Genomic DNA, 43,181 nt, shown 5'->3' with positions numbered 1-43,181 from the left:
TTCTACGAGCACTATGATGACATACTCAACTTCTACAATAACAGGTCGTCTAACGCAGCAGCAGAGTCTTTCAACGCCAAAGTCAAGTCCTTCAGGGCAGCACTAAGGGGAATTAGGGATGAGAAATCCTTTCTCTACAGACTTTCCATGATATACGCTTACCCCCACTAATTATCTACTGAGCCTCTTTCAACGCCAAAGTCAAGTCCTTCAGGGCAGCACTAATGGGAGTTAGGGATGAGAAATTCTTTCTCTACAGACTTTCCATGATATACGCTTACCCCTACTAATTATCTACTGAGCCACGATATAATCATCATGGTCAATAGGAAGCAACAGGCAGAAGAAAAAAAAGAAAATCGGATTCCAAAAGATTGGAATCCGATGGTGGGCGCTGAGGGATTCGAACCCCCGACCCTCTGCTTGTAAGGCAGATGCTCTAAACCAGCTGAGCTAAGCGCCCTTAAAAATCCCGGAGGGTGAAAACCTCCGGGATTGAAGTCTATCGTTGGTTGAAATTATTTGATTTCAACAGTAGCACGACGGTTGTAAGATACAGGTGAGAGAGTATTTACACCACCAGCACTAACAACTTCGATGTTGTCGCGGCTTACGCCCATGTTAACGAGAGCGTCAGCAACGGTCTGAGCACGCTTCTCAGAAAGGTTCTTGTTGAATGCAACGCTACCAGTCTTGCTATCAGCGTAACCAGTTACAACGATCTTAGCGTTGTTAGCCTTTGCTGCGTCAGCAACAGCCTTAACATTCTGGAGGTCCTTCTTAGAAGCAACCTTAGCCTTACCAATGTTGAAGAATACTGATACAGGAGCTGAAACCACCTTAGTAACTGCTGATACAGGAGCTACAGACTGCTGCTGCTTCTGCTCTGCGAGCATATCCTTCAGACGGTTGTTCTCAGACTGAGCGTCAGCAAGCTGAGCGTTCAGAGCATCGATCTGACCCTGTGAGAGAGCCTTGATAGCCTCTACGTCTGGAGTCTTGTTGAAGGTTGCCTTACCAAGGTTGTAGGTCAAACCAACTTCAACGTTCAGAGTACGGTCGTGGTTAGCTACGAGACCCTTGAATGAACGAGAGTCGTAAGGTTTAGCACCGGGGAGCGAACCCTCGAAACCATCGTAGTCTGAAGTACCAAGCATGTAGTTAACGTCGAGGTTAACAGCCCACTTGTTGTTGATCTTGAATTCGTTCAGGATACCGATACCTGCTACAGGAGCATAGCAGTTAGCGCTCATGTTACGGTTAACACCTACGCTTGCGTAAGGAATGAAGTCCCAAACACGGCTCTCGTTGTAACCCAGCAGCATGTTGCTGAGGTTGAACATTACCTGCTCGCTGAGAGTCCAGTATTTGTTAGCATTGGTTTTCTTGTTCTCAGAAACGACTGTGCGACCCCAAGCACCGTTGAACTTAGTGCGGAGACCGAGACCAGGAGTGAACCACTTACCAACAGCTACAGAGAAGCCAAGGTTGTTGCGGAAACCCTTGAGAGGGCTCTTTGAGAAATTGTTACCTACTTCCTGGTTACCCCAAAATGCAGTACCAGCAACGTTAGCCTGTACGAACCAGTTGCTCCAGAATGAATTAGTAGAAACGCTGAACTTTTCAGTAGGATCAGCATTCTGTGCCATTGAGGCAGCAGAAACACCGGCAAAAGCCAGTACCATTAATAACTTTTTCATACCTATTTAATTAAATATACGTTATATACTTCTATGAATTGTTGTGCAAAATTAAACATTTATTTTGAATCCACAAACTTTTTTATTAGTATTTTGAGTTTTTTGTTGCAAAAATTGATATTTTTTTAGTCTTTCCCCCATTTCCGCCTTACATTATTATATATTAGCCCAAAAGTTGCTCTATATCGCGCTGGGGGAGAATGCACAGTATGGCTTTGCCATCAGGGGTATAATTGACATTGGAACAGGCGAACAATTGATTGACAACTGCCTCCATTTCCTCATTGCTCAACACCTGTCCTTGCGGTATGGCAGCATGGCGCGCCATGCTCAGCGCGAGGGCGGCATGGATGGCATCGGTCTGAGTAGCACCTTTTTCTATAGCATCACTTACCATGTCGCATAGCAATTGCACGCTGTCGAGACCTTCAAGACCTGCGGGAATGGCATTGATGGCATAGGAATACTGTCCCAGATCGGAGAGTTCAAAACCTATAGCTTCCAGTTCGGGCAGTATCTTTTGGAGCATGACAGCATCGGAGGGTGAGAAACGTGCCACTTCAGGAAAGAGCACGCGCTGGTTTGATGCCTGATGGGTGCGCAACTGTTCCATATATTGCTCATAACGAATTCGCACGTCAGCACGATACTGGTCGATTATCATCAGTCCCGATTTGACAGCAGTCATGATAAATCTGCCTTTGTACTGATAGTGCATCGGCGACTTGTCTTCGATGACAGCACGACTGCCCTGTCCTTCAAGTTCCTGTGTCCCGTGTGTAATCTTGTTGGAAGTGATCAGTTCTTCGGCATCATCCTGCGATGTTGGGAAAAGTTCTGGAGCAACAGGTTTCTGTGTAGGCAGATTGCCATAGAGTTGTTCCCATCCTTCCATTCTTGTCGGTTTGGCTGTTTGCTGACGGAATGGATTATAGTCAGGATTAAAGTTCAGAGTGGGTGGAGCCACCTGTTCATCGGGATTGAATACCGGGATATCAGGGCGTCCTTCGGTGTCAAAGTCTATCTGTGTGAGTTCGCAGAACTTGCCGATAGCATCCTTTACCGCAGCGGTAAGAATCTGCCAAATGGCTTGTTCGTTATCAAACTTGATTTCTGTCTTTGTCGGATGGATATTTACATCTATGTCGGCGGGGTTAACTTCGAAATAGATAAAATAGGGTACCTGCATGCCTATAGGCACTAAGCGTTCGTAAGCCTGCATGACTGCCTTATGGAAATAAGGATGCTTCATGAAGCGGCCATTGACAAAAAAGTAGTTGTGGGCACCTTTTTTGCGCGCAGACTCAGGTTTCCCCACATAGCCCGAAACTTTGCAGATGGCAGTTTCTACCTCCAAGGGCAACACATCCTGACTATAGCGTTTGCCAAAGACATCGCTGATACGCTGGCGTACAGAGCCTGCACGAAGGTTCATCAGCTCTTGTCCGTTACTATGGAGTGTGAAGTTGATTTCAGGATATACCAATACTATACGCTCAAAAGCGGTGAGGATATTGCTAAGTTCGGTAGCGTTGGTCTTCAAAAACTTGCGGCGGGCAGGCACATTATAGAAAAGATTGTCAACCTTGAAATTGCTTCCCACTGGGCAGCTGACCGACTCCTGTCCTTCTACTTTTGAACCGTAGATGGTAAGACAAGTACCCAGTTCGTCGGCTGCAGTACGAGTACGCAGTTCTACCTGAGACACGGCAGCAATCGAAGGGAGTGCCTCGCCACGAAATCCCATGGTGGTTAGCGCAAAGAGGTCGTCGGCCTTGCGAATCTTCGAAGTGGCATGACGCTCAAAAGCGAGACGTGCATCGGTTTCAGACATGCCTTTACCATCATCGACAACCTGTATTGACGTGCGACCGGCATCAACCACCAGTACACTAATGGTGTGTGCACCGGCATCTACCGCATTTTCTACAAGTTCCTTGATGACCGATGCCGGACGCTGAATAACCTCTCCGGCTGCAATCTGGTTGGCCACAGAATCTGGCAGCAACTGTATTACATCACTCATTTCGGTCCTCCTTCCGCCTTCTTTACCGAGGCAGGTGCTGTGCGATGCACTTGCTCTTTCAACTCCTGTCCTTCTTTCTTTCCGCGCCAGTTGAAGATGTCGTCGCGGTTGAGTGGACGGATATAATCAAACCAAGCATAGCCTGGCAAGAAATATTTCGAAGGGGGTATCTGCGTCATGGGATAGAGCACTCCTGTTGGTTTCTCCATCCATATCTTCTTCATCTTGCGCTTTTCAAGGAACATACGCAGTTTGGGTGTCTCGGTATAGTTGAGTCCTATTAGGGTGCTGTCGGAATCATCCATCGGATAATAAACGATCAGCACATTACCCGTAGCATTGGTTTCATACACTTCACCCTTGTTGAAGAGTGCCATCATCTCTTTCGACGACACTTGGTTGAAGTGTACCGAATCGGCAAGTTGTTCTACAGAGAATGCCTGTCCCACCACATGTACATGGTCGATGGTAGAGTCTTTCATATAGGCACGTATCTCCTCACCAAAGAGTTGTTGGCCGTTGTTCCATACGATAGGGTCACGATACATCGTCATACATGAATCTTGGGAATTATACACCAACGAGTCACATACCGCCTGCACATCGACACGATAGGCGCGCACCTTATTGTAGGCATGGATTTTACGATAGACCGAGTCGGTATTGATATTGAACGTAAACACCTTGAAGGTATCGGCATGCATATAAAGAGAATCGCGCTGCGAATAATCGATAGCAACAGCACGCTTGGTGGTCATGGCATAGCCCGTCTCTTCATTGTATTCACAATAGTCGCCAGTCATCTTGTTTTTATTGACGGAATCAACATAGACTACATTACTATAGGCATGGCTGAGCCCGTTCTTACTGTCATAATAAACGCTATCGCCCACCAACGAGCGGCCTTTATCTTTCATGACCGAACGACCAAACAGTTCTGACATCTCGGTCTTGGTATTGTAGTAGCCGTCCTCACTATAGATATGACTACTGCCCGATGTTATATTCGACGGTCCCACGATATGTGCACGTGAGAGACGGGTATCGTAGAAGAGAGAATCGGTTGTCAGATAGAACTTCTTGTTGCGCAGGCGTACATCATAATAAAACATCGCCATCTTCGAGTCAGTATGGTACTCACCCCAATCGCTGGTCAGCGTAGAACCATTATCCACGAGTTTTCCACCTTCGAAGAAGTTGCCGAAACTATACATGCGGTCATAATCCAAACTATCGGTATAGAGTGTTGTCTTGCGATGTTTCAGCACCACATTATATCGCGCTTGTGCAATCTGCTCGTTACCATCATAGTAAGCATAGTCGCTGGTAAGGCTCAGCGTGTCGCCCTGCACCATGCGCACATGACCGAAAGCTTCGAAAGAGTTGGTCTGCTGGAAGAAATTGGCACTGTCGCAATAAAGATTGGCGCCAACATGACGGAAATGAACATGTCCCGTAAGGACCTGGGCATCACCATTCTGATACTGGTTATAACGCAGTTCGTCGGCATGTACCAGATAAACGCGCTTGTCGGGAGCCGTTCTATGATTTTTTGCTGTACGTTTACGCACAGGCTGCATAGCACCTATCAGGCCAATACCCAACAGGCAAAGCATAAAGATGGCAACAGCACGGAGTTTCATCGTATCCAACCCTGATATTCAAAATCACAATCCCGATAACGGTCATTGATACGGACGTAGGTGTTTTTGATCTTTTCCACCACCCACTGATGAATCTTCTCTTGGCGCAATTTCTCCAGCACAACATTCTTCATCACCTGAAAATCTTCGGTAATGGTGGCTTTATGACCTTCGCTGCGATTCTTCAGTTTGACGATGGCACATACTGTACGACCGTTTTTCATCATCTGGAATGGTTTGGTAACTTCCCCGATCTTCAATCCATCGATGGCACGAGCCACTTCAGCAGGAAGATCTTGCAGTTGGAAACGTGAAGTACGTGTGCCCATGTCATCGTGGAACATCACACCTTTGTTGTTACGGGTATCTTTATCGTCAGAGAGCACAGAGGCAGCCTGATCAAAGGTAAACTTCGCATCAGCAATATCGGTACGCAGAGAATCGAGTTGGCTCAACGACTTCTCAATAGCCTCGTTACTAACAACAGGGCGACGGAGAATATGGCGAACATTGGCTTTCTCACCACGTTTCTCTATCAACTGGATAATATGGAATCCAAATTCAGACTCCACAATCTTCGAGACTTTCTTCGGATCAGTCAGGTTGAAAGCCACAGCAGCAAAGGCTGGATCGAGTTCCATACGCGACATGAATCCCAGTTCACCACCACGACGTGCACTTCCTGGATCTTCAGAATAGAGACGTGCCAGCGTTTGGAACGAAGCATCGCCACGGTTGATACGGTCAGTATAGTCGCGGAGTTCACCTTTCACACGGTTGATCTCTTCCTGTGACACACGAGGAGTTTGTGTGATAATCTGCACTTCCACCTCGGTGGGAACAAAAGGAATACTGTCTGTTGGCATATCCTTGAAGTAGCGGCGCACTTCTGCAGGGGTCACGGCAATATCCTTGACCAGTTGCTGCTTCATTTCCTCTACCATTTGGTTTTCACGATAAGAGTCACGCAGTTCGTTGCGAATCTGTGTCATCGTCTTCTTGTGATACTCTTCCAACTTCTCACGAGATCCGACAACAGAAATCATATAGTCTATCTGGCGGTCAACACCTGCACTAATCTGTGCATCGGTCACCTCGATACTGTCGATGGCAGCCTGATGCAAGAACAGTTTCTGTACAGCTATCTGTTCGGGAATGGCACAGTCAGGATTGCCTGTCCAATGCACTCCCTGCTGCAGGGCCTGCATGCGCATGGCTTCGACATCTGACTTCAGGATAGCCTCATCGCCCACAACCCAGATGACTTCATCTACTGTGCTTTGCGCATTGATACTGTCTTTGTCAGTTTTTGCCTGCATGGCTGTACTTGCCAATGCCAGCATAGCAAATAATATACTGCGAATGCTCATATTCTGTGATGTTTGTTTATTGTTTTTAATACATCTTTATTTATTGTGACCGGATATTTTTCCTTCAAATCTGATATCCAGTGTTTCTCCATTTCAGTACACAAATCGGCTACCACCTGTTCTTCTACTTCAACATAGCTTTTAGGCTTGAAACCTTTCCTGCGATACTTCTTCTTGTTTTTCTTGAAATACCGAGCCATGGCAGTCTTGTCGGTAGCTGCCTGCCGGGCAAGCGATTTCTCTGACAACACGCAGAGCAGTAATCCTTCATAGATGTCGTCAGAAACTGTGGGTAGCGATGCGGTCGTCATTGGTGAAATGGGGCTATTGCCCATATTCGATTCCCGTTCTGCTGATGGCAGACTCGCTTGAACCGGCGATGACGAGATGCCACGCACCATAGACAGCCTTTTCTGTTCTGCTGCCTGCCATTGTTGCAGTTCTGCAAACTTATCGGCAGTTCGTCTGTCGTTAAGCAACAGGATATGATAACCATCGGCAGTAAGGAATGGGCGGCTATAGGTTCCTGGTTGAAGTGTGAAGGCATTGTCTTCCATCTCCTTAAGCAACTGGTTGCGACCATACCATCCCATCAGTCCGCCATTTGCAGCAGAGGCTTTATCCTGTGATACTTGTCGAGCCAACACAGCGAAATCAGCACCTTGTCGCAAAGCATTATAGATGGAGTCTGCCCGTTTGATGGCTTGTTGTAATTCATAACGTTGTCCACGCTGGCGCACCTTCAGATAAATATGCGACAAGCAGACCACTTCGTTATTCATCCCATTGCCGCAGCTTTGGACTATCCGCCTAAGGTCTTCTCCGGTCAAACTACCAGAGGCATTTGCGGTTGTCGATGCAGGCAGACTGTTAGTCGCACAAGCGGCAAGCATGCTTTTAAACATCGACGTTGTGTCAAGGCGCGACTCCCTGGCAGCCTTTACTCTCAACTTATAGTTGATATAAGACTCCAGAAAGTCATCGACCTTACACGGCGCACCAACACGGGCGCCACATATTTTACTATATGCTTGTACAAACTCCGAACGTTTCACGGCAGTTTCACCCACCATCAGAAGCGTAGGGTCATTCTGTGCCCGCACCATCATGGTGCTTGGCAGCAACATGAGTGCAAGCAACAGTCTTTGTATCATCTTAATCGTTGGGGCGTGAATAGTTTGGAGCCTCACTTGTAATGGTGATATCGTGTGGATGGCTCTCGTTCACACCAGCATTGGTGATGCGAGTGAACTTAGCGTCATGCAATTTCTCGATAGTTGGAGCACCGCAATAGCCCATACCAGAACGCAGTCCACCTACCATCTGATAGATAACTTCCTGTACAGTTCCCTTATAAGGAACGCGTCCGGCAATTCCCTCTGGTACAAGTTTCTTGGTATCTTTGGTATCTGCCTGGAAGTAACGGTCCTTAGATCCGTGTTCCATGGCTTCGAGTGAACCCATTCCACGATAGCTCTTAAACTTACGGCCATTATAGATAATAGTGTCGCCGGGGCTTTCTTCTGTACCTGCTACCAGCGAACCAATCATCACGCAAGAACCACCGGCTGCCAATGCCTTAACGATATCGCCAGAATAGCGAAGACCACCGTCAGCAATCAAAGGTACACCTGTGCCCTGCAAGGCCTGATAAACATCATATACTGCGCTCAACTGGGGTACGCCGACACCTGCGACAACACGTGTGGTACAGATGGAACCCGGACCGATACCGACCTTAACAGCATCTGCGCCATTCTCCACCAACATTTTGGCGGCAGTTCCAGTAGCGATATTACCTACTACGATGTCAATATTGGGGAACGAAGCCTTAGCCTCGCGCAGTTTTTCGATAACGCTCTTAGAATGTCCATGGGCAGTATCAATCACAATGGCGTCAACACCAGCATTGACAAGTGCCTGCATACGGTCGAGGGTATCAACGGTAACACCTACACCTGCAGCTACACGCAGACGACCTTTATCATCTTTGCAAGCCATGGGTTTATCCTTTGCCTTGGTAATATCCTTATAAGTAATGAGGCCTACCAAGTGGTTGTCTTTATCAACAACGGGGAGTTTCTCAATCTTATTTTCCTGCAGGATTTGTGCAGCAGCAATCAAGTCGGTCTGCTGGTGGGTTGTCACCAGATTCTCTTTCGACATCACCTCGTCGATAGTACGATCCAAGCGACGCTCAAAGCGCAGGTCACGATTGGTCACGATACCTACGAGATAATTGTTTTCATCTACAACAGGAATACCACCGATATGATATTCAGCCATCAAGGCCAAGGCATCCTGCACCGTAGATCCACGACGGATGGTAACAGGATCATAGATCATACCGTTTTCAGCACGCTTGACGATAGCCACCTCGCGAGCTTGGTTATCTATCGACATGTTTTTGTGGATAACACCGATACCGCCTTCACGTGCAATGGCAATCGCCATCTGACTTTCGGTCACGGTATCCATAGCTGCTGTCACGAAAGGAACATTCAGCTGGATGTTACGCGAGAACTTGGTTTTCAACTCTACCGTCTTAGGCAACACTTCCGAATAAGCGGGAATCAGGAGGACGTCGTCAAATGTAAGGCCGTCCATCACAATTTTGTCTGCAATAAATGATGACATAAATAACTCCTTAAAATTTTATTGCGTGCAAAATTACTCATTTTTTCCGATACCTACAAGCGTTTCACCGATTATTAATACGATTTAACGCAGTATAGTATCAATCGTTGAAATGAGTAAGTATCAGCGCACTCGTACAACAACCTGGCCGTTTTTGTTTGTGGCAACGGCAATCTTCACACGTCCTTGCTGATAGTTGACCTTATCGGTTGTGGTATAACCGTAAGTCTGCAAGTCGCAACGTACCGCATCGAGGTCATCGTTGGCAGTAATGACAAATGCCGTATAGTTTTTCTTAGAACGCGTGAAAACCACATTTGAGTGATAATCGCCAATGGTCAGGGTGGCCTGTGGCGACTTCATCTGGTTCATCTTACCAATCGAATAATCATAGGATGCCAAGAGAGTCTTGGCCGACACTAAGGTGCGGTTTTTGGTCAGGAAGAATACCAATCCCACCAGATCGGTATGTTTCAGCGGTTCTGCCAATCCGTTTGTCAAGACGCGTGGCTTGGCTTCGTATTCGCGGTCTTCCATTTCCTGATAGGCCATCGCATAAGCCTTTGCGTCGTCTATGGTAATACCGATAGTATATGACTGTCCCACTCCCGAACTCTCATAATGGAGTGTGGTGGTTCCCAGTCTGCTGATGATGGTATAGGCCTCGCCTCCCCGATCCACATATCCTTGTCCATATACTTTGGCAAGTTGTTGTTTGAGATGTAGGAAGCGTCCTTGCACATCCTTTTTGGTAGGATAGACAGCAACTCCCTCCACATCAACGGCAAATACCCGTTCGGTGTCTTCTGAAGTATAAAGTGTTACGCGAGCTTTTGCACCATACACGTCTCCTTCATAGACATAAGTCTTTGCCGTTTGTTTTCCCTCGGCTTTACGTTCCGTAAATCCTTGTTCCAACAGTTGTTTTTCAAAGCGTTCAGCCTTGATTCCCAATGGTATTCCGAGGAAAGCGTTGCGGTTGTTGGAATTATCGGCAAAGGTTGTCACATCGGCAAGTGCCTGTTGGGCATCGTCGTCAATACCGTCTTTTCCCACTTTAGCTTTCCGCTCTGTACGCGCTTTTTTCTTAAACATTTTCTTTAAGAACTGCGCATCAGCAGGCTGCGCCATCAGCAATAGTGCAGCCAGAGCCATAAGATATGTCGTTGTCCTTTTCATAACCATTGGCAGTATTAGTTGGCCATTTCGCTAATAAACTTGATGCGCACCAGTCTGATTTCATCTTCCGAGCACTCAGAACCCAGTTCGTCAATAGCCGCATCGAGCGAGTCTGTATCGCTTTCAGCAAAATAGTCATAAATATCGTCAATATGGTCTTCGTCCATCACCTCATCGAGGAAATAGTCGATATTCAGTCGTGTACCACTATATACGATAGCCTCCACCTCGTCGAGCAGTTCGCTAAAGTCCAAGCCTTGTGCATTGGCAATATCGTCAAGCGCCACTTGTCTGTCGATGGCCTGAATGATTTTCACTTTCAGCATCGACTTCTTAGCAACGGTACGCACGCGCAGGTCAGCCTGTCGTGTGATGTCGTTCTCTTTACAGTATTTGGCGATCAGATCTACGAACTCCTTTGCATAAGGCTGTTTCACCTTTCCTTCTCCTACACCTTGTATGTTTTTGAGTTCTTCCAACGTGATAGGATAATCGGTAGCCATCTGTTCGATGCTTACATCCTGGAATATCACATAAGGTGGACGCTCCATTTTCTTGGCAACCTTTTTGCGCAAGTCCTTCAGCATGATGCTGAGCGTAGGATCGAGCGCAGTCATAGTTCCATCGTGTTCCGAAGCGTTCTCGTAGTCTTCGTCAAAGTCTTTATCCTCTACAATCATAAATGATTCTGGTTTCTTTAAGAATTTCTTTCCGGCAGCTGTTATTTTCAGCAAGCCATAGTTTTCCACATCTTTCTTTATGAATCCTGCTATCAGAGCCTGCCTGATAACGGGATTCCACAATTTCTCATCCATATCCTCGCCCGCACCAAACAGTTCGTTGTTTTGATGCTTATGCGCCAATATCTCCTCTGTTTCCTTTCCGGTAATAAAGTCGATGACATAGTCAGAACGGAAGTTTTCCTTGATGGTAATCACCGTATTTAGCAGGATTACCAGCTGTTCCTGTGCCTCTATCTTGGTTTTCGGATGCAGACAGTTGTCACAGTTCTGACAGTTGTCCTTAGGATATATTTCACCGAAATAATGGAGTAGCATCTTGCGTCGGCACACAGAAGTCTCGGCATAGGCTGCTGTTTCCTGCAACAGTTGTCTGCCAATATCCTGTTCTGCCACGGGTTTGCCTTCCATAAACTTATCCAGCTTCTGCAAGTCTTTTTTCGAATAGAAAGCGATGCAGACGCCTTCTCCTCCGTCTCGACCTGCGCGTCCAGTTTCCTGATAGTATCCTTCCAACGACTTAGGGATGTCGTAATGGATGACAAAGCGGACATCTGGCTTATCGATACCCATTCCGAAGGCTATCGTAGCCACGATAACATCTGTTTTTTCCATCAAGAAGTCATCCTGCGTCTGCGAGCGCAAAGCCGATTCAAGTCCGGCATGATAAGCCTGTGCCTTGATATCGTTGGCGCGTAGGATTTCCGCCAATTCTTCTACTTTCTTGCGCGAGAGACAATAGATGATGCCGCTTTTACCTGGATGTTGTTTAATGAACTTAATGATGTCCTTATCCACATCCTTGGTTTTGTTTCTTACCTCATAATAGAGGTTCGGGCGGTTGAACGAACTTTTGAATTCTGTAGCATCGCTCATGCCGAGATTCTTCTTGATATCAGTACGCACTTTGTCTGTTGCCGTAGCGGTAAGTGCGATGATGGGTGCCTCACCAATCTGGTTGATGATGGGTCGTATGCGACGGTATTCGGGTCGGAAGTCGTGACCCCATTCGGAGATACAGTGGGCTTCGTCTATTGCATAGAAAGAAATCTTTGTCTTTTTGAGAAAGTTGACATTATCCTCTTTGGTCAACGATTCCGGTGCCACATAGAGCAGTTTAGTCTTTCCGGAACGAATGTCGGCCTTCACCTGGTCTATCGCTGCTTTGTTGAGCGATGAGTTGAGATAATGTGCGGTACCCTCTTCACTCATCATACTGATGGCATCCACTTGATTTTTCATCAGAGCTATCAATGGTGAGATGACAATCGCTGTTCCTTCCATCAGCAGGGAAGGCAATTGGTAGCAAAGGGATTTGCCACCTCCTGTAGGCATCAGCACAAAGGTATCGTTGCCATCCAGTAGATTTTGGATGATGCGCTCTTGGTCACCTTTAAATTGGCTGAAGCCAAAAAACTGTTTGAGTGCTTGGGTAAGATTAACTTTCATTGCAATAGGCTTAATTACTGTAAATGCGATTTATCGAGTTGCTGTTGTGCGTACTCTGCAGTCACTTCAAAGGATTTGGCGCGTTTGGAAGGCACTTCAAACATGGCGTCCATCATAATAGACTCCACGATAGAGCGTAGTCCACGTGCACCGAGTTTGTACTCCATCGCCTTATCGACGATGAGTTTGAGGGCTTCTGGGGCAAATGTCAGTTTGATGCCGTCCATATCAAACAGTTTTTCATACTGCTTGATGATGGAGTTTTTGGGTTCCACCAATATTTTCTCCAGCGCGTCGCGATCGAGCGGATTGAGATAAGTCAGCACCGGCAGACGTCCGATAATTTCCGGAATCAGTCCGAACGATTTCAAGTCTTGTGGCAGAATATACTTCATCAGGTCGCCCTTGTCTATCTTACGTACATTCTGTACCGAGTTGTAACCCACGACATGGGTATTGAGTCGTTGCGCAATCTTGCGTTCAATGCCGTCGAAGGCTCCTCCACATATAAAGAGGATATTGCGAGTATCCACATGGATGTATTCCTGGTCAGGATGTTTGCGTCCGCCCTTTGGTGGCACGTTAACCATTGTTCCCTCCAACAGTTTGAGCAGTCCCTGTTGCACACCTTCGCCACTCACGTCGCGTGTGATGCTGGGGTTGTCGCTCTTTCTGGCAATTTTATCTATCTCGTCGATAAAGACAATACCACGCTCGGCAGCCTCCACGTTATAGTCAGCCACTTGCAGCAGGCGTGAGAGGATACTCTCTACATCCTCGCCCACATAGCCGGCTTCGGTAAATACGGTAGCATCGACGATGGTAAAGGGGACGTCAAGCAGTTTGGCGATGGTGCGTGCCAGCAAGGTCTTACCGGTTCCGGTAGATCCCACCATGATGATGTTGCTTTTCTCGATTTCGACTCCGTTCTCATCTACAGGCTGTTGCAGTCGTTTGTAGTGGTTATAGACTGCTACGGAGAGGAAGCGCTTGGCCTCATCCTGACCTATAATATATTCATCGAGATACTTTTTTATCTCTTTGGGTTTAGGAACTTTCTTGAGTTCCGGAACGGCTTGTTTCTTTTTCGCGTCCTTATCGAATCCGTTAGCCTGCAACACCTGATAGGCCTGAGTCACGCAGTCGCTACAGATACATCCATGGAGACCTGTTATCAACAGGGGGACTTCACGTTCGGTGCGTCCGCAGAAATTACATTGTTTCTTCATGCCTTTCTGACCAGTATTTCATCTATCATACCATACTCTTTGGCCTCTTCTGCTGTCATCCAGTAGTTACGGTCAGAATCGTTCCACACCTTATCAAATGGTGTGTGTGAATGGTTGGAGATGATGGTATAGAGTTCTTTCTTGAATTTCATGATTTCTCTGGCCTCGATTTCAATATCCGATGCCTGTCCCTGTACTCCACCCAGTGGCTGATGAATCATCACACGGCTATGGGGAAGCGCCGAGCGTTTGCCTTCTGCTCCAGCCACGAGCAACACGGCTGCCATTGATGCTGCCATACCTGTGCAGATGGTGGCTACGTCGGAAGTAATAAACTGCATGGTGTCGTAGATGCCGAGGCCTGCTGTTACGCTTCCGCCTGGTGAGTTGAGGTAGATACTGATATCCTTGCCGCTATCTACTGAGTCGAGATAGAGCAGCTGTGCCTGTAGTGTATTGGCAGTATAGTCGTCAATCTGTGTACCGAGGAAGATGATGCGATCCATCATCAGTCGTGAGAACACGTCCATCTGGGTAACGTTCAGTTGACGTTCTTCCAAGATATAGGGGTTCAGATACTGTGCCTGTGCGCTCATCACTTCGTCGAGTACGAGACCGTTAATACCTAAATGCTTAGTAGCATATTTTCTAAAATCGTTGTTCATCATTCTTTGGTTTTGAAACAAAAAAGCGAGGTTACCAACCCTTTTTGCGTATATTATAAATACAAAATTACGAAAAAAGTTGGTAACCTCGCAATATTCATGAGGTTTTTTTCTTAAAAATGCTTATTTCTCTTGCAGCATCTTCTGAAAGTCTTCCATTGAAATCTCTTTCTCGTTGAGTTTCACAACATTCTTCAGAGCGTCGATGAGCTTCAGGTCAACGGCACGATCTACGAGTCCATCTACGTTTTCACGCTTTTTCAGCATCTCTGTAGCGTAGTTGTCGAGATATTCCTCTGGAATATTTGCCATTCCGTATTGTGCGAACTGTGCGCGAGCGGCCTCCTTGGCTACATTCTTGATGTCTGCATCGTCAACCTTGATGTTCTGAGCGGCAACGAGCTGCTCTTTGATAAGGTGCCATTCGAGTTCGTTGATGCTGGCCTCGAAGTTTTTTTCTACAAACTCCTCGCCCTTGTCCTTGTTGTTATTGAACATCACGCGCTTGAGCAGAGCCTCTGGGAATTCGAGCTTACCAACCTTCTTCTCCATGTGCTTGCGTACGTCGAGCAGGAACTTATAGTCTGAATCAGACTTGAACTGCTCGCTAATCTGCTCGCTAATCTTCTGACGGAATTCTTTTTCGTCTTTCACATTACCCTCGCCGAAAACCTGATCGAAGAGTGTCTGATTAACCTCTGCCTTTGTGAAGCGTGAGATTTCAGTTACCTGATAGGTAAAGTCTCCTGTGTGCTGAGCAACTTCCTCTTTCTTGATTTTGAGGAGAGAAGAAACCTCTGCGTCGTTTTCAGGATAGGCCTGACGGGGATTCCAAGTGATGATATCACCCAGTTTAGCACCATCGAAAAGCTTCTTCTGGTCTTCTACCTTGATGTACTGAGGCATAAGAGAAACGTCGGCAATGGTAATTCCATTTTCCTTAACGTTTCCGTTCTCGTCGAGTTCGCGCAGGTCGCCCTTGAGCAAATCGCGCTGTTCTGCGTCATACTGCTCTGCCTTCTCGTAGTTACCAGAACGCTGCTGATACATTTCCACCTGCTGGTCGATCAGTTTGTCGTCAACGGTGATGTTGTAGTAGTCAACTTTATCCTTGCCAGAGAGGGCTGCCTTGAATTCGGGAGCTACGGCAATATCGAACATGAACTCCAATGGCTCATCGCTTTCGAAGTTGAGTTCCTTCTGTTTGTCGCTGTTGAGGGGTTCGCCGAGCATCTGTATTTTGTTTTCGCGAACATACTTGTAGAGTTCCTCACCCAACATTTTGTTTACCACGTCAACCTTAACGGCAGTACCATACTGACGTTTGATCATACCCATAGGAGTCTGACCAGGGCGGAATCCGGGTACATTAGCGCGTTTGCGATAATCTTTCAGAGTCTTCTCGACTTCTGCTTGATAGTCTTCTTTCTCCAATACGATGGTCATCAAACCATTGATTTTGTCAGGAGCTTCAAATGAAATATTCATCTCTTCTTATACCTTATTTAATTATTATATGCAGTTTTGAGCGTGCAAAGTTACGAATAAGTGAGCAGAATACAAAGGAAAATCGAATTTTTCTTTGGATTATCGAACGAAAGTAACTAAGAGGCGTAAGCCTCAGAGTTACGAATAAGTGAGCAGAATACAAAAGAAAATCGAATTTTTCTTTGGATTATCGAACGAAAGTAACTAAGAGGCGTAAGCCTCAGAGGTACGAATAAGTGAGCAGAATACAAAAGAAAATCGAATTTTTCTTTGGATTATCGAACTGACGAGCGAAGTTTCTCCCACTATCTTCCCATCATCCTCCCATAGTTTTCCGCAAATAATGGGACTTACTTGGGACTTACTTGGGATCTCCCCATAAAGCAACAAACCGACATCCCGAAGGCATCCCGAAGGCATCCCGAAGGAAATACGTGAGTTTTATTGATCAAATACCCACCGAACACCTGTCAAACATCGGTCGTTGGAAAGAAAGTGGAGAATGTTGTTCTAAGATTTTGCCAAACCTCAGGCATGAAGGGTTTCATCTATTCTCTTCGTCTTCCTCCATTTCCTTTCGGCGTTTGGCTTCTGCCATCTCTTGGAAGTTCTTCTTTTTCAGTTCGAAGTTGGTACCCAGATATTTCTCTTTCACCACAGGATTGACCGCCAATTCTTCAGGACTACCTTGAAAGAGAATGCGACCTTCGAAGAGCAGATAGGCACGGTCGGTAATGTTAAGAGTTTCGTGCACATTATGGTCGGTTATCAGAATACCAATGTTGCGATATTTCAGTTGCCAAACTATCTGCTGAATATCTTCCACGGCAATAGGGTCAACGCCGGCAAACGGTTCGTCGAGCATGATGAATTTGGGCTCAATAGCTAAGCAACGAGCAATCTCCGTACGGCGTCGCTCACCACCAGAAAGCTGGTCACCCTTATTCTTTCTCACCTTTCCAAGGCGAAACTCCTTGATCAGGCTTTCAAGTTTTTCGAGCTGATAGTCACGTGGTTTGCCCGTCATTTCCAATACCGAGAGAATATTGTCCTCTACCGACATCTTGCGAAACACAGATGCCTCCTGTGCCAAATAGCCGATACCGGCACGAGCACGCTTATAGACAGGATAGTCTGTCACCTCCTCGTCGCCGAGATAGATGTGTCCGCCATTGGGAACAACCAATCCGGTTGTCATATAGAACGATGTGGTTTTGCCGGCTCCGTTAGGACCCAACAGTCCTACAATTTCACCTTGTTTCACATCGAAACTCACATCGCTCACCACGGTGCGCTTGCCATATTGTTTGACCAGACCCTCGGTGCGCAACACCAACTGTTCCGGCTTATTGTTCGTAATTTCGTCCATTGCCATGTATCTTTTCATGTGCAAAGGTAGTGTAAACTGCGTGAATTTCAAAGAAAAACTTGTTTTTTCTCTCAGTTTACACTACCTTTGCATTCAATTAAGCATATTATCCTATGAAACTATTACACAACTGGCTGACACATTTCGGCCAATTCATCATATTGATGGGGCGCACTTTTTCGCGTCCAGAGCGGATGCGTATGTTCTTCAAGGAATATACGAAAGAGATGGCGCAACTGGGCATCAACTCCATCGGCATCGTACTGCTGATCTCTTTCTTCATCGGAGCTGTCATCTGTATCCAGATGAAACTCAACATCCAGAGTCCATGGATGCCCCGATGGGTCAGCGGCTACACCACTCGTGAGATTATGTTGCTGGAGTTCTCATCAAGTATCATGTGTCTGATACTGGCGGGAAAAGTCGGATCAAACATCGCATCGGAGATTGGCACGATGCGCGTCACCCAACAGATTGACGCACTCGACATCATGGGTGTAAACTCAGCATGCTACCTCATCCTGCCCAAGATTCTCGGCATGGTGACCATCATGCCGCTATTGGTCATCTTCTCATCAGCAATGGGTATCATAGGTGCTTACGGTACAGCATACATAGCCCACATACTCCCACCCGACGACCTCACACTGGGACTGCAACACGATTTCCAACCATGGTTCGTATGGATGAGCATCATCAAGAGCTTGTTCTTCGCCTTCATCATATCGGCAGTACCCTCCTATTTCGGCTACAACGTAGAAGGCGGTTCGGTCAATGTGGGCAAAGCCTCAACAGACGCTGTCGTGTCGTCGAGCGTACTCATCCTATGTTCCGATGTATTCCTCACCCAACTGCTCTCATGAGCCTAACCACAATATTTCCAACATTCCAATACACTTGCAACAATGATTGAGGTAAAAGACCTATATAAGAGTTTCGACGATAAAGAGGTACTGAAAGGTATCAACACCATATTTGAAGATGGAAAAACCAATCTGATTATCGGTCAGAGCGGTAGCGGAAAAACGGTATTGATGAAAAATCTGGTGGGACTGCTTGAACCTACGAGTGGACAAGTGCTATACGATGGAAGAGACTTCGTACAGATGTCGAAACAGGAAAAGGTGATGATGCGCCGAGAAATGGGCATGATTTTCCAAAGTGCTGCACTATTCGACTCACTCACAGTACTGGAAAACGTGATGTTCCCACTCGATATGTTCTCCCCCATGACACTTCACGAACGCACACAACGTGCACGCGAATGTCTCGACCGTGTCAATCTGATTGGCGCTGAAAAAAAATATCCCGGTGAAATCTCAGGAGGTATGCAGAAACGAGTTGCCATCGCACGAGCTATCGCACTCAACCCACGCTACCTCTTCTGCGACGAACCAAACTCTGGTCTCGACCCTAAGACATCATTGGTCATCGACGACCTACTCCACTCCATCACCCATGAATTTGGCATTACCACCATCATCAATACACACGACATGAACTCCGTGACAACCATCGGCGAAAACATACTTTTCATCTACGAAGGTCACAAAGAGTGGCAGGGAGTTTCGGCAGACATCATGCAATCTACCAATAAGCGACTGACCGACTTCATCTTTGCCAGCGATCTGCTCAAAGAGATGCGATCACTCGTCAACGAGCATCGGGCTAAACAGTAACCATCTGCCCTGCTGTTGCACACAGCATCAACAGCATGCCCCCCCATAAAGCACATCCACCTTATTATATATAAGGAAAACATAAAAATTCATTTCCAATACTATTCATAACCAAAACTTAAAATGATGAAAAAAACACTATTGACACTCGTCGCAGCAAGCGCACTCACAGCTACGGCACAAAATCCCATCAAGGTCAATCAAGTGGGCTATTATGTCAATGAATCCAAAGTTGCCGTTGTTGAACCAACGGGAAAAAGCAGCAACTTTATTCTGAAAGACCACAACGGACACAAAGTGTGGAGCGGAAAAGCCGTACGAACACTCAAGTCCCCCTTCAACAACAAAGTGCGACAGGTTGTAGATTTCTCTACCGTAACAAAACCAGGCACCTACACCCTGACTGCAGGTAAAAACAAACAAACCATCAACATCGCCGAACATCCATACAACGAGGCGCTGAAGGCTGCCATCAAGGCCTTCTATCTACAGCGCACAGGAACGGACATCGAAGCTAAATACGCTGGAGCTTTTGCCAGAAAAGCAGCTCATCCCGACACTCGGGTTCTCATACACCCATCGGCAGCATCACCCAAGCGCCCTGCCGGAACGGTCATTTCCTCGCCAAAAGGTTGGTATGATGCTGGCGACTACAATAAATATATCGTCAACTCTGGATTCACCATCGGCCTGATGTTACAAGCTTACCAGTTAAACAAAGAACATTTCGAACAGATCGATACGCAAATTCCAGAATCAAACAACAACGTGCCTGACCTCTTGGACGAAATCATGTACAATCTGGAATGGATGCTGACCATGCAGGATCCCGACGACGGAGGTGTCTATCACAAACTGACCACTCCCAATTTCGAAGCATTCGTCATGCCTGTGGATTGCAAACAAGACCGCTATGTGGTGCAAAAGAGCACGCAGGCAGCACTCGACTTTGCTGCTACAATGGCACTCGCAGCACGTATCTACAAGGATTATCCACAATATCAACCATTCTGCAAGATAGCTGCCAACGCTGCACAACGTGCATACGCATGGGCTGTGAGATTCCCCAAAAACTACTATACACAGCAAGACAACAACAGCAAGTATGACCCTGACGTCAACACAGGAACATACGATGACAACGATGCAGACGATGAATTCTTCTGGGCAGCTACAGAAATGTATCTCACAACAGGAGAACAAGGATACCTTGAACAGGCTCGAGCCTTCGCTCCCAAACAGTTCACCCTGCCCACATGGGGCAACGTTGCCGGACTGGGCATCTTCCAATGGCTCAATCAGGAACTGCTACAAACTAAAGAGGCTGGAAAACTCAAGACTTGCTGCATGAAGAAATCACTCAAGACATTCTGTGACGAAGATATCAAGGCGCTCGCCACATCACCCTTCTACTCTATCTTCGGCAACAGCGCATCCGATTTTATTTGGGGAAGCAACTCTGAAAAATGTGCAGGACGAGGTATTGCACAGATGTACCAATACGCCCTTACCAAAGACAATACCTACCGCAAAGCTGCCATCACCACTATCGACCACATCTTCGGACGCAATGCCACGGGCTATTGCTATCTGACTGGCTTTGGCACACAGCGCGTCATGCATCCTCACCAGCGTATTTCGGCAGCCGACGGCATTGAAGAACCACTACCGGGATTTCTCGCAGGAGGTGCTAATAGTGGTCAACAGGATGCAAAGAATGTGCCTGCTTACCCATCGTCATCACCCGATGAATCATACCAAGATCACGAAGGCAGTTACGCTTCCAATGAAATTGCCATCAACTGGAATGCTTATATCGTTGCCCTACTTGGTTTCTTGGAATAAGACAAACAGCTTCTATCATACAAGCGCACACCCAAGAATAATAGGTGTGCGCTTATATTTTTTCAAATCGTAAGATCGGGAATATGCTGAAAAACGGCAAACCGATTTCCTATCGGTCAAACAAGATAGGATCAAACGTTCTTTTTCTCCTGACGTTCCTCTTCTATATCCTTGCGCGACTTTGACTTAACCACCAGCCAAACACCGCTGAACACCAGCACCACAGCCAAAACATGAGTTAGCTTCATCGTACTAATACCCATGATGAGTGAAGCCGCAACAGCCACAATAGGTTGCACATAGTTATAGACCGACACCACCGTGGGACGCAACGTGCGCTGACCTATCATGGTCAGAATATAACAGAAGAACGTGCCACACACCACAACATAACCCACTTCTATCCACGTCAGCAACGGAATAGGCTGGCTGATTACCCCATAGACATGGTAAGAACTAAGCGGGAGAAGCATCAGCGTAGCCCATGAGAACATATACTTGTTGACCGTAAACACATTATAACGCTTGATGAGCGGATTGAATAACGATAAATAAAGGGCAAACGAGAACTGCGCAAACAAGCAAAGCAAATCGCCACGTATATCTCCAACACGTGCGTCAGCATGAGCTGCCGAACTCAGAATAAGAATCAAAGCACCGCTGCATCCCATCAACACTCCTAACGCCTTCTTGCCGGTAATGGGTTCACGCAGGATAAGTGCCGCCAACATCATGGCAAAGATAGGCATCGACGTAGTGACGATGCTCGCATTAATAGGTGAAGTGATGCTCAGTCCGATAGTAAAACAACATTGATTGAATAGCAAACCCGTAAGAGCTGCACCGATAAACATCAGACGGTCACGCCATGGCACCTGCTCTTTCGGAGCAAACAACGAAGCAATCCAAAACAGCAGACATGCTCCTGCCACACGAAAGCTAACCATCGTAATACCATCAAATCCATGGAGCATTGCATCTTTGCCTACTGGCGACATTAATCCCCAACCCGCACAAGCTCCAAACATGGCGAGATGGGCTATTAAGGCTTTACTTGTTTTCATGCGGCAAAAGTACTATAATCTGCCGGAATAATGAAACAGAAAGGATAAAATTAGAATCTGAATGGATAAAATTACCTAAAAACAATACTTTTTTCCACAAACATCGAGTGCGAATTTGGAAATTTTCACGAATTACACTATCTTTGCAACAGATAGCCACCCAACAAACCACATAGGTTTGAAAGCATGAAATAACGCTTCTATAAGCATAAACTTAGTGGCAGACATAATAGTGACAGACATAAAACTTAAGACTATGCAGAAGTATGCAGACTATATCAAAACGATAGAGATCGATGCTCTTTGGAGTGGCAAGAAACACATTGTCTGGGACCTCGATCCGAAAGTCAATGTCCTCAGCGGCATCAACGGCGTGGGCAAATCCACCATTCTCAACAAGGTGGTAAGAAGCGTTGGGGTAAACGGCGATATTGTCAACCATCTGTTGAAAGGCGTACATCTGACTACCGCACCCGAAGATGCCACACATATCCGCTTTGACTTGATTCGTTCACTCGACAGCAACCTCTCGCAGACATTCTCCGAGAGTGAGGGATTCATACACCAAGCCTTGTCAGTACTGGCTGGCGTAGGGGGCGGTTCACTACTCGATCTGCAACTCTACCAGCTTCAACGCAAATATCTCGACTATCAGGTGAACATCGGCAACCGTATTATCGAAGCCCTGCAACGGGGCGATGCCCACATGGCTCAGCAGTTGTCAGAACCTAAAAAGCGTTTCCAAGACATGGTTGATGAACTCTTTGCCGAAACAGGTAAGAAGATGGTACGCAAAGAGAATGAAATTCGTTTCACACAGATTGGCGAGACGCTACTGCCTTACCAGTTGTCGAGCGGTGAGAAGCAGATGCTTGTCATCCTACTCACCGTACTTGTAGAGGATCATCAGCCCTATGTGCTCTTCATGGACGAACCAGAAGTGTCGCTACACATCGAATGGCAGAAACGCCTCATCGAGCTCATCGTAGAGCTTAACCCGAATGTTCAGATCATACTCACCACCCACTCACCTGCCGTCATCATGAGCGGATGGTTGGATAAGGTGACAGAGGTCAGCGATATTACGGTATGAGCAGCAGACTGACAGATCATATCAACAGCCAGTATTTCGAAGCCGCCAACAGGCTGACATCGAAACAAGCACGTAGGCGCATTGTGGCTTACGTGGAGAGTTACGATGATATTTATTTCTGGCGGACGGTGCTCAGTCGCTATGAAAATGAGCAACGCTACTTTGAAGTGATGTTGCCCTCACACCGCAAACTGGAACGTGGGAAGAAGTCGGTGCTGATGAATTTTGTAGAAGGACATGTGGGCGAAGACATGATAGCTTGCGTTGATGCTGACTACGACTACCTTATGCAAGGCCGCACTCCTCAGTCGAAAAAGATATTGGAAAGCCCATACGTGTTCCACACCTATGCTTATGCTATAGAGAATATGCAGTGTTATGCGCCATCGCTCCATGAAGTTTGTGTGGCAGTAACCCTCAACGACCATCGTATTTTCGATTTCGAAGATTATTTCCAGCAGTACAGCCAAGCCATCTTTCCACTCTTCGTTTGGTCGGTATGGGCTTATCGCACCGGCAACCACAACCGTTTCTCGCTTACCGATTTTTCAAGAGTTACTGACCCTGGAGGCTTCAGCGTAGGACATCCACAAACCTCTATCGACCATCTGCGCCGTAAGGTTACTTCGCGCGTTCACCTCTTACAGAATCAATTCCCAGGCAATAAGGCTCAATACCTTCAGACCAAAGAAGACATCAAAGCATTGGGAATCACTCCAGACACTACCTATCTCTATATTCAGGGCCATTCGCTCTTCGACAATGTGGTGGTGCCCATACTCACTAAAGTGTGCAATCGACTGCGGCAGGAGCGACAGGATGAGATCATGCGCACTTCCTGTCACCATACCCAACGTAAAAACGAGATGTCCTGCTACGAACACTCGTTGCAGGACATCCGTCAGATGTTAAAGAAGAATACAGGGAGTCAGGTTTCACAACCATTCCTTCGGTTGCTTGCCGATCTGTCGGCTTATCTCGATGCGTCATCTGCTACAACCGACGATAGCGACTCCCCTAATCCCGATATAATGCAATCCTGATATTCAGGAGCACACTTTCTTTGCTCAAGAGAGCACGTAGGTTTCCAAGAATTTGATAGTTCCCTCGCTACGCACCTCTTTGGCGGTGGCAGGTACCAATACAGTTTCTCCTTCGCGAAACGGCATATTCTCGCCATCAACAGTCAGCGTACCCTCACCCTTCATGCCTATCAAGATGACAAACGAGTCGAGTTCGCTGTAATCAATGGTCATGGGTTCGTCCAAATCATAGACAGCAGTATTGAAATAAGGACACTCTACCAGCAGTTCCCCCTCGTTTTTGCGTGCCTCATAGCGTGTACGATAGTCGGGAAGCACCGTATAATCAATACTCTCCGAAGCCTCTTGGGTGTGTAGCTGGCGGTAGTTTCCGTCTTTATCCTTTCGCTTAAAATCATAAATACGGTAAGTCACATCGCTAGTCTGCTGTATTTCAGCCAGGAAACATCCGGCGCCAATGGCATGGATGCGTCCCGCAGGAATGAAGAAGCAGTCGCCTTCCTTGACAGGATATTGCGCCAATGCATCACAGATAGTATCATTAGCCACCATCTCTTTATACTGTTCTGGTGTGATTTGCATCTTCAGTCCATTATAGAGTTTGGCCTCTGGTGCAGAATCCATCACAAACCACATTTCGGTTTTACCGCGACTCTTGCCTTGGCGATGGGCTATTTCATCGGTGGGATGCACTTGGATAGAGAGGTCCTGTCGTGCATCGATAAACTTGATGAGTAATGGGAATTCGGTACCGAAACGCTCGTAGTTGGCCTTTCCCACGAGTTTCTCCTTCATATCATTCACCAATTGATTGAGCGAACGTCCGTCACCCACGGCTATGGTTTCATTATCCTTCACTCCCGAAATCTCCCAGCTCTCGCCAACGTTATCCATTTTTGCGTCGAGATGCTTGAAGGGAATGATGCGGTCGCCACCCCAGAGTGTCTGTTTGAGCAGCGGTTGAAATTTGAATGCTTTCATTTTTTCTCTCGTTAATATAAGTTCTTTAGGGTATTTATTCTGCTGTATTCAATTGTCGGTCCAGAAGCCACGAGTGAAGAGCACCATAACCGACATGATTTCCAGACGTCCTACAAGCATGAGAAACGAACAGATCCATTTGATGCCATCAGGCAGTCCTGCCCACGACATCACAGGACCGATCTCTGTTCCGAGAGTTGGTCCGACATTGCTCATACAACTCAGCGCTATCGTAATGGCATTGGTATTGTCAATGCCGGCAGCAATCATAATAGTAGCGGAAATAAGACACATCACCACATAGAGTGCAAAAAAAGCCAATAGCGTCGCCACCTTTGAAGAAGGCACATTCTGTCCGTTGACCTTGATAGGCAGTACGGCACTGGGATGGAGTATCTGCCGAAACTCATTCTGCATGGCTTTGAGTACCATCGAACCGCGGATACATTTGAATCCGCCACTGGTACTTCCGGCACAAGCTCCAAGAAACATACATATTCCGAGTATCACCCAAGTGATATGGGGCCACGCTCCAGCATCGTCGTTGAAGAGTCCTGTGGTGGTAATAAACGACACCACTTGGAACAAGGCACATCGGAAAGCGCGTTCTGTGCCGTAACCATTATTATAGATCAGTATGGCCATGATAACGATAGCTGAGAAAGACACTACAAAGAGATAGAGTCTGAACTCCGAGTTTTGCACCAGTTGTCGCAGTTGCCGTTTAAAGATTACTATATATAATAAGGTAAAGTTGATTCCCGATAGAAATTGGAACAAGAGTGACACATATTCTACGGCAGCACTATGATAGTGTTCCACACTGTCGTTATGGGGTGCAAATCCTCCCGTTGCAGTAGTTGTCATTGAATAGTTCACACTGTCAAACCATTCCATCCCCGCCGCATAATACGAAAGGATACAAGCTACAGTAAGCACAAGGTAGATGCTGCAAATCCATTTAGCATTGGTGCTCAACCGTGGGTGCATCTTGGTGCGCACAGGGCCAGTAGCCTCAGCGGCAAACACCTTGACGCTTCCGCCCACCAACGAGGGTAGAATGGCAATGGTGAAGAATACGATGCCCAGTCCACCAATCCATTGTGACAGAGATCTCCAGAAGAGTAATGCATGGGGCAGTCGCTCCACGTCGTCGAGAATGGTGGCTCCCGTAGTGGTAAATCCCGACATGGTTTCAAAGTAGGCATCTGTCACGCTGTTGATGTATCCTCCGATGATATAGGGCAACATTCCAAACAAGCTATAGAGCAGCCACGATAGTGTGACTACGAGATACGCAGTTCGCCGGCTCATGTCGTTGGTTGCGTTACGTCCCAAGTATTTGAATATGAAGCCGCAACATCCAGTGAAGAGAGACGAGATGAGAAATGCCATGATGTCATCCTCTTGGTAGCATCCCGCCATGAGGGCACATCCGCCCATCAGCAGTCCAAGCATGATGAGCAGTGATCCCAGAATCTTGTATAGTAACTTCGCCTCTACCATATTGTCGATGGTTTGAAGTATTTTTCGAGATTTTTCAGGTTGTGCTCATGACAGAACATCATGACAGAATCGCCCGGCTCTATCTGTGTGAATCCATTGACAAGGATTCCTTGATTGTTGCGCACCAGTCCACCGATCGTTACACCAATCGGAAGTCCGAGATCCTTCACTGGCTTTTTGGTAATCTTCGATCCTTCGGCAGCCACAAACTCAGCCACGTCAGAATCGACTATCATCAGCGATCTCACATTGCTGACGTCAGCGTCGAGCATCATCTGATAGATATGGCTGGCAGCAATGGTTTTCTTATTGATAATGGTACCGATGTCCAGACTCTCTGCCATCTCCACATAGTCGAGATTTTCCACCATGGCGATGGTTTTCCTCACGCCCAACCGTTTGGCGGTAAGACAGGCAAGGATATTTGTTTCTGCATTGTCGGTCAGTGCGACAAACGCCTGTGTGTTCTGTATTCCCTCTTCCTGAAGCAGTCCGAGGTCGCGTCCGTCACCGTGAATCACCATGGCATCGGTGTCCAACAGCAGTTCGTTGAGTCGTTCACAGCGTTGTTCGTTCTTCTCTATGATTTTCAGATTCATGTATTCAGGCAGTGTCAGTCCCACGCGCACAGCGGTTTTGCTGCCTCCCATGATAATCACGTTCTTCACATCGGCATAGTGTTCCTTTCCGGTGAATTTTCTCACATAGGGTATGTATTCACTGGTGGTCATAAAATAACAGAGATCTCCTGTGCGGAGTTCATCATTACCACCGGGAATGAGTGTCTCTCCGTTGCGTTTCACAGCCACTACGTGGTACGGTTCTGTTGGTCCACATAGTTCGCGCAGTGGTTGGTTGAGTATCTCGCAGGTCTCTCGCAGTTTAATGCCGAGCATGACGAGTGCCCCGTTGTGCACATCCCATCGTTGTCTGACCCACGACATTTTGAGTCCGTTGGTAATATCTATGGCTGCCAGAACTTCTGGATAGATCAGCGAGTTGATGCCCATCTTCTCGAAGAAGGGTTTAAGGTTTGGAGCGAGATATTCATAGTTGTCGATGCGTGCCACGGTTTTCTTCGCTCCCAGCGAATGTGCAATGATACAAGCATTCATATTCTGGCTCTCGTCGGGAGTGACTCCCACAAAGAGGTCGGCTTTATCTACATTAGCTTCGCGCAGTATTTTGATACTTGTGGGAGATCCCACAACGGTCATGATATCAAACTTGCTATCGAGGTCAGCCAGTCGTTCGGCATTGGCATCGATAAGCACGCAATCCTGATGATCGCGTGAAAGCAGTTTTGCTAGGTGCACACCTACGGCACCTGCTCCGACTATTACAATCTTCATGATATAATGGCTTTGCGGATGCCCTCGGCATCCAGTCCTACAAGGTGATCGAGTTGTGCCACAGTTCCATGTTCCACAAAATGGTCGGAGGGCAATCCCCGTCTGATTACTTCGGGATGGTAGTGGTGATCTGCCATCCATTCTACTACGGCAGAACCGAGTCCTCCGTCTTTCACTCCATCTTCTACGGTGACGATGCGGTCGAAGTGTTCTGCCACTTCGGCAAGGATATTCTCGTCGATGGGTTTGAGGAATCGCATATCGTAGTGTGCCACATCAAGGTCTTCGATGGCTTTTGTCACATGATTACCAATCGGTCCGATGGAGAGCACTGCAGTATGGTGTCCGTCTTTAAGTTTACGTCCTGTGCCTACTGCGATTTCCTCAAGTGGACAACGCCAGTTGTGCAATACTCCTCCGCCACGTGGATAGCGGATGACAAACGGCCCTTTGTCGGGCAGTTGTGCGGTGTACATCAGCCGGCGCAGTTCATGTTCGTCCATGGGCGATGCGATAGTAAGATGTGGAATGGGTCTGAGTGCTGCCAAGTCGAAGGCTCCATGGTGTGTTGGTCCGTCTTCGCCCACCAGTCCTGCCCGGTCGAAACAGAACACTACATGCAGTTTGAGCAGTGCCACATCGTGTATGATATTATCGAAAGCACGTTGTGCAAAGGCGCTGTAGATATTGCAGAAGGGGATGAGTCCGTCTTTCGCCATTCCGCCTGAGAAGGTCACAGCGTGTCCTTCGGCTATTCCCACATCAAAAGTGCGGTCTGGCATGGCTTGCATCATGATATTCATGGAGCATCCTGTGGGCATGGCAGGAGTCACTCCCACAATCTTCGGATTCTGCTCTGCCAGTTCCAGCAACGTATGTCCGAACACATCTTGATAGCGTTGTGGTTTGTCGGGTGACTGGTCAACGAGTCTTTCTCCTGTGGCAGGATCGAATTTTCCAGGTGCGTGCCAAGTCGTTACGTCTTGTTCTGCTGGTGCATAACCGTGTCCTTTCTGTGTGTGGAGGTGCAACAGTTTCGGACCTTTCATGTCTTTCATCTGTTTCAGTATGCGCACCAGTTCTCCGACATTATGTCCGTCGAACGGTCCAAAATATCTGATGTTCATGCCATCGAAGATATTCTGCTGATGGCTAATGGCAGATTTCATGGCATTCGACAGTCGGATGAGTCCTTTGCGTCGGTCTTCGGGCAGTAGTCCCCATTGATGCAGTTTACTTGAAATCTTAAACCGCAGTGCATTATAGGTTTCGTTGGTACTGAGGTTGAGCAGATATTGCTTCATGCCTCCCACCGACTGGTCTATCGACATATTGTTATCGTTGAGAATGATAAGCATGTCGTTGGGCGACGAACTGACGTTGTTGAGACCTTCAAAGGCGAGGCCGCCGCTAAGTGCTCCGTCTCCTATAACAGCCACCACATGTCTGTTGGTATTTCCAGTTTTCTTTGCTGCAACAGCCATACCGAGTGCTGCCGAAATCGAGTTACTCGCGTGACCACACGCAAAGGTATCGTATGGACTTTCCTCTGGCGACGGGAAGGGTTTGATGCCTCCGAGTTTTCTATTGGTACAGAACTTTTCGCGTCTGCCTGTCAGTATTTTATGGCCGTATGCCTGATGGCCTACATCCCATACGATACGGTCTTCGGGAGTATTAAAGACATAATGCAGTGCTACCGTCAGCTCCACGACTCCGAGGCTTGATGCCAGATGTCCGGGGTTGACAGATAGTTCTTTAACGATATCGTTGCGCAGTTCTTTACAGAGTAATGGAAGTTGTTCAACTTTCAGTTTGCGCAAGTCATCTGGATAAGTGATATGATTCAGTAAATCCACTTTTTCATTCTATTTGCCTACAAAGGTACGATTAAGTGAGAGAAAAACCAAATAAATTTGAGTTTTTCCGAGCGGGAGTATCTTCGCAACACGGTTGCCAAGGTAGTGCAAACCGAGAATTATCATTACTATTAAAGAGATTTCCATAATATATAATATGTTCGCGCGCAATTCATACAGAAATTTGAGTTTTCAAAAAATTTCGACCACTCGAACACCACTACCATATAACACGCAGTAGTTCTGAGCGTTAAATGGTGGTCGAAGCCCAAGAATTTCGACCACCCTTCGACCACATCGACCACACCTATTGCATCTATCATCAACCCGGACCAACTTAGCGAGCCATGTATATCGATGTATAAATGGGAGTTGTAAGTTTATCACCTTTTCTTCAAACCTTGATAATATTTTTATCAAACGTTGGATAATACCTTTATCAAACGTTGGATAATACTTTTATCAAACGTTGGATAATACTTTTATCAAACGTTGGATAATACTTTTATCAAACGTTGGATAATACTTTTATCAAACGTTGGATAATACTTTTATCAAACGTTGAAAATACCTTTGTCAAACGTTAGGTAATACTTTTGTAAACGTTGGGCAATACCTTTACCAAACGTTGGACAATACTTTTGCTAACTATTGAACAACACCTTGTCAAAACGTTATTACCCAAAAATTTCAATCAGTTTTATTTCAGAGCGACATCCTTCATTATAGATGGGCATATATGAGGCGGATACGCTTACCACATTCTGTGGCCGATGTGGTCGGATATTTTTGAAAACTGAATTTTTGGTACTTTTATATCTGCCGCAGGAGAAAACAAAAAAAATATCCACCCCGCGTGTCACAAAACTCGCCCATCATACGTTATATAGATGAGTCACGGAAAGAAATAACATGGATCTCGAAGAGTTCAACAAGCGCATCGTTGTGCTGCGACCAACACTGATGGAAGCTGCTAAACACATGAATGGGAATGACGCCTCAGCCGAAGATTTGGTACAGGAGGTCATGCTCAAACTGTGGAGCATGCGCCAGCAACTCGACAGGCACCCTAACCCGAAGGCACTGGCACTGAACATGCTACGCCATAAAACCATCGACGAGCAACGCCACAAACAATTGGAATACGGGCGACCAACGGCAGAACCATCCTCAGAAGAAACCACCCGACATGTGGAACGACAAGACGAACTGCGACTCATAGGCGAAATCATCAATCGGTTGCCTGCCCTACAAGCTCAAGTGCTACGACTGAAAGACATCGAGGGCTACGAGACCGAAGAGATTGCCTCCATCACGGGAGCATCACCAGAAAACATCCGCCAGTGTCTGTCAAGGGCACGAAAGACTATCAGACAGGAATTTATTAAAATGACAATAAGATGAAGATCGACAGAAACAAAGTGAAGGTATTGATAGACCGATACATGAACGGCGAGACTACAGCTGACGAAGAGCGACAACTGCGCCACTTCTTCCGCACAGCACAATCTTTGCCCGACGAATGGCTACCGCTGCGGGCCCTCTTTGCCTACGTCGATAGCGAAGCGGAAAAGAGTTGTCTGCCTGCCGAAACACAGGTAAAACACAAAACCATCAGCCTCCACCACATCAGGAAATGGTGGTTGGCAGGAGCTGTGGCAGCATCGCTACTACTGGCTACTGGACTGTTTTGGCCCGATGAAAAAGAAGATCGCAACTTTGCCGTGATTGACGGACAGCGCACCACCAATCAGCACATCGTGGAACAAGAGGCTGAACAGGCACTGCAACTGGTAGCCATCACCGACGAGGAAGCCTTTGGCGCACTCGATGAAATCAACTGACAACGTAAAAATGATACGAGATATGATAAAACGGTTATTATTCACAGTATTATGGACCACCATATCAATGCTTACCGTCCACGCACAGACCGGACTCGAAATAGACAGGGCTTTCACCCGATACGGTCATGAGAAAGGATGCAAAATGGTGGAAATGTACGATGCTCGACTTCGGGGCTATCAACTCCACGTCTATAAGAGTCTGACCTATAAGACACAGGGGAAGGCCATCGACGCACTGCTGAAAACAGACCGAAAAAGGGCGAAGAAAATACGTGAAGTGGTAGAAGACGGACACATCACAGGCGGATACTACATGATGCCCACACTTCCGTCGGGCATGGAGCGCTACATTCTCTTCAGCAACGCTGCCGGTGGACGGGGTGCCCTCATCTATATTGAGGGAAATATCAAGCCCGACGACATCATGAAACTCTGTTACACACGATAAAACGAATCATAAAAGAAACACAAAATATGGAAAAAACGACATTTCTTGCTGCACTGCTCACCATCATAGGAGCAGGCTGCACAATGGCAGAAACTGCACAGGACACCACCTTTGTAGTCAACGACAAACAAATTGTGGTCAACGAAAAAGACGGAGCGACAACCGTGGGCGTTTATAACAACAACGGCAACGAACTGAAGAAAATCAGCGAAACAACCTACGTCGATGGACAGGAAGTGAGTCAGATCTACGTTTCGTCTCCCTTCCTCCGCTCATCATGGGAACGATCCAAACGTAAGAAATTCGAAGCACACAATGCCAACTTCTATTTCGGTTACCGCTATCTGACAAGCGATGCCTTTTCATTCTCTGCAGACCAATCGCTCTACACAAAAAATTCCAACTCCTACGAAATTGGCATTGGCGCCCTCAACGTAGCCATCCCCTTCAACCGTCAGAACAATATCGGACTGGCAATAGGCATGCAGGTGGGATACACACGCCACGCTTTCGACAGCGGACATGCGCTATTCATGGAGGATAATGTGGCAACCGTCAAACCTGTTGAAGCGGAAGAACGCATCCGCAAGAGTTATATGAGTTACTGGTCGATGCGCATCCCCGTCATGTTGGAATACCAGCAATATCTTGGTCGTCGCGATGCTTTCATCGGTGCTGGTTTCTCGTTTGAGTTTCGCGACAAAGAGCATGCACGCTACAAAACCAAGCACGACACCTTCAACTCCGCACGCGATCTGAGCATCCACACAGCAGGAGTCAATTTTGAAGCCTACATGGGATGTGGTGATTTCATGTTTCGCTTCACCACAGGACTCACACCATTATTCAAGGGAGGGCAAGGCCCGAAGGCCCACACCTCCAGTATCGGCATCGGTTTCTGCCTATAATCTCTCACCATCCACTCTCAATAATTATTGCCGGAAAGTACAATCCACTTTCCGGCAATTTTATAATATTCTTCGTCTTACTTCATCTTCCATTGTCCTTTCACCTCAACCATGGGGATGGTGATTTCCTCTTTGGTGGAATCGGCAAAATGGAGAAGGAGGAAGGCATGTGTAAAATGGAGGGTGGTGTCGCGTTGCGCACGAACGGCAGTCACTTGATGGAGTCCGCCGTGGTTTTCTTTTTGTTCCTCCATGTAATTGCGATAAACCAGAACCATTTGGCTGCGGTAGTTCTGCGGCATAGAGTCGGCAGTGGCTTTACCGTTGAGAAAAGCCTCGTAGTTACCCGCAAGGAGTTCGTCGTAGTAACCTTTGGCAGCCTGCAGGGCAAGGTCATCGGGATTAGGTTCCTCGTGGCAAGCGGTAAGTGGCCACAAGCAGAGAAGGCAAAGCACGGAGAGGTGCTTCGCCTTCAGGTGGGTTATCATCGTGATGATGTGTTTCATTGTTTCTGCGGTGTTATTTCTGACGCACAAAGACGTTGATGGGTGTTCCCGTAAGCGTCCAGTTGTCGCGCAATTTATTTTCCAGGAAGCGCTTATAGGGCTCTTTCACATACTGTGGCAGGTTGGCGTAGAACACGAAGGTTGGAATCTGCGTATTGGGCACCTGCGACACATATTTAATCTTGATGTATTTACCTTTGATAGAGGGTGGCGGAGTCGCCTCGATGAGTGGCAACATCACCTCGTTGAGTTTCGATGTTCCTATCTTGATGGTGCGGTTCAGATACACCTGCTTGGCAGTTTCCAACACTTTGAAGATGCGCTGTTTGGTCAGGGCTGAAGCAAACACGATGGGGAAGTCGGTAAAAGGTGCCATGCGTTGGCGGATGGCATTCTCAAAGGTCTTCACCGCTATCTGCGACTTATCTTCCACCAAGTCCCATTTGTTGACCACTACAACAAGCGACTTATTATTCTTCTGTATCAATTGGAAGATGTTCATATCCTGAGCCTCAATGCCTCGTGTGGCGTCGATCATCAAGATGCAGACGTCGCTGTTCTCAATGGCACGGATGGAACGCATCACACTATAGAACTCCAGGTCTTCCGACACCTTATTTTTACGGCGAATACCGGCAGTATCCACCAGATAGAAGTCGAATCCGAATTTATCGTATTTCGTATAGATAGAGTCGCGCGTTGTTCCGGCAATATCTGTCACGATATTGCGGTCTTCACCGATAAAGGCGTTGATGATGCTCGATTTACCGGCATTAGGTCTGCCCACCACGGCGAAGCGTGGCGTTCCGTCTGCCACGTCGTCAATCTCATCGGTAGAGAGTTTCGACACCACGAGGTCAAGCAGGTCGCCTGTTCCCGAACCCGTTGCTGCACTCACGCAGTAGGGGTCGCCCAGTCCGAGTCTGTAAAACTCATACTGGTCGTAGAGGTGTTTACCGTCGTCTGCCTTGTTTGCTACGAGCACAACGGGCAGTTTCGAACGTCTCAGAATATTTGCCACATCCACGTCGAGGTCGGTAAGTCCGTTTTGGATATCTACGAGGAAGAGCACGAGGTCAGCCTCTTCGGTAGCCACCAGCACCTGTTTGCGGATTTCTTCCTCAAAGATGTCGTCGCTGTTGACAACCCATCCTCCTGTATCTACTACGGAGAATTCGCGTCCGTTCCATTCACATTTGCCATACTGTCGGTCGCGTGTGGTACCTGCCTCATCGCTGACGATAGCGTGGCGGGTATTGGTCAGACGGTTGAAAAGTGTGGATTTGCCCACATTAGGGCGTCCAACGATAGCTACTAAATTTGCCATATCTGTTTTTGCTCTTGTTGTTTCTGTTTTTTGTTGTACATGGGCCTTGTGAGGGCCTCTTGCTGATAGGGTAAGAGGGGGTATCGACTGTCTTTTCCGAATTCTTTTTTATTCCGGATTATAACCAAACGAGTCGAGTTCGCGTTGCGATGATCGCCAGTCTTTATCCACCTTGACGAAGGTTTCAAGGAAGATGGGTTTGCCGAAGAATTTCTCTAATGCCTTGCGAGCCTCGGTATTCACTTTCTTCAGCGCCACACCCTGGTGGCCGATGATGATGCCCTTCTGGCTGTCGCGCTCCACATAGATCACAGCATTGATATGGATATTCCGGTCTGTCTCCTTGAAGCGTTCCACGCGAACCTCCACTGCATAGGGTATCTCCTTATCGTAGTAGAGCAGGATTTTCTCGCGGATAATCTCCGAAACGAAGAAGCGAGCGGGTTTATCGGTCAACTGCTCTTTGTCGAAGTAGGGCGGTGAGTCGGGCAACAGTTCTTTGATGCGTTTCAGGAGCATATCCACTCCAAACTTGTTTTTCGCGGAGATGGGCAGAATTTCTGCGTTAGGCAGTAGCGTGTGCCATTTCTCCACGATGTCTCCCAGCGTCTTCTGGTCGCTCTCGTCAATCTTGTTGATGAGTAGCAGCACAGGGATTTTCATCTTCTGCACCTTCTCCAGAAAATCCATGTTCTTCTCTGGGTTCTCCACCACATCGGTCACATAGAGCAGCACGTCAGCATCCTGCAATGCCGATTCCGAGAAGGCGAGCATCGACTCCTGCAGTTTGTAGTTGGGTTTCAACACTCCTGGTGTATCGCTAAACACAATCTGCATATCGTCTGTATTGACAATACCCATGATTCTGTGGCGAGTGGTCTGTGCCTTAAAGGTAGCGATGCTGATGCGTTCACCCACGAGTTGGTTCATGAGCGTCGATTTTCCCACGTTGGGGTTGCCTACTATGTTTACGAATCCTGCCTTGTGCATCTGTTGTAGTTTCTTTGTGGATGGATGGTGCGGACCGCAGATGGGTCCATTTCAGTTTATGAAGAAACCGACGGGAGCCATTGAGCCCTTAGGTTCAACAGCCCCCGTCAGGGTCTTGACGTGTATTATTTCGCGCCGTCGTAAGCCCACTTGTAGTAGCTTGCTCCGTGAACGAATCCTGCACCGAAGGCAGTGAAGATCATGTTGTCTCCCTTCTTCAGTTTGGCTTCGTTTTCCCAGAGTGCCAAGGGGATAGTGGCGGCAGAAGTATTGCCGTAGTGTTCTATGTTGACCATCACCTGATCCATAGGAAGCTCGAGGCGTTTGGCAACAGCTTCGATGATGCGCATATTTGCCTGATGAGGAACCACCCACTGGATGTTGTCCTTGTTCAGTCCGTTGCGCTCTGCCACGAGGGCACAGTCATCGCTCATATTGGTCACAGCATAGCGGAACACGGTGCGTCCCTCCTGATAGAGGTAGTGCAACCGGTGATCGATGGTGAAATAGCTTGGAGGACAAACTGAACCGCCGGCTTTCAGGTGCAGGAACGGAAGTCCCTTACCGTCAGCACGGAAGTAGGAGTCCATCACACCGATATTCTCTTCCTCGGTGCCTTCTACCAGCACAGCGGCAGCACCGTCTCCGAAGAGCGGGCAGGTAGCGCGGTCCTTGTAGTCAACCACCGACGACATCTTGTCGGCTCCAATCACGATAATTTTCTTATAGCGTCCACATTGAATCATAGACGCTGCCACGTCGAGCGTATAAAGAAATCCGCAGCATGCAGCCCAGAAGTCGAATGCGAAAGCATTCTTCAGGCCAAGCTTACCAAGCACAATGCTGGCTGTTGACGGGAATTTATAATCGGCCGTCGATGTGGTTACAATCACGGCGTCAATGGTATCGGGATCTACGCCGGTCTTCTGCATCAGCTGCTTGGCTGCTTTACGTGCCATGTAGCTGGTGCCCAGACCTTCCTCCGTAAGGATGCGGCGCTCCTTGATGCCAACGCGTGTCATAATCCACTCGTCATTGGTGTCAACCATGCGCGACAACTCCTCATTGTTGAGCACGTAGTCGGGCACATATCCGCCAATACCAGTGATTATTGCGTTGATTTTTCCCATCTTTCTTACTCAGCGCCTTCGTCCATTACGATAGCAATCTTACCACGGTAGTATCCGCAAGTGGGGCATACGGTGTGGTAGATGTGATAAGCGCCACAGTTAGGGCATACTGCCAATGTGGGAGCTACTGCCTTGTCATGGGTACGACGTTTGAGAGTACGGGTCTTTGACTGTCTTCTTTTAGGATGTGCCATAATGCTTTAATCTTTTTTCATTTGTTATTCTTCTAATTTCAGTTTCGCCAGTGCGGCCCAGCGAGGGTCTGCTTCCTTTGCCTCCTCTTTGCCGCTTCGGACAGCACCGCTCAGCTCAGCGAGCTTCTGCGTCATCGCACTATTGCATTTTCCAGGTGCATGAACGTGCTTGATGGGTATGGCAAGTGCCACAAACTCATAGATGAGCCATGACGTGTCGAGTATTCCTTCGTTCTCGTCCACTATCACAACCTCATCATCGTCGGTATTGGTCTCCGCACCCAGTTTCGCAATCAGCATATTGTCGGTCACGATGGGTTGACTCATGTCATCAAGACACAAGTCACAAGGTACGGTGACTGTGCCCTCGGTATGAAACTGGAGTTCGAAAAAGCCGGTTGCCTTGCGTATAGACACCGACACATGCAATGCTCCGCCCTTCACTTCCGAGGCGTTGAGAGCCTTGAAAAATGCGTCGTCAAGGGTGTACTCCCGATGCATTTCATCGGTTTTCATTGCCTTCAGATCTATTTTGAAAGTCTCTAAACTACACATAATCGCACTATTACGGACTGCAAAGGTACAAATTATTTATGAATTATAGAGTAGTTCACTCTTTTTTTTCACTTTTTAACGTCATTTCTTCATCATTTCCATACATTTCCCCCTGTTTTCCACTGTAACTTTGACTTTAACCTTGAACTTAACCGTATCAATAGCGCTTCAGAAGTCACCGCAGTTTTTTACGCATTTCCACAAAATTCCTTATCTCCCCAAGTAAACACGAAACCAAGGAATCACGTAGTTAACATCCAAGGGCACGACGATGGTTAAGGGTAAAAAAAGAGCCACGCCTACACAATATTATATATACACGTGCGTTATATTAAAGATGACATGGATTAACCGACAACAGCAATTCAAAACTGCCCTTGTCGCTGCCGCACTACTGGTGGCAGTGACCTCACTACTGGTGTCCAAATGGCTGGCAAACGACCTCGCAGCAGAAGAATACAAGCGCATGGAGCTATGGTCGGATGCACTCCACACCCTCAACAATGCAGACCAGAACACCGATCTCTCCCTGGTGCTCCATGTCATCGAAGACAATAACAATATCCCTGTCATCGTCATCGACCAAGACGGCAACGTCACCGACCACCGTAACATCAGCATCCAAGCCACCGACCGTGCAGACACCATCGCGCAACTCACCCGACGCGCACAACAGATGAAAGCTGCAGGTCGTTACGTCAAGATTGACGGCAACAAGCCAGGAGGTTTCCAACTCGTCTGTTACGACGACTCTACCATGATACGCCGCATCACCGTATGGCCACTCATCCAACTCGGTATTGTGGGAGGCATTGTCATCATAGCCATCCTCGCCCTCGTCTCCTTCAAGCGCACCGAACAAAACAAGCTATGGGTGGGACTCTCCAAGGAGACCGCCCATCAGTTGGGCACCCCCATCTCCAGCATCATGGCATGGGTAGAGATCCTCAAGGAGGAATACCCCACCGACCCTTATGTGGGGGAGATAGAGAAAGACGTCTCCCGTCTCAACACCATCGCCGACCGATTCTCCAAGATTGGTGCCGTTCCTGAGCTGCTGCCCACCGACATCTGTCGTCTCCTCACCGACGTCACCACCTATATCCGCAAGCGCACCTCATCGCATGTGTCATTTCAGGTCAGTCTCCCCTCCCATCCCGTCATGGTCCCCCTCTGCCCTTCCCTTTTCGAGTGGGTGACAGAGAACCTATGTAAGAATGCCATCGATGCCATGCAGGGGGAAGGCACCCTATCCCTCGTCCTCACCGACCGTCCCACATCCATCATCCTCGACGTGACCGACACCGGTTGCGGAATGAACAAATCCATCGCCAAGCAGATATTCTCCCCTGGATTCACCACCAAGAAACGCGGTTGGGGACTCGGCCTCTCCCTCTCCAAGCGCATCATCGAGAAGTACCATGCCGGTCGCCTCTTCGTCAAAGCCACCGAACCTCATCACGGCACCACCTTCCGCATCATCGTCAAGAAGTAATCCACGGAGCGCACGGAGTGTTTAGTTTATGGGTTATGGGTTAGAGATTTTTTAAAGATTTTATTTCTGCATAAATTCCGTCTAAATTCCAATGATAGATTTCTGGCCATAGGCCATATTTTTATTAAAGATTTCCTCCAAAGATTTACCTATGGTTTGTTTTGTCGTGACTCAGCATAGTGAAAGCGAGCTCTCACTCTGTCTTCGCTACTCCAAAACATCTTGCCGTAGGCAACTAAAAAAATCCACGGAACACACGGACAACACGGAGAAAGATTTTTGTTTATTATTTTACTTAAAATTGGCAACATTGATCTATCCCCGTGTCAATTGTCCCTATGTCATTTTTGAGGTATTGTTCATCTTTGTGCCATGACAGACACTGCTGTTGTTCCTGATACGCCTAATTTTGCGGATGATGCCTTGATTGTGGCCTTGCCAGCATTCATTCCGCTCTTTACGACAATGATTGCTCGTCCTTTGTATGTTGTCACATTGGCAGAGGTCTTAGGCTCAATGTCTTTCAAATTTGCAGAGGCAGCAGCAAGGAGCGAGGCTTTACCATACACGCTTACAGTCAGTTGGATGTCTGCGTCTGACACGACATTTCCTTTGGCATCAGTCACCTCGAGCGTGACATAGGCAAGGTCTTGCCCGTTTGCGTGTATTTGTTTGCGATCTGGTGTGAGTCTAATGGCTGCAGGCATTCCGCTTGTGCGCAGTATGCTTTCCTTCACTTCGTTGCCATCTGCATCAAGCGACACAGCTTTAAGGGTGCCTGGCTGATATTGCAGCGGGATGACTGCCTTGTATTGTGAGGCCATGCTGACATTCCTTTCCGCCACGAGACTATCGTTGAGATACAGGCGCACCTTTGGTGCTTTGGTGTATATTTCGGCTTCGATGGTCTTGTTTTCCCATCCGCTCCAGTTCCACGACTCCCATGTGGGCCATACAGACCACAGCGTTTCTGTGACATGTCCGTTGCGGTAGTTGTCGGGCTCTTTCACAGCAAGGTAAATGTCTGGAGAGCCATCCTTAGCGTTCCACAGCATGTCGCGGTAGTGCGATATAGGTTTGCGCCAGCCAGTGATGTCGACATCTCCGCAATATGCCCCGTGGTAAGGAAAGTGCTTGGCTTGGTAGTGCTCGCCCCGTTGTTCCCCTTCGTAGTGGAACTGCCCGATGGCCGACTCGCCGAGATAGTCGAGTCCTGTCCATACCATGTCGCCAATGATGTATGGACGCTCAGAGGTGTGTTTCCAATTGGCGAATGCATCGCGCGGATAACTCTCTGTCTGCCACATCACACGTTCGGGGCATCGCAGGTGGTCGCTTTCTGCCTTGTGCATCATGTAATTGTAGCCCACTATGTCGAGCACTGCCGCATGCGGGTCGAATATCTCCCAGTCGCTATCCCATGAGCATAGTGCCTCTGTGACAGGACGTGTTGGATCGAGAGATGTCACAACATTCTTGAAAGTTTGCGCTGTGTGTATGACACGTATGTCCTTTCGTTCGATGACTTCATTTCCGATACTGTATGATATGACACATGGGTGATTGCGGTCGCGCAGCACCATGGCGGTAAGATCCTCCCTGTAACATGAGTCGATGACGAGGTGGTAGTCGTACTTGGTCTTTTCAGACCTCCATCCGTCGAACGCCTCATCGATGACCATCATGCCGATGCTGTCGCAAGCATCGAGCATAGCTCGTGTCTGAGGGTTGTGCGATGTTCGTATGAGGTTGAATCCAGCCTCTTTCATCAGCCTGACCTTACGTATTTCTGCCGCATCGTATGCCATGGCTCCGATGACTCCATCGTCATGGTGCACGCAGGCTCCATTGATGAGCGTTGGCTGCCCGTTGAGCAAGAATCCTCTTTTTGCATCATAACTGAAAGCTCGCACTCCATGCCTTATGGTTAGCTGTCCAACTTTTATGTCGTAAAGTTTAGGATGCTGCGGTGACCATAGCTCCACATCTTTGAGCACTCGTTTTTCTGTTTGTCGTCCCTCGTATGCTATGCTCACGGTAGCTGAATCAGCATGGGTACCATCTCCTGACATGCCATAGATGCTGTCTGTGCGCACGAACAGCTTTTCAGGATTGTCTATCTTGTTTTGATCGTATTTTTCGAGCCACACATGGCGATATATGCCCGAACCGCTGTACCATCTGCAGTTAGGTTGATGCGAGTTGTCCACTCGCACAGCAATGGTGTTGGTGCCTTTTTTGACAAAAGGAGTGATGTTGACTTTGAATGGCGTATATCCATAAGCATGACCGCCTGCATGCTCACCGTTGACATACACCTGGCAATTCTGATACACGCCTTCGAAATGAAGCCATATTGTCTCGCCTTTGTCTGTTTTCAGTTCTGATTCCTTCACCTGCTTGCGATACCATCCGATGCCTCCGGGGAAGTATCCTCCGTCATTGCCTGATGGTGCGTCTTTTGCGGGCGCATGGAATATGTCCCAGTCGTGCGGCAAGTTTATTCGTTTCCATTTGGAATCGTCCAACTGTACGTCTTGCGCATTCTTTACGTCTTGTTCGATGAATCGCCAGTTGAAATCAAAACTGTCTTTTTTACTTTGCCCACATGCTGCAGATGACATGCAAAGGAAAAGAATTGTTGATAATAAGGATAGCTTCATTTTTTTAGTCAATTATTTATTAATATAACCTAATTTCCGTAATACTATAATTTAATGTTTTTATAAACCCCTAAGCAACAAAAGTTCTTAGTGTAGCTAAGCGGCACAGCCGGTTACTTGCTTTGACAAGCAGAAGTGTCGATTCGCTCAGGATTTTGCAATGTCAGAAATTATATCTATTTAGTATTGGATTTAGAAATAAATAAATAAGACTCTGACACTGCAAAAGTATAAAAATATTCTGAGAAACTCACAGCTTTTAGAGTATTTTTTTCGATTATGAAGCAATTTGATGCTCTTTTAGCTCAAACCATAGATTCCAGCTTCGTAGTGGCAAGGAACGCATCTTCGTCAAAGCCACCGAACCCCATCACGGCACCACCTTCCGCATCATCGTCAAGAAGTAATCCACGGAGCACACGGATGACACAGAAAAGATTTTCGTTAAAGATTATTTTAAGATTTTCGTGATTTCTGTGCGACATTAAAAAATCCGTGTTCTCCGTGTGATCCGTGGATAAAAGATTTCCGTGATTTCTGTGATTTCGACATCATCCAGACATGATATGATGCCTTCATCAAAGAGGAGTTGGACAAAAGAAGGCTTCCGTGAAATAATGGATTGAATTGATGCCAAAAATCCATCGTTCTGTAAATATATTAAAACTTACTTTATGTCTTGTTTGTAAAGTTACAATACCCACATTGTACAAAATGATAATATTGAGGGTTCTTGTAAGGCTTTACATGATTTTTATGGTTTGACCTGTGGTTGAGCCTAAAAGATGGGGTTGTTGGGCTTATGGTAGGGTGTTTTGGGGTGGACTCAGGATTCTCTCCGTCGGTTATTTGGGGAACAACAAGGCGTTATAAGCCCGTGGAGGGAGTTTAGGCGTGGTTGGACCATAGGATCCGTCGGGATAGACGAAATGGCTTTATTCGCCGAGAAAATGCTCGGTGTGGGACAGGAAGTGCAGGATTCCACCTCGGCTGGCTTGAGGCAAAAGGCATTTTTCTGGTTTGCGGTTGCTGAAGGGTACTTTGCCAGCCATGAGCCAGCCATGACGGTGGCTACTCGTCGAGTTTTCGATAGTTTCTCGACCGACATTCGTTGCTCTTTCGTTCGTTTTTCGCTTGTTCCTCGTTCGGTTCTCGATCGGTCTTCGATAGACTAACGAATAACGAACGAGAGACGAACGAG

Annotated in this window: 37 protein-coding genes and 1 tRNA gene; 11 read left to right on the top strand and 27 right to left on the bottom strand. The window is 47.3% G+C overall.

All coding sequences use genetic code 11. The features are described 5' to 3' along the window. The coding region (locus tag CIK93_RS01175; RefSeq protein WP_144007561.1) for a transposase at window positions 1-171 on the top strand (171 nt) is incomplete at its 5' end. Between the two features lie 214 nt (window positions 172-385). Here CIK93_RS01175 and CIK93_RS01165 read toward each other — a convergent pair. From CIK93_RS01165 to lptB, 13 genes are all read right to left on the bottom strand, one after another. Continuing rightward, a tRNA-Val gene (locus CIK93_RS01165) sits at window positions 386-463 on the bottom strand. A 55-nt stretch (window positions 464-518) separates the two neighbouring features. Beyond that, the gene (locus CIK93_RS01160) at window positions 519-1,700 is read right to left on the bottom strand and encodes an OmpA family protein (RefSeq protein WP_094446327.1); all 1,182 of its coding nucleotides are present in this window, start codon (window positions 1,698-1,700) and stop codon (window positions 519-521) included. A 163-nt stretch (window positions 1,701-1,863) separates the two neighbouring features. Further along, entirely contained in the window at window positions 1,864-3,726 is a 1,863-nt protein-coding gene (mutL, locus tag CIK93_RS01155; RefSeq protein WP_094439556.1) for a DNA mismatch repair endonuclease MutL, read from the bottom strand. Continuing rightward, window positions 3,723-5,369 carry an OstA-like protein gene (locus CIK93_RS01150; protein WP_094389517.1) on the bottom strand — a complete coding sequence of 549 codons (1,647 nt, stop codon included), beginning with the start codon at window positions 5,367-5,369 and terminating at the stop codon, window positions 3,723-3,725. Before CIK93_RS01150 ends, mutL begins: the two co-directional genes overlap by 4 nt. Further along, window positions 5,366-6,739 (bottom strand): peptidylprolyl isomerase, encoded by a 1,374-nt coding sequence (locus CIK93_RS01145; protein ID WP_094389516.1) that lies wholly within the window; start codon window positions 6,737-6,739, stop codon window positions 5,366-5,368. The genes CIK93_RS01150 and CIK93_RS01145 overlap by 4 nt, the downstream gene beginning before the upstream one ends. Next, complete coding sequence (locus CIK93_RS01140; RefSeq protein ID WP_094435448.1) at window positions 6,736-7,893, bottom strand: peptidylprolyl isomerase; 1,158 nt, start codon at window positions 7,891-7,893, stop codon at window positions 6,736-6,738. Before CIK93_RS01140 ends, CIK93_RS01145 begins: the two co-directional genes overlap by 4 nt. A 1-nt stretch (window position 7,894) precedes the next feature. Further along, window positions 7,895-9,376: an IMP dehydrogenase gene (gene guaB, locus CIK93_RS01135; protein ID WP_094439564.1), complete on the bottom strand. Its 1,482-nt coding sequence runs from the start codon at window positions 9,374-9,376 to the stop codon at window positions 7,895-7,897. A 123-nt stretch (window positions 9,377-9,499) separates the two neighbouring features. After that, on the bottom strand, window positions 9,500-10,555 hold the full coding sequence (locus CIK93_RS01130; protein ID WP_144007470.1) for a hypothetical protein: 1,056 nt from the start codon (window positions 10,553-10,555) through the stop codon (window positions 9,500-9,502). Window positions 10,556-10,569: 14 nt separating this feature from the next. After that, on the bottom strand, window positions 10,570-12,750 hold the full coding sequence (gene recQ / locus CIK93_RS01125) for a DNA helicase RecQ (protein WP_094439566.1): 2,181 nt from the start codon (window positions 12,748-12,750) through the stop codon (window positions 10,570-10,572). A gap of 8 nt (window positions 12,751-12,758) precedes the next feature. After that, a complete protein-coding gene (clpX, locus tag CIK93_RS01120; RefSeq protein ID WP_094446326.1) occupies window positions 12,759-13,973 on the bottom strand; it encodes an ATP-dependent Clp protease ATP-binding subunit ClpX in 1,215 nt (404 codons plus the stop codon). Next, complete coding sequence (clpP, locus tag CIK93_RS01115; protein WP_094446330.1) at window positions 13,970-14,638, bottom strand: ATP-dependent Clp endopeptidase proteolytic subunit ClpP; 669 nt, start codon at window positions 14,636-14,638, stop codon at window positions 13,970-13,972. The genes clpX and clpP overlap by 4 nt, the downstream gene beginning before the upstream one ends. Before the next feature lie 123 nt (window positions 14,639-14,761). Further along, on the bottom strand, window positions 14,762-16,126 hold the full coding sequence (gene tig / locus CIK93_RS01110; protein WP_094389510.1) for a trigger factor: 1,365 nt from the start codon (window positions 16,124-16,126) through the stop codon (window positions 14,762-14,764). A 544-nt stretch (window positions 16,127-16,670) separates the two neighbouring features. Then, complete coding sequence (gene lptB / locus CIK93_RS01105) at window positions 16,671-17,495, bottom strand: LPS export ABC transporter ATP-binding protein (RefSeq protein WP_094389525.1); 825 nt, start codon at window positions 17,493-17,495, stop codon at window positions 16,671-16,673. A 113-nt stretch (window positions 17,496-17,608) separates the two neighbouring features. Here lptB and CIK93_RS01100 point away from each other — a divergent pair, with 113 nt between their 5' ends. The 3 genes from CIK93_RS01100 (at window position 17,609) to CIK93_RS01090 (ending at window position 21,019) form a co-directional block, all read left to right on the top strand. Next, window positions 17,609-18,358 carry an ABC transporter permease gene (locus tag CIK93_RS01100; protein ID WP_094389509.1) on the top strand — a complete coding sequence of 250 codons (750 nt, stop codon included), beginning with the start codon at window positions 17,609-17,611 and terminating at the stop codon, window positions 18,356-18,358. Window positions 18,359-18,400: 42 nt separating this feature from the next. Beyond that, on the top strand, window positions 18,401-19,174 hold the full coding sequence (locus CIK93_RS01095; protein WP_094389508.1) for an ABC transporter ATP-binding protein: 774 nt from the start codon (window positions 18,401-18,403) through the stop codon (window positions 19,172-19,174). Between the two features lie 123 nt (window positions 19,175-19,297). Next, complete coding sequence (locus tag CIK93_RS01090; RefSeq protein WP_254046703.1) at window positions 19,298-21,019, top strand: glycoside hydrolase family 9 protein; 1,722 nt, start codon at window positions 19,298-19,300, stop codon at window positions 21,017-21,019. Window positions 21,020-21,150: 131 nt separating this feature from the next. On the opposite strand, the gene CIK93_RS01085 is transcribed toward CIK93_RS01090, so the two are convergent. After that, entirely contained in the window at window positions 21,151-22,083 is a 933-nt protein-coding gene (locus CIK93_RS01085) for a DMT family transporter (RefSeq protein ID WP_094446325.1), read from the bottom strand. Between the two features lie 256 nt (window positions 22,084-22,339). Here CIK93_RS01085 and CIK93_RS01080 point away from each other — a divergent pair, with 256 nt between their 5' ends. Both CIK93_RS01080 and CIK93_RS01075 read left to right on the top strand, forming a co-directional pair. Beyond that, the gene (locus CIK93_RS01080; RefSeq protein WP_094389523.1) at window positions 22,340-23,176 is read left to right on the top strand and encodes an AAA family ATPase; all 837 of its coding nucleotides are present in this window, start codon (window positions 22,340-22,342) and stop codon (window positions 23,174-23,176) included. Beyond that, window positions 23,173-24,219 (top strand): DUF4435 domain-containing protein, encoded by a 1,047-nt coding sequence (locus tag CIK93_RS01075; protein ID WP_094435436.1) that lies wholly within the window; start codon window positions 23,173-23,175, stop codon window positions 24,217-24,219. The genes CIK93_RS01080 and CIK93_RS01075 overlap by 4 nt, the downstream gene beginning before the upstream one ends. A 24-nt stretch (window positions 24,220-24,243) precedes the next feature. Here CIK93_RS01075 and CIK93_RS01070 read toward each other — a convergent pair whose 3' ends face one another. From CIK93_RS01070 to dxs, 4 genes are read right to left on the bottom strand one after another with little or no spacing between them, the layout of a single operon-like run. Then, on the bottom strand, window positions 24,244-25,200 hold the full coding sequence (locus tag CIK93_RS01070; RefSeq protein ID WP_094446324.1) for a type I phosphomannose isomerase catalytic subunit: 957 nt from the start codon (window positions 25,198-25,200) through the stop codon (window positions 24,244-24,246). A gap of 48 nt (window positions 25,201-25,248) precedes the next feature. Continuing rightward, complete coding sequence (locus CIK93_RS01065; protein WP_094446323.1) at window positions 25,249-26,706, bottom strand: TrkH family potassium uptake protein; 1,458 nt, start codon at window positions 26,704-26,706, stop codon at window positions 25,249-25,251. After that, on the bottom strand, window positions 26,700-28,058 hold the full coding sequence (gene trkA, locus CIK93_RS01060) for a Trk system potassium transporter TrkA (RefSeq protein ID WP_094435430.1): 1,359 nt from the start codon (window positions 28,056-28,058) through the stop codon (window positions 26,700-26,702). Before trkA ends, CIK93_RS01065 begins: the two co-directional genes overlap by 7 nt. Continuing rightward, window positions 28,055-29,917, bottom strand: coding sequence for a 1-deoxy-D-xylulose-5-phosphate synthase (gene dxs, locus CIK93_RS01055; RefSeq protein ID WP_094389502.1), 1,863 nt, complete (start codon window positions 29,915-29,917; stop codon window positions 28,055-28,057). The genes trkA and dxs overlap by 4 nt, the downstream gene beginning before the upstream one ends. A 912-nt stretch (window positions 29,918-30,829) precedes the next feature. Here dxs and CIK93_RS01050 point away from each other — a divergent pair. From CIK93_RS01050 to CIK93_RS01035, 4 genes are read left to right on the top strand one after another with little or no spacing between them, the layout of a single operon-like run. Next, window positions 30,830-31,321: an RNA polymerase sigma factor gene (locus tag CIK93_RS01050; protein ID WP_094446322.1), complete on the top strand. Its 492-nt coding sequence runs from the start codon at window positions 30,830-30,832 to the stop codon at window positions 31,319-31,321. Continuing rightward, the gene (locus CIK93_RS01045) at window positions 31,318-31,761 is read left to right on the top strand and encodes a hypothetical protein (RefSeq protein ID WP_094446321.1); all 444 of its coding nucleotides are present in this window, start codon (window positions 31,318-31,320) and stop codon (window positions 31,759-31,761) included. The genes CIK93_RS01050 and CIK93_RS01045 overlap by 4 nt, the downstream gene beginning before the upstream one ends. A 22-nt stretch (window positions 31,762-31,783) precedes the next feature. Beyond that, complete coding sequence (locus CIK93_RS01040) at window positions 31,784-32,212, top strand: hypothetical protein (RefSeq protein WP_254046574.1); 429 nt, start codon at window positions 31,784-31,786, stop codon at window positions 32,210-32,212. A 26-nt stretch (window positions 32,213-32,238) separates the two neighbouring features. Continuing rightward, window positions 32,239-33,120 (top strand): hypothetical protein, encoded by an 882-nt coding sequence (locus CIK93_RS01035; RefSeq protein ID WP_094446320.1) that lies wholly within the window; start codon window positions 32,239-32,241, stop codon window positions 33,118-33,120. Between the two features lie 77 nt (window positions 33,121-33,197). Here the strand turns inward: CIK93_RS01035 and CIK93_RS01030 are convergent, their stop codons facing one another. The 6 genes from CIK93_RS01030 to CIK93_RS01005 all read right to left on the bottom strand — a co-directional run bounded on the left by CIK93_RS01030 (window position 33,198) and on the right by CIK93_RS01005 (window position 37,783). Continuing rightward, window positions 33,198-33,626, bottom strand: a complete 429-nt coding sequence (locus CIK93_RS01030; protein ID WP_094389498.1) for a hypothetical protein — start codon at window positions 33,624-33,626, stop codon at window positions 33,198-33,200. A gap of 13 nt (window positions 33,627-33,639) precedes the next feature. Continuing rightward, entirely contained in the window at window positions 33,640-34,953 is a 1,314-nt protein-coding gene (der, locus tag CIK93_RS01025) for a ribosome biogenesis GTPase Der (protein ID WP_094435420.1), read from the bottom strand. Window positions 34,954-35,061: 108 nt separating this feature from the next. Next, a complete protein-coding gene (gene era, locus CIK93_RS01020) occupies window positions 35,062-35,943 on the bottom strand; it encodes a GTPase Era (protein ID WP_094439582.1) in 882 nt (293 codons plus the stop codon). Window positions 35,944-36,068: 125 nt separating this feature from the next. Next, on the bottom strand, window positions 36,069-37,073 hold the full coding sequence (locus CIK93_RS01015; protein ID WP_094389496.1) for a beta-ketoacyl-ACP synthase III: 1,005 nt from the start codon (window positions 37,071-37,073) through the stop codon (window positions 36,069-36,071). 5 nt (window positions 37,074-37,078) lie between these two features. Then, window positions 37,079-37,267 carry a 50S ribosomal protein L32 gene (rpmF, locus tag CIK93_RS01010; RefSeq protein ID WP_094389495.1) on the bottom strand — a complete coding sequence of 63 codons (189 nt, stop codon included), beginning with the start codon at window positions 37,265-37,267 and terminating at the stop codon, window positions 37,079-37,081. Between the two features lie 24 nt (window positions 37,268-37,291). Next, window positions 37,292-37,783, bottom strand: coding sequence for a DUF177 domain-containing protein (locus CIK93_RS01005; RefSeq protein WP_336410091.1), 492 nt, complete (start codon window positions 37,781-37,783; stop codon window positions 37,292-37,294). A 376-nt stretch (window positions 37,784-38,159) separates the two neighbouring features. On the opposite strand from CIK93_RS01005, the gene CIK93_RS01000 reads away from it, so the two are divergent. After that, a complete protein-coding gene (locus CIK93_RS01000) occupies window positions 38,160-39,317 on the top strand; it encodes a PAS domain-containing sensor histidine kinase (RefSeq protein WP_173815104.1) in 1,158 nt (385 codons plus the stop codon). 359 nt (window positions 39,318-39,676) lie between these two features. Here CIK93_RS01000 and CIK93_RS00995 read toward each other — a convergent pair whose 3' ends face one another. The 3 genes from CIK93_RS00995 to CIK93_RS13800 all read right to left on the bottom strand — a co-directional run. Beyond that, window positions 39,677-41,980 (bottom strand): glycoside hydrolase family 2 TIM barrel-domain containing protein, encoded by a 2,304-nt coding sequence (locus CIK93_RS00995; protein ID WP_094446319.1) that lies wholly within the window; start codon window positions 41,978-41,980, stop codon window positions 39,677-39,679. Between the two features lie 305 nt (window positions 41,981-42,285). After that, window positions 42,286-42,465, bottom strand: coding sequence for a hypothetical protein (locus tag CIK93_RS00990; protein WP_094446318.1), 180 nt, complete (start codon window positions 42,463-42,465; stop codon window positions 42,286-42,288). A gap of 450 nt (window positions 42,466-42,915) precedes the next feature. Beyond that, on the bottom strand, window positions 42,916-43,181 hold a 266-nt coding region (locus CIK93_RS13800), incomplete at its 5' end, for a hypothetical protein (protein ID WP_216820885.1).

The sequence above is a fragment of the Prevotella sp. P3-92 genome (genome assembly GCF_002251205.1).
Taxonomy (GTDB): domain Bacteria; phylum Bacteroidota; class Bacteroidia; order Bacteroidales; family Bacteroidaceae; genus Prevotella.
The sequence above is the reverse complement of the archived record's forward strand: the minus strand, read 5'-3'. Positions and strand labels throughout refer to the sequence as shown.

Coding starts and splice junctions, on each gene's coding strand:
- CIK93_RS01160 (WP_094446327.1), bottom strand. CDS start 1,700: ATGAAAAAGTTATTAATGGTACTGGCTTTTGCCGGTGTTTCTGCTGCC.
- mutL (WP_094439556.1), bottom strand. CDS start 3,726: ATGAGTGATGTAATACAGTTGCTGCCAGATTCTGTGGCCAACCAGATT.
- CIK93_RS01150 (WP_094389517.1), bottom strand. CDS start 5,369: ATGAAACTCCGTGCTGTTGCCATCTTTATGCTTTGCCTGTTGGGTATT.
- CIK93_RS01145 (WP_094389516.1), bottom strand. CDS start 6,739: ATGAGCATTCGCAGTATATTATTTGCTATGCTGGCATTGGCAAGTACA.
- CIK93_RS01140 (WP_094435448.1), bottom strand. CDS start 7,893: ATGATACAAAGACTGTTGCTTGCACTCATGTTGCTGCCAAGCACCATG.
- guaB (WP_094439564.1), bottom strand. CDS start 9,376: ATGTCATCATTTATTGCAGACAAAATTGTGATGGACGGCCTTACATTT.
- CIK93_RS01130 (WP_144007470.1), bottom strand. CDS start 10,555: ATGAAAAGGACAACGACATATCTTATGGCTCTGGCTGCACTATTGCTG.
- clpX (WP_094446326.1), bottom strand. CDS start 13,973: ATGAAGAAACAATGTAATTTCTGCGGACGCACCGAACGTGAAGTCCCC.
- clpP (WP_094446330.1), bottom strand. CDS start 14,638: ATGAACAACGATTTTAGAAAATATGCTACTAAGCATTTAGGTATTAAC.
- tig (WP_094389510.1), bottom strand. CDS start 16,126: ATGAATATTTCATTTGAAGCTCCTGACAAAATCAATGGTTTGATGACC.
- lptB (WP_094389525.1), bottom strand. CDS start 17,495: ATGGACGAAATTACGAACAATAAGCCGGAACAGTTGGTGTTGCGCACC.
- CIK93_RS01100 (WP_094389509.1), top strand. CDS start 17,609: ATGAAACTATTACACAACTGGCTGACACATTTCGGCCAATTCATCATA.
- CIK93_RS01095 (WP_094389508.1), top strand. CDS start 18,401: ATGATTGAGGTAAAAGACCTATATAAGAGTTTCGACGATAAAGAGGTA.
- CIK93_RS01090 (WP_254046703.1), top strand. CDS start 19,298: ATGATGAAAAAAACACTATTGACACTCGTCGCAGCAAGCGCACTCACA.
- CIK93_RS01085 (WP_094446325.1), bottom strand. CDS start 22,083: ATGAAAACAAGTAAAGCCTTAATAGCCCATCTCGCCATGTTTGGAGCT.
- CIK93_RS01080 (WP_094389523.1), top strand. CDS start 22,340: ATGCAGAAGTATGCAGACTATATCAAAACGATAGAGATCGATGCTCTT.
- CIK93_RS01075 (WP_094435436.1), top strand. CDS start 23,173: ATGAGCAGCAGACTGACAGATCATATCAACAGCCAGTATTTCGAAGCC.
- CIK93_RS01070 (WP_094446324.1), bottom strand. CDS start 25,200: ATGAAAGCATTCAAATTTCAACCGCTGCTCAAACAGACACTCTGGGGT.
- CIK93_RS01065 (WP_094446323.1), bottom strand. CDS start 26,706: ATGGTAGAGGCGAAGTTACTATACAAGATTCTGGGATCACTGCTCATC.
- trkA (WP_094435430.1), bottom strand. CDS start 28,058: ATGAAGATTGTAATAGTCGGAGCAGGTGCCGTAGGTGTGCACCTAGCA.
- CIK93_RS01050 (WP_094446322.1), top strand. CDS start 30,830: ATGGATCTCGAAGAGTTCAACAAGCGCATCGTTGTGCTGCGACCAACA.
- CIK93_RS01045 (WP_094446321.1), top strand. CDS start 31,318: ATGAAGATCGACAGAAACAAAGTGAAGGTATTGATAGACCGATACATG.
- CIK93_RS01040 (WP_254046574.1), top strand. CDS start 31,784: ATGATAAAACGGTTATTATTCACAGTATTATGGACCACCATATCAATG.
- CIK93_RS01035 (WP_094446320.1), top strand. CDS start 32,239: ATGGAAAAAACGACATTTCTTGCTGCACTGCTCACCATCATAGGAGCA.
- CIK93_RS01030 (WP_094389498.1), bottom strand. CDS start 33,626: ATGAAACACATCATCACGATGATAACCCACCTGAAGGCGAAGCACCTC.
- der (WP_094435420.1), bottom strand. CDS start 34,953: ATGGCAAATTTAGTAGCTATCGTTGGACGCCCTAATGTGGGCAAATCC.
- era (WP_094439582.1), bottom strand. CDS start 35,943: ATGCACAAGGCAGGATTCGTAAACATAGTAGGCAACCCCAACGTGGGA.
- CIK93_RS01015 (WP_094389496.1), bottom strand. CDS start 37,073: ATGGGAAAAATCAACGCAATAATCACTGGTATTGGCGGATATGTGCCC.
- rpmF (WP_094389495.1), bottom strand. CDS start 37,267: ATGGCACATCCTAAAAGAAGACAGTCAAAGACCCGTACTCTCAAACGT.
- CIK93_RS01005 (WP_336410091.1), bottom strand. CDS start 37,783: ATGAAAACCGATGAAATGCATCGGGAGTACACCCTTGACGACGCATTT.
- CIK93_RS01000 (WP_173815104.1), top strand. CDS start 38,160: ATGACATGGATTAACCGACAACAGCAATTCAAAACTGCCCTTGTCGCT.
- CIK93_RS00995 (WP_094446319.1), bottom strand. CDS start 41,980: ATGAAGCTATCCTTATTATCAACAATTCTTTTCCTTTGCATGTCATCT.
- CIK93_RS00990 (WP_094446318.1), bottom strand. CDS start 42,465: ATGTCGCACAGAAATCACGAAAATCTTAAAATAATCTTTAACGAAAAT.